Origin of the sequence: Companilactobacillus furfuricola (assembly GCF_003946325.1) — a bacterium.
Lineage (GTDB): Bacteria > Bacillota > Bacilli > Lactobacillales > Lactobacillaceae > Companilactobacillus > Companilactobacillus furfuricola.
In genome coordinates, this window is sequence record NZ_RHNT01000010.1 from 1 (window position 1) to 57,671 (window position 57,671).

General features: G+C 37.7%; 62 protein-coding genes and 1 tRNA gene (1 of these 63 running past the window's edge). 10 read left to right on the plus strand and 53 right to left on the minus strand.

The window, feature by feature from the left end; translation table 11 throughout:
* Positions 1-584 precede the first annotated feature (584 nt).
* Positions 585-965, plus strand: coding sequence for a hypothetical protein (locus tag EKM78_RS04675; protein WP_125769879.1), 381 nt, complete (start codon positions 585-587; stop codon positions 963-965).
* Between the two features lie 18 nt (positions 966-983).
* Positions 984-1,616, plus strand: a complete 633-nt coding sequence (locus tag EKM78_RS04680) for a hypothetical protein (RefSeq protein ID WP_125769881.1) — start codon at positions 984-986, stop codon at positions 1,614-1,616.
* A 37-nt stretch (positions 1,617-1,653) separates the two neighbouring features.
* Here EKM78_RS04680 and EKM78_RS13245 read toward each other — a convergent pair whose 3' ends face one another.
* A complete protein-coding gene (locus EKM78_RS13245) occupies positions 1,654-2,223 on the minus strand; it encodes a sugar O-acetyltransferase (protein WP_125769883.1) in 570 nt (189 codons plus the stop codon).
* Positions 2,224-2,357: 134 nt separating this feature from the next.
* Between EKM78_RS13245 and EKM78_RS04690 the strand changes: the two genes are divergently transcribed.
* On the plus strand, positions 2,358-2,792 hold the full coding sequence (locus EKM78_RS04690) for a hypothetical protein (RefSeq protein ID WP_125769885.1): 435 nt from the start codon (positions 2,358-2,360) through the stop codon (positions 2,790-2,792).
* A 165-nt stretch (positions 2,793-2,957) separates the two neighbouring features.
* On the opposite strand, the gene EKM78_RS04695 is transcribed toward EKM78_RS04690, so the two are convergent.
* Positions 2,958-3,031 (minus strand) — tRNA-Arg (locus tag EKM78_RS04695).
* Positions 3,032-3,146: 115 nt separating this feature from the next.
* Positions 3,147-4,061, minus strand: coding sequence for a tRNA (adenosine(37)-N6)-dimethylallyltransferase MiaA (gene miaA / locus EKM78_RS04700; protein ID WP_125769887.1), 915 nt, complete (start codon positions 4,059-4,061; stop codon positions 3,147-3,149).
* Between the two features lie 91 nt (positions 4,062-4,152).
* Between miaA and EKM78_RS04705 the strand changes: the two genes are divergently transcribed.
* A complete protein-coding gene (locus EKM78_RS04705; RefSeq protein ID WP_125769889.1) occupies positions 4,153-4,347 on the plus strand; it encodes a DUF3042 family protein in 195 nt (64 codons plus the stop codon).
* Between the two features lie 53 nt (positions 4,348-4,400).
* On the opposite strand, the gene menC is transcribed toward EKM78_RS04705, so the two are convergent.
* The 14 genes from menC to EKM78_RS04775 all read right to left on the minus strand — a co-directional run bounded on the left by menC (position 4,401) and on the right by EKM78_RS04775 (position 17,653).
* Positions 4,401-5,528, minus strand: a complete 1,128-nt coding sequence (gene menC / locus EKM78_RS04710; protein WP_125769891.1) for an o-succinylbenzoate synthase — start codon at positions 5,526-5,528, stop codon at positions 4,401-4,403.
* 114 nt (positions 5,529-5,642) lie between these two features.
* Positions 5,643-6,047: a rhodanese-like domain-containing protein gene (locus EKM78_RS04715; protein WP_125769893.1), complete on the minus strand. Its 405-nt coding sequence runs from the start codon at positions 6,045-6,047 to the stop codon at positions 5,643-5,645.
* A gap of 13 nt (positions 6,048-6,060) precedes the next feature.
* A complete protein-coding gene (locus EKM78_RS04720; protein WP_125769895.1) occupies positions 6,061-7,026 on the minus strand; it encodes an ROK family glucokinase in 966 nt (321 codons plus the stop codon).
* Positions 7,016-7,255, minus strand: a complete 240-nt coding sequence (locus EKM78_RS04725; RefSeq protein ID WP_125769897.1) for a YqgQ family protein — start codon at positions 7,253-7,255, stop codon at positions 7,016-7,018. Before EKM78_RS04725 ends, EKM78_RS04720 begins: the two co-directional genes overlap by 11 nt.
* Positions 7,248-7,919 (minus strand): rhomboid family intramembrane serine protease, encoded by a 672-nt coding sequence (locus tag EKM78_RS04730; protein WP_125769899.1) that lies wholly within the window; start codon positions 7,917-7,919, stop codon positions 7,248-7,250. The genes EKM78_RS04725 and EKM78_RS04730 overlap by 8 nt, the downstream gene beginning before the upstream one ends.
* On the minus strand, positions 7,920-8,483 hold the full coding sequence (locus EKM78_RS04735) for a 5-formyltetrahydrofolate cyclo-ligase (protein WP_245994781.1): 564 nt from the start codon (positions 8,481-8,483) through the stop codon (positions 7,920-7,922).
* 38 nt (positions 8,484-8,521) lie between these two features.
* A complete protein-coding gene (rpmG, locus tag EKM78_RS04740) occupies positions 8,522-8,671 on the minus strand; it encodes a 50S ribosomal protein L33 (protein WP_010623697.1) in 150 nt (49 codons plus the stop codon).
* 88 nt (positions 8,672-8,759) lie between these two features.
* Positions 8,760-10,874: a peptidoglycan D,D-transpeptidase FtsI family protein gene (locus EKM78_RS04745; RefSeq protein ID WP_125769903.1), complete on the minus strand. Its 2,115-nt coding sequence runs from the start codon at positions 10,872-10,874 to the stop codon at positions 8,760-8,762.
* Between the two features lie 25 nt (positions 10,875-10,899).
* Positions 10,900-11,196 carry a HesB/YadR/YfhF family protein gene (locus EKM78_RS04750; protein ID WP_125769905.1) on the minus strand — a complete coding sequence of 99 codons (297 nt, stop codon included), beginning with the start codon at positions 11,194-11,196 and terminating at the stop codon, positions 10,900-10,902.
* A gap of 63 nt (positions 11,197-11,259) precedes the next feature.
* A complete protein-coding gene (greA, locus tag EKM78_RS04755) occupies positions 11,260-11,736 on the minus strand; it encodes a transcription elongation factor GreA (RefSeq protein ID WP_125769907.1) in 477 nt (158 codons plus the stop codon).
* Between the two features lie 125 nt (positions 11,737-11,861).
* A complete protein-coding gene (gene mltG, locus EKM78_RS04760; protein ID WP_425453530.1) occupies positions 11,862-13,010 on the minus strand; it encodes an endolytic transglycosylase MltG in 1,149 nt (382 codons plus the stop codon).
* Positions 13,011-13,062: 52 nt separating this feature from the next.
* A complete protein-coding gene (pheT, locus tag EKM78_RS04765; protein ID WP_125769911.1) occupies positions 13,063-15,471 on the minus strand; it encodes a phenylalanine--tRNA ligase subunit beta in 2,409 nt (802 codons plus the stop codon).
* Between the two features lies 1 nt (position 15,472).
* Entirely contained in the window at positions 15,473-16,519 is a 1,047-nt protein-coding gene (gene pheS, locus EKM78_RS04770; protein WP_125769913.1) for a phenylalanine--tRNA ligase subunit alpha, read from the minus strand.
* 375 nt (positions 16,520-16,894) lie between these two features.
* Entirely contained in the window at positions 16,895-17,653 is a 759-nt protein-coding gene (locus EKM78_RS04775; RefSeq protein WP_125769915.1) for a TrmH family RNA methyltransferase, read from the minus strand.
* A 62-nt stretch (positions 17,654-17,715) separates the two neighbouring features.
* Between EKM78_RS04775 and EKM78_RS04780 the strand changes: the two genes are divergently transcribed.
* Both EKM78_RS04780 and yidC read left to right on the plus strand, forming a co-directional pair.
* Positions 17,716-17,991: an acylphosphatase gene (locus EKM78_RS04780; protein WP_125769917.1), complete on the plus strand. Its 276-nt coding sequence runs from the start codon at positions 17,716-17,718 to the stop codon at positions 17,989-17,991.
* 56 nt (positions 17,992-18,047) lie between these two features.
* Positions 18,048-19,034, plus strand: coding sequence for a membrane protein insertase YidC (gene yidC / locus EKM78_RS04785; RefSeq protein ID WP_125769919.1), 987 nt, complete (start codon positions 18,048-18,050; stop codon positions 19,032-19,034).
* A 500-nt stretch (positions 19,035-19,534) separates the two neighbouring features.
* Here the strand turns inward: yidC and EKM78_RS12560 are convergent, their stop codons facing one another.
* The 28 genes from EKM78_RS12560 to EKM78_RS04920 form a co-directional block, all read right to left on the minus strand.
* Positions 19,535-19,711 carry a hypothetical protein gene (locus tag EKM78_RS12560; protein WP_164507206.1) on the minus strand — a complete coding sequence of 59 codons (177 nt, stop codon included), beginning with the start codon at positions 19,709-19,711 and terminating at the stop codon, positions 19,535-19,537.
* Positions 19,712-19,808: 97 nt separating this feature from the next.
* Entirely contained in the window at positions 19,809-20,885 is a 1,077-nt protein-coding gene (locus EKM78_RS04790) for a sensor histidine kinase (protein WP_125769921.1), read from the minus strand.
* Positions 20,882-21,568, minus strand: coding sequence for a response regulator transcription factor (locus tag EKM78_RS04795; RefSeq protein ID WP_125769923.1), 687 nt, complete (start codon positions 21,566-21,568; stop codon positions 20,882-20,884). Before EKM78_RS04795 ends, EKM78_RS04790 begins: the two co-directional genes overlap by 4 nt.
* 919 nt (positions 21,569-22,487) lie before the next feature.
* Positions 22,488-23,909 (minus strand): NADP-dependent phosphogluconate dehydrogenase, encoded by a 1,422-nt coding sequence (gndA, locus tag EKM78_RS04800; RefSeq protein ID WP_125769925.1) that lies wholly within the window; start codon positions 23,907-23,909, stop codon positions 22,488-22,490.
* Between the two features lie 93 nt (positions 23,910-24,002).
* Positions 24,003-24,551, minus strand: coding sequence for a YceD family protein (locus tag EKM78_RS04805; RefSeq protein ID WP_125769927.1), 549 nt, complete (start codon positions 24,549-24,551; stop codon positions 24,003-24,005).
* A complete protein-coding gene (locus EKM78_RS04810) occupies positions 24,544-25,656 on the minus strand; it encodes a nucleotidyltransferase (protein ID WP_125769929.1) in 1,113 nt (370 codons plus the stop codon). The genes EKM78_RS04805 and EKM78_RS04810 overlap by 8 nt, the downstream gene beginning before the upstream one ends.
* 9 nt (positions 25,657-25,665) lie before the next feature.
* Positions 25,666-26,394: a class I SAM-dependent DNA methyltransferase gene (locus EKM78_RS04815; protein WP_125769931.1), complete on the minus strand. Its 729-nt coding sequence runs from the start codon at positions 26,392-26,394 to the stop codon at positions 25,666-25,668.
* Positions 26,384-26,749, minus strand: a complete 366-nt coding sequence (gene rsfS / locus EKM78_RS04820; RefSeq protein WP_211334332.1) for a ribosome silencing factor — start codon at positions 26,747-26,749, stop codon at positions 26,384-26,386. The genes EKM78_RS04815 and rsfS overlap by 11 nt, the downstream gene beginning before the upstream one ends.
* A 1-nt stretch (position 26,750) precedes the next feature.
* The gene (yqeK, locus tag EKM78_RS04825; protein ID WP_125769933.1) at positions 26,751-27,353 is read right to left on the minus strand and encodes a bis(5'-nucleosyl)-tetraphosphatase (symmetrical) YqeK; all 603 of its coding nucleotides are present in this window, start codon (positions 27,351-27,353) and stop codon (positions 26,751-26,753) included.
* Positions 27,350-27,982, minus strand: coding sequence for a nicotinate-nucleotide adenylyltransferase (locus tag EKM78_RS04830; protein ID WP_125769935.1), 633 nt, complete (start codon positions 27,980-27,982; stop codon positions 27,350-27,352). The genes yqeK and EKM78_RS04830 overlap by 4 nt, the downstream gene beginning before the upstream one ends.
* 19 nt (positions 27,983-28,001) lie before the next feature.
* On the minus strand, positions 28,002-28,316 hold the full coding sequence (locus EKM78_RS04835) for a YhbY family RNA-binding protein (protein ID WP_125769937.1): 315 nt from the start codon (positions 28,314-28,316) through the stop codon (positions 28,002-28,004).
* Positions 28,317-28,325: 9 nt separating this feature from the next.
* On the minus strand, positions 28,326-29,441 hold the full coding sequence (gene yqeH / locus EKM78_RS04840; protein WP_125769939.1) for a ribosome biogenesis GTPase YqeH: 1,116 nt from the start codon (positions 29,439-29,441) through the stop codon (positions 28,326-28,328).
* Positions 29,428-29,955, minus strand: a complete 528-nt coding sequence (locus EKM78_RS04845) for a YqeG family HAD IIIA-type phosphatase (protein ID WP_125769941.1) — start codon at positions 29,953-29,955, stop codon at positions 29,428-29,430. The genes yqeH and EKM78_RS04845 overlap by 14 nt, the downstream gene beginning before the upstream one ends.
* Positions 29,956-30,021: 66 nt before the next feature.
* On the minus strand, positions 30,022-30,378 hold the full coding sequence (gene rplT / locus EKM78_RS04850) for a 50S ribosomal protein L20 (RefSeq protein ID WP_125769943.1): 357 nt from the start codon (positions 30,376-30,378) through the stop codon (positions 30,022-30,024).
* A gap of 32 nt (positions 30,379-30,410) precedes the next feature.
* Positions 30,411-30,608 (minus strand): 50S ribosomal protein L35, encoded by a 198-nt coding sequence (gene rpmI, locus EKM78_RS04855; protein ID WP_010623720.1) that lies wholly within the window; start codon positions 30,606-30,608, stop codon positions 30,411-30,413.
* A gap of 14 nt (positions 30,609-30,622) precedes the next feature.
* Positions 30,623-31,153: a translation initiation factor IF-3 gene (gene infC, locus EKM78_RS04860; protein ID WP_125769945.1), complete on the minus strand. Its 531-nt coding sequence runs from the start codon at positions 31,151-31,153 to the stop codon at positions 30,623-30,625.
* A 214-nt stretch (positions 31,154-31,367) separates the two neighbouring features.
* On the minus strand, positions 31,368-32,168 hold the full coding sequence (locus EKM78_RS04865) for an HAD family hydrolase (RefSeq protein ID WP_125769947.1): 801 nt from the start codon (positions 32,166-32,168) through the stop codon (positions 31,368-31,370).
* A gap of 147 nt (positions 32,169-32,315) precedes the next feature.
* On the minus strand, positions 32,316-34,277 hold the full coding sequence (thrS, locus tag EKM78_RS04870; protein ID WP_125769949.1) for a threonine--tRNA ligase: 1,962 nt from the start codon (positions 34,275-34,277) through the stop codon (positions 32,316-32,318).
* A 294-nt stretch (positions 34,278-34,571) separates the two neighbouring features.
* On the minus strand, positions 34,572-35,483 hold the full coding sequence (gene dnaI, locus EKM78_RS04875) for a primosomal protein DnaI (protein WP_125769951.1): 912 nt from the start codon (positions 35,481-35,483) through the stop codon (positions 34,572-34,574).
* 2 nt (positions 35,484-35,485) lie between these two features.
* On the minus strand, positions 35,486-36,787 hold the full coding sequence (locus tag EKM78_RS04880; RefSeq protein WP_125769953.1) for a DnaD domain protein: 1,302 nt from the start codon (positions 36,785-36,787) through the stop codon (positions 35,486-35,488).
* Between the two features lie 63 nt (positions 36,788-36,850).
* Positions 36,851-37,354, minus strand: coding sequence for a transcriptional regulator NrdR (gene nrdR / locus EKM78_RS04885; RefSeq protein ID WP_125769955.1), 504 nt, complete (start codon positions 37,352-37,354; stop codon positions 36,851-36,853).
* Positions 37,355-37,370: 16 nt separating this feature from the next.
* A complete protein-coding gene (coaE, locus tag EKM78_RS04890; RefSeq protein ID WP_125769957.1) occupies positions 37,371-37,964 on the minus strand; it encodes a dephospho-CoA kinase in 594 nt (197 codons plus the stop codon).
* Positions 37,961-38,788 (minus strand): DNA-formamidopyrimidine glycosylase, encoded by an 828-nt coding sequence (mutM, locus tag EKM78_RS04895; protein ID WP_125769959.1) that lies wholly within the window; start codon positions 38,786-38,788, stop codon positions 37,961-37,963. The genes coaE and mutM overlap by 4 nt, the downstream gene beginning before the upstream one ends.
* A gap of 21 nt (positions 38,789-38,809) precedes the next feature.
* Positions 38,810-41,467 carry a DNA polymerase I gene (polA, locus tag EKM78_RS04900; protein ID WP_125769961.1) on the minus strand — a complete coding sequence of 886 codons (2,658 nt, stop codon included), beginning with the start codon at positions 41,465-41,467 and terminating at the stop codon, positions 38,810-38,812.
* A gap of 342 nt (positions 41,468-41,809) precedes the next feature.
* Positions 41,810-43,210 carry an MFS transporter gene (locus EKM78_RS04905; protein ID WP_125769963.1) on the minus strand — a complete coding sequence of 467 codons (1,401 nt, stop codon included), beginning with the start codon at positions 43,208-43,210 and terminating at the stop codon, positions 41,810-41,812.
* 710 nt (positions 43,211-43,920) lie between these two features.
* Positions 43,921-45,252: a UDP-N-acetylmuramate--L-alanine ligase gene (gene murC, locus EKM78_RS04910; protein WP_125769965.1), complete on the minus strand. Its 1,332-nt coding sequence runs from the start codon at positions 45,250-45,252 to the stop codon at positions 43,921-43,923.
* A gap of 8 nt (positions 45,253-45,260) precedes the next feature.
* The gene (gene ytpR / locus EKM78_RS04915) at positions 45,261-45,893 is read right to left on the minus strand and encodes a YtpR family tRNA-binding protein (RefSeq protein WP_125769967.1); all 633 of its coding nucleotides are present in this window, start codon (positions 45,891-45,893) and stop codon (positions 45,261-45,263) included.
* A gap of 20 nt (positions 45,894-45,913) precedes the next feature.
* The gene (locus tag EKM78_RS04920; RefSeq protein ID WP_125769969.1) at positions 45,914-46,240 is read right to left on the minus strand and encodes a thioredoxin family protein; all 327 of its coding nucleotides are present in this window, start codon (positions 46,238-46,240) and stop codon (positions 45,914-45,916) included.
* A 131-nt stretch (positions 46,241-46,371) separates the two neighbouring features.
* Between EKM78_RS04920 and EKM78_RS04925 the strand changes: the two genes are divergently transcribed.
* Complete coding sequence (locus EKM78_RS04925; RefSeq protein ID WP_125710882.1) at positions 46,372-46,686, plus strand: hypothetical protein; 315 nt, start codon at positions 46,372-46,374, stop codon at positions 46,684-46,686.
* A gap of 2 nt (positions 46,687-46,688) precedes the next feature.
* On the opposite strand, the gene trmB is transcribed toward EKM78_RS04925, so the two are convergent.
* Genes trmB through EKM78_RS04940 form a run of 3 tightly spaced genes read right to left on the minus strand, consistent with a single transcriptional unit; the run spans position 46,689 to position 49,296 of the window.
* A complete protein-coding gene (gene trmB / locus EKM78_RS04930) occupies positions 46,689-47,336 on the minus strand; it encodes a tRNA (guanosine(46)-N7)-methyltransferase TrmB (RefSeq protein WP_125769971.1) in 648 nt (215 codons plus the stop codon).
* Positions 47,336-48,565, minus strand: coding sequence for an ABC transporter permease (locus EKM78_RS04935; protein WP_125769973.1), 1,230 nt, complete (start codon positions 48,563-48,565; stop codon positions 47,336-47,338). Before EKM78_RS04935 ends, trmB begins: the two co-directional genes overlap by 1 nt.
* The gene (locus EKM78_RS04940; protein WP_125769975.1) at positions 48,565-49,296 is read right to left on the minus strand and encodes an ABC transporter ATP-binding protein; all 732 of its coding nucleotides are present in this window, start codon (positions 49,294-49,296) and stop codon (positions 48,565-48,567) included. Before EKM78_RS04940 ends, EKM78_RS04935 begins: the two co-directional genes overlap by 1 nt.
* Positions 49,297-49,384: 88 nt before the next feature.
* Between EKM78_RS04940 and EKM78_RS04945 the strand changes: the two genes are divergently transcribed.
* The 3 genes from EKM78_RS04945 to EKM78_RS04955 all read left to right on the plus strand — a co-directional run bounded on the left by EKM78_RS04945 (position 49,385) and on the right by EKM78_RS04955 (position 51,135).
* Complete coding sequence (locus EKM78_RS04945) at positions 49,385-49,813, plus strand: HIT family protein (protein ID WP_125769977.1); 429 nt, start codon at positions 49,385-49,387, stop codon at positions 49,811-49,813.
* 1 nt (position 49,814) lies between these two features.
* Positions 49,815-50,114: a hypothetical protein gene (locus tag EKM78_RS04950; protein ID WP_125769979.1), complete on the plus strand. Its 300-nt coding sequence runs from the start codon at positions 49,815-49,817 to the stop codon at positions 50,112-50,114.
* A gap of 115 nt (positions 50,115-50,229) precedes the next feature.
* A complete protein-coding gene (locus EKM78_RS04955) occupies positions 50,230-51,135 on the plus strand; it encodes a peptidylprolyl isomerase PrsA (RefSeq protein ID WP_425453531.1) in 906 nt (301 codons plus the stop codon).
* Between the two features lie 106 nt (positions 51,136-51,241).
* On the opposite strand, the gene EKM78_RS04960 is transcribed toward EKM78_RS04955, so the two are convergent.
* The 5 genes in view from EKM78_RS04960 to EKM78_RS04980 are tightly spaced (at most 60 nt apart) and all read right to left on the minus strand, a layout consistent with a single transcriptional unit that may run on beyond the window.
* The gene (locus EKM78_RS04960; RefSeq protein ID WP_125769983.1) at positions 51,242-52,180 is read right to left on the minus strand and encodes a 3'-5' exoribonuclease YhaM family protein; all 939 of its coding nucleotides are present in this window, start codon (positions 52,178-52,180) and stop codon (positions 51,242-51,244) included.
* Positions 52,181-54,622, minus strand: a complete 2,442-nt coding sequence (locus EKM78_RS04965; RefSeq protein ID WP_164507207.1) for an ATP-binding protein — start codon at positions 54,620-54,622, stop codon at positions 52,181-52,183.
* Complete coding sequence (locus tag EKM78_RS04970) at positions 54,619-55,791, minus strand: metallophosphoesterase family protein (protein WP_125769987.1); 1,173 nt, start codon at positions 55,789-55,791, stop codon at positions 54,619-54,621. The genes EKM78_RS04965 and EKM78_RS04970 overlap by 4 nt, the downstream gene beginning before the upstream one ends.
* Positions 55,792-55,851: 60 nt before the next feature.
* On the minus strand, positions 55,852-56,190 hold the full coding sequence (locus EKM78_RS04975; RefSeq protein WP_125769989.1) for a YlbF family regulator: 339 nt from the start codon (positions 56,188-56,190) through the stop codon (positions 55,852-55,854).
* Between the two features lie 9 nt (positions 56,191-56,199).
* Positions 56,200-57,671 carry the 3' portion of a PBP1A family penicillin-binding protein gene (locus EKM78_RS04980; protein ID WP_125769991.1) on the minus strand. The gene runs 607 nt beyond the window's last position, so 1,472 of the gene's 2,079 nt are visible here — the last part of the coding sequence; its start codon lies off the right edge, out of view; it ends in the stop codon at positions 56,200-56,202.

A 57,671-nucleotide genomic window follows, 5' to 3' on the forward strand; every position in this document is an offset into this window, starting at 1 on the left:
CTCATGAAAATTGGCATTGAGTATATAAGCCTCTTCTTAAATAAATGCATCAAAATAACCAAACCACGACGAGAACCGTAAAACCGCTAAGAATAATTTGGCGGCTGAGGGCTGTATCCCCGGGCCCCTCCGTCTAAATGGTGACAATATCCCCCCTTGAGTTGAGTTTTACCGATTTATTTTGATCAAATTGGCACTGTTTGCGCGTCCTATTTCTCACATGTCTATCTCAGGCTTTATCTATTCTGGTGGGGAGTAGGAGCTTCCTTTTCTTGTTTGGATATATTCTTTTTCTAGATTACTGACTCTTTTCTCGGTTCGCGGGACTTTGCTCCGCTCATTTTGCTTCCTGACTTACATTGCTTTTGTGGCTTTTTTTGTTTTGTTGGTTAGATAAGAGTTGATATTCTTTTTGTTCTCTTACATTCGCTTCTTCCTTGCGCCCTCGTGCCTCGGACTCTCGCTCTTTACTTCGAATTTAATTATCGGAATTTATTTTTTCCTAAGCTTTTTGGGTCATTTGTGCCTTGTTTCGTTGTTTGTTGTAAAATGAATTTATTAATATGAAGATGAGGATTTTTATTGTGGAATTGTTTAATATTATTGTTTTAATTGTGTTAACTGTTGCTATTATTTGTGGCGTGATTTTGATTAGTATTCCACTTTTTCATATTTCTGGCTATTTGCGCAAGGCTAAGCGTCCCTTTTTTGTTATTAATAAAAAGAAGGATGATTGTTTTTATTTGCAAAATACTGGAAATTCGGAATGTGTCATTTCTTCTATTTTTTTAAATGATGAGGCTCGTTATTTTGAGAATCTTAATGGGGTTTCTTTTGCTCCTCATCAAAAGATCAGATTAGTGATCCCTGCTTCGGAAGATGGAAATGATGCGGTTACTATTCAGTATTTCGATTCTTTGTCGAAGAAATATTATCGCCAAAAGTTTGTTACTTCAAATTTATAGTTAAAGAGATGAGTGTTTATGAAAGATAACCATCAATTACCTGAATGGTATAAAACGCAGATCGAGGGACAAAAGAAGATTAATCGTCGACTGTCTATTCGTATGGCTGTTCTTTTGGTTATTGTTGCTATTGTGATCGTGGTTGCTATTTTGGTGGCTGTTTTTGCTAATGGTCACGATTCGGCTTCTTCTAAACCTGCTACTGATGCTTCGGTCGCTCAAATTGAGAAATATGAGAAGAACCACTTTGCTGACAATAATGCGGCAACGATTGAAAATATTTCCCGGTCTTCTTCAACGAATGTTTTGCTGATTAAAATTGCTAATGTCGATGTATCAACTCATAGTAGTGCCGCTAATTCATTTAGTCAGATGGCTGATGTTTTGCAATCTGTTGGTTCTTTTGATGAGGCTAAACATGGTGTTCTTTTTTATGATCAGGATCATAATTATGATTTGTATTATAATCAGTCTACTATCCGGTCGTTTAATCGTAATTATTCTGATTACGTTGATTCAGGAAATTATGTTTCCTTTGTTGACAGTGCTAACGCCTACAGATTAAATCCTACATTTAAAAACTCGAATTCAAAGCTTTCACAATTAGATGATTCACGATCGTCACGTATTATTACTGAGTCTTTCGACTAAAAAAGATGAGTTTCCCTAAAATGGGAGGCTCATCTTTTTAGTTTACACGATCGATCGGTCTCAAGACCTTGCAAGGACTTCCAACTGCTACGACGTTGTCGGGGATATCTTTGTTAACTACACTGCCGGCTCCGATGACACTGTTCTTTCCGATCGTCACGCCAGCTAAAACTGTTACATTTGCTCCGATCCAAACGTTTTCTTTTAAAGTTATTGGTGCACTGGTGCCAATGCCCTCTTCTACACGTTTCTTGGGATCCAATGAATGTCCCGAGCAAGCAAAAACTACTCCTGGAGCAATGAACGCCCCTGCCCCAATGGTGATCGGCGACGTATCCAGCATAGTGCAATTGTAATTGACTACTGCCAATCCTTTGAAGTGGATGTTAAATCCATAATCGCAATGAAATGTTGGTTCGATAAATGTTAGATCTGTGCTTTCGCCAAATAACTCTTGATATATTTCTTTTTTACGCTTTTCGTTGCTGGGACGTAGTTGATTAAATTCCCAACATAGGTCCTTTGCCTTTTCCTGAAGGTCGGTTGGCATATCAAATTGACTCGAATTATAAGCCTGATTTGATTTCATTAATATTAAATAATCCATATTTTACCTCTCGTTATATTCTAGCTGATAGTTGAAAATTATTGAAATGATTTTATTTTTCAAATAATCGTGCATATTTTTCTAATACTGTTACGATAAAAATGTAAAATGAATTTTTTATCGGGGGGATTTGTTTGAGAAAGACCAAACTGTACGTGGGAATTATTATGATCATTGTTTCAATTTTGATTTTGTTGCAAAGTCAGTCGATCCTCACACTTGGCTCGCTCGAAAATACCGCATCTTCAAGCGGAACTGCTGGGAGAAGAATGGCTGTTGCTTATTTACTTTCCGGTATCATTTATATCACTACGCGCAAATTTAAAAGTATTGGTGGTGATGTTGCTGGAGGTGCAATATTAGGATTCTTTGGTATCACTAGTTTATTTAGTGTCAGTGATATGATTGGGGATCTGTCAGTCTGGATCTGGTTATCATTATTAATTGCTATCACTTTTCTAGTCTGGCATATACGTGACAATCAAAAAGAACACATCGACATGGCTCCCCGTGCTGAGTTACAACGTCCGATCAATTCCCGCTATGAATTGCATCGGCACCGTCATTAAATACGGTGACATCCATTTTATGAGACTTGGCATATTATTTGAATAATCGGTTCTAATTGCTAATTATGAATGTTATTTTTTTAGAACGAAACAAATAAAAAACCACCAAATCTGATTGAAGGATTTGGTGGTTTTATTTAGTTATGCACTATTAAATGCATTATATGTCACAGGTGAGATTCGAACTCACGACCTACGGTTTAGAAGACCGTTGCTCTATCCAACTGAGCCACTGTGACATCACTTGTACTATTATAGAGAAACGCACCTTTAGATGTCAACGATTGATTTTAAAAAAAACGAATTTTTTTGAATAATATTCAATCGATGTTCACTAAAGCACTCGCAGCTATTTTATTGTAAAAATTCAGCAACTTTTTTCTCTATCAGTGAGACGTAATTTTCCGTCTGAGAAATATTATACCAGTTTACAGACATTTGGTTACGAAAATATGTTAATTGCCGCTTCGCAAAATGGCGCGAATTTTTCTTGATCTCAGTTAAACAAGAGTCCAAAGTTGCTTGACCGTCAAAATATGGAAATAGTTCTTTATATCCAATACCATTTTTGGCTTGTGGTATTTCATCTTGTCGATCAAAAACTGATTTGGCCTCTGCCAAAAGTCCTTGATCTACCATTTTATCGACCCGGCAATTAATACGGTCATAAAGAACGGGACGGTCGTCGGTTAAACCGATGAGGCAAAAATCAGCTATTGCTTCCCCATTTTGTTGCTCAGTAATTGAGTGTCCACTATCTTGAAAGACTTCTATTGCTCGCATGACCCGCCTAGGATTGCTCATATCAATTTTTTCGGATGCCTGAGGGTCAATCCTAGTCAATTCCTTTTGCAAGCCACTGAGGCCAAATTCTTGTTCAATTTTCAGAACGCGCTTCTTAATTTCAGTAGATACGTCACTGTTACCGCCTAATTCAAGATTTCGCAGTAACGAATTTAGGTAAAAGCCCGTTCCACCAACGATGAGTGGTAATTTATTTTTGGCGGCGATCTCTTGTATAGATTTGGTTGCGCCAGCTTGAAAATCTTTAACCGTATAGCGTTGATCAACATCACAAATATCCACTAGATGATGTTCCACTTCTTTGAGTTCTTGAGGTGAATCTTTAGCAGTTCCGATATCTAGGCCACGATAAATTTGCATTGAATCTCCAGAAATAATTTCTCCTGAGAATTTTTTAGCTAATTTCATACCTAAGGCACTTTTCCCGACTGCCGTTGGTCCAACAATTGCAATTACTTTTTCCAAGAATTTAACCTCACTTGTAATAATATGGTTTATTATAGAAATTTTTAACAAAGTACGTCATAATGGAACTTGAAAGATTGGAGGAATTATTATGGCTAAAAAAGAAAAACGTTTCCGTTTCGTTAAAGGCTTCCTATTTGGATCTGTAACTACTGCTACCGCAGTTTATGGAGCCCTACATGCTTTCAAGAAATCAGTCATTGAACCTGAAGATGCTGAAAACGAAAGAATCGAAGCAAACCGCCGTCGTGCTAACAGAAAAAGTCTACAAGCACACCAAGGCTAATTCCAATTAAAAATTTATCTAAAATAACAGTCAAATGACTGTTATTTTTTTTGCTAAATTTTTATCCAATCCAATTCAGCAAACTTCTTTTGTGCGTGATCATTTAATTCTACCCCTAAGCCGATCGATTGAGGAACCGCAATTTTCCCGTTTTTGATCTCAAATTCGCTTTTGATTATATCTTGTTGGTAATAACGATCCGAAGCTGAAATATCGCCAGGAAATCGATAATAATCCAAACTAGCTAAAGCTAAATTGTAGGCTCTGCCAATGCCCGTTTCCAGCATCCCGCCACACCAAACTTGTAAGCCGTGATTTACAGCTAAAGCACTTAGTGCCAATGCGTTAGCTATCCCACCGACTCGAGCTAGCTTCATGTTGATAAAACCAGCCGAATGACGGTTGATCACTTTCCAGACATCTTCACTATTGAAAATATTCTCATCTAAACAAATTGGCGTATTGATCTGAGCTTGCAATTTTGCATGATCGATAAAATCTTTTTTGCCCAACGGTTGCTCGATCATGGCAAAATCCAAGCCGTCAATATTTTGAAAAAAAGATTTATCGCGCAAATGAAATTGTGAATTGCAATCGATCATCATTAAAATATCAGGAAACTTAGTCCGGATCTCAGTCAGCATTTTTACTGTATAGTTGCGATTTACTTTTAATTTTATCCGTGTATATCCTTGATCCAGTTCTGTTTGAATTGATTTTATCACGTCTGAAGCCGAATCTTTGATCCCAATTGCAACCCCCACGTTTACGGCTGACTTTGTCGCTGAGTTATCCCCTACTGCTAGCATCATCAATTTTTGAACAGATACTCCGTTTCGTTTAGCAAATAAGTCCCAAATTGCCATCTCAACTGCGGCTCTGGCCATATAAGGTGCGTTAGTTGAATTGATGAAGCGAGCAAATTCAAATGGTGTGTCGTATGCTTTCGATCCTAAAAGAGGCATGATCCTTGAAGTAATACTAAAGACACATTGGCGCTGCGTTTCATCAATATAGTTGGGAAATTCAAAAGCTTCGACCTCCCCAAGTCCAACATTTCCTAAGTCATCCTTTAAAGCAATGATATTTATCGGACGATCACGATAAATAGCGTCCGCAAAGCGATATGAATGCTTCAACTTGAATGAAAATTGTTGGATCTTATAAGAAACGATTTGCATGATATGATCCCTCTTTCCAAAATTGCAACTAATTCATGATTTAAAAAAAGAGACAATATCCAACTAAATTGAATATCATCTCCAAAAGAAGTATAAAAGATAAAAACTAAAAAATTAAAGCTTGGTAGTCTTTTTAGTTTTACCAGTCCAGTCCGAAAAGCGATCTTCTAACCATTTAACATCAGTGAATCCGGCTTTTTTAAGTTTCATTGCTGCACGAATACAAATATTCTTACGTTCATCATAAAGATAAACTGGAAGATCTGGACGTAGTTCACCCTCAACGTATTTCAATTGTGAGTAAGGTAAATTTCTAGCACCTAAAATGTGTTTGGAGTCGAAATTATTCTTCTCTCGCAAATCAACAATTTGTGCTTTTCTCATAGTGTTTTCAAACTCTTCTTGAGAAATCGAACCACCCATTTTACGACCTTGGTATCTCGTGTATAGCCATGATCCAATCATATATAGGAAAACACCAATAACAATAATGTATAAAATCGCATTTACAACCTGCATCTAAAAAATCCCTCTAATCAACTTTAATCAATGAAGCGGCACCAATAACGCCGGCTTCGTTACCCAAACTAGCTAATTTAAGTTCTGTTGAACTCTTGATAGTAGCAAATTCATTCTTACGCATTGCTGCATCAACTTTATCAACTAAGAACTTACCAGCAGCAGAAACACCGCCACCAATAATGACATACTTAGGATTCAATGAGTTAGCAATGTTTGCTAATGCGAATCCGAGTGATTCACAAACATAGTTAACTACGATCAAGGCTAAGTCATCATTTTCTTTAGCTAAGTCAAAAACATCTTTTGCGGAAATATCTTGGCCATCATCAAGCATAGCTTTCAATTGCGATGTACCAGCGTATTCTGAAGCACGGTCACGAGCTACGCGAACGATACCGGTAGCTGAAGCAATTGTTTCAAGACATCCTCTTTTACCACAAGTACACATGAAGCCTTGAGGGTCAACGGTTACATGACCGATCTCTCCTGCAGCTCCACCAGCACCGTGAAGGATATTACCATTAGCGATAATACCGCCACCGACACCAGTACCTAAAGTAACGAAAACAACGTCGTCTGCGTTATTTCCTGCGCCCATCCATCTTTCGCCAAGTGCGGCTACGTTTGCGTCATTTTCAATTGTAACGGGAATACCTGTACCTTTTTCAATATCGCGAACTGGATGAACTGGTGTATCTTGCCAGTTCAAATTATATGCACCCTTGATAGTACCTTGTTCAAAGTTGATCGAACCTGGTGAACCTAAACCAATTCCAACAAATTGATCAGAGTTCATTTCATACATATCTAGATGATGATTGATCGAATCAATAATATCTGGAATAATCAATTGTCCATCAGAAAGAATATTGGTCTCAATACTCCACTTTTGTTGGATCTCTCCTTTAAGTGTAAGGATCGCAAATTTGATTGTGGTGCCACCTAGATCAACACCGATTAATTTTTTATCTGTCACTCGAACGTTCCTCTTCCTTTTTTTCTTCTTTTCTATGTTCGGCCTTTAAGACCATTGAAGCATTGATAAACGTCTGCTTGTCTATCATTTCATTATTATATATGTTTTTCAACTCAATTGACATCAGTTCAATATCCCAGATCCTTTTTCCTAAGTGAACAAAGGTTCCGAACTTCTTCAATAATTGTTGAACGTCGTACAAAGTCCTAAAGCTTTGCTTATTATCCATATACAACCATTCCTTTAGAATACATCCAGTATGACACAGCTAAGCATACCGCAACTGAGACGATCCTGATCACAATGTTTGGACGTTTGATACCAGGAAGACCAAAGGCAACCCCTAGTAAAAATCCACCAAGTGCGCCACCGACGTGTCCCCAAATATCTACGCTAGTCATCGTTAGATCCATCAATAAATTCAAAATGATCAAAGCTAGGAAAGTTTTTCCCATTTCGCCTAAAAAGTGATTTTCACGATAAATTACCGCTAAGGCTAAAAATGCCGCAAACATTCCGAAAAGTGAAGTACTGGCACCAGCTGAAATTGAATTCGTTGCACCAAATGCAAAACTAGCTAGATTACCGGTGATCCCACTTAAAATAAAAATTACAAAAAAACGAACGTGTCCGATCATAGGTTCTAAAATATTACCCACAAAATACAATGTAACACCGTTCATCAAAATGTGTAAGACACCAATATGCAGAAATATTGGTGTGATCAGTCTCCACCATTGACCTTCTTGGACGAGATAGTTGATCTTTGCACCAAAAGCGACCAAGGTCGAAACATTCTCAGATCCTCCAGCCATTGATTCTAATAAGAAAATCACTGCGATAAGGATCAGTAAAGCCCATGTTACAAAGGGTTGTTGCCGTCTATATGACATTTATTTGTCCTCTGCTACTGAAATTATTTTATCGACTGGCTTATCAAGTGTAAAGACAGGCCAAGGTGCTTGCACAAAAAATTGTCGCGACAAAGCTAAAGATATAGTCTTCGTGGCATATTGTGCTAAATAACGATCGAAAAAACCAGAACCGGATCCTAGACGGTTCTTTCCATCCTTAGAAAAAGCAATTCCAGGGACGATCAGTAATTCTGGAGGATTCAAAACATTTGTATCATCAATCGGTTCTTTGATCCCGAAGGAATCCACCTTCGTTTGAGTCGAACTGTCATAGTGAACAAAATTCATTGAATAATCACTGTATGTCTTAGGAACGTAAACGACTTTACCATCTTCAAAACACTTGTTGATAATCGGGAAAGTTGGTATTTCATTGTCGATACTCAAAGTTATGCCAATCGAGGTCGCTGATTGAAAATCGGGATCAGAAAATAATTGCAAATACAACTCGTTGATCTCACCTTGTGCTTGATCAGACTGCATAAATTTATTTACTGTGTCTAACTGTTGCTTCCGAAAACTAACCTTGTCCAAAAACTCCACCTCCAGTAAAAAAAAACAACAGGAATTATACCTGTTGTTTATTTTGTTTCGCGATGCAATGTAACTGTGCGTTCACGTGGGCAATACTTCTTAAGCTCTAAACGATCAGGACTGTTACGTTTGCTCTTGCTTGTTAGATATGTACGTTCATGGCATGAAGTACATTCCATTGTAATGTTTACTCTCATTCTGGAACATCCTTTCATATTAAATACTTAACTAAATTCAACTTTATTAATATAGCATTTTTCAGACTATTTTAAAAGAGTGAATTTGTTATTTACTCTGTCCAGTTAACTTATAGTAGTCCTCATAGATCTGATGTGCAACTAATTGAGGATAACTCCCATTTTCTGAAGTCAGATTAGGGAAAACAATTGCCATTGCAATATTAGGATCATCTGATGGACCATATGATACCAAACTAGTAGTAATTGTTTCCGGAGGATCATCGTTATCTGGGTTATCTGGGTCATAATAGAAAGATTGCGCCGTTCCTGTCTTGGCAGACACAGAAGGAGTAATATCTTTCAATCTAGTACCAGTTGTCCAGGCATCTGTCCCGTGAACAACGTTGTACATACCAGTTTTGACAACATTTAATTCTGCATTAGTGAAACCGACTCTGTTCAAGACTTTTGGCTTAGTAACAGATTCGATCGCACCCTTCTTACCGTCGTTACGAGTCTTTTGAATAGAGTTGACCACAAATGGTTGCATTCGATATCCACCATTAGCAATAGTTGAGATATATTGGGCCATTTCGATCAAAGTATAAGCATCGTAGTTACCATAAGATAAATCCAGTGCAGAACCAGTCTTCAATTGACCGGTGCTAGTCCGACTTGAACCTTCGATACCTGTTGTCTCACCGGAAATATCGATCCCAGTTTTAACACCTAAACCGAATTGTTTGAAGTAACCACGCATCGTATCAAAAATGCCTGGATCCAAATGTAAAGCTGTGTATGGCTTATACGTAGCTTTACCTTCCTTAATAGCTAAAGCCATCATGTACTCGTTAGATGAGACTTCCAGTGCTTTAGCTGCAGAAAGTGAACTGTAAGTACCAATTGGATAAACAGACTTCTTAACGGCCGTACCAGGTAAATAAATTGGTTGATCAGGTAAGGTGTTATTTTCAGGTGTAATAACACCATCCATAAATGCACCTAAAACAGTAGCACCTTTAACAGCAGAACCCATTACAAAGGTCCGATTAATAACACCTAAGGAATCTTCGGTCGTCTTACCCGTCTTAGGATTATTTCTGATACCAGCCATTGCCAAAATGGCACCTGTCTTAGGATTCATAGCAACTGCGTAAGCACCGTCAGAATACTGAGTGATCCCAGCAGCTTTAGCGGCAGAATATTGAGTACTTAGAGCACTTTGGACTTTCTTTTGGAAGGCTGAATCAATCGTTAAATTAAGATTGCCACCCTTTTGTCCACCATAAATTTCTTTGCTACTTTTAATTTGATTGTTTGAACCGATCTCAACTTGTCGTTGACTCTTCGTTCCTGACAAAATCGATTCATAACTCTTCTCAAGATAACTAGTACCAACACGGTCATTACGCGAATAACCAGAAGCAAGCATCACATTTAATTCATCATCAGGAATACCTTGCTGTTCGGTGGATACCCCACCAATAATACTGGCGATCGACTTCCCTTGTGGGTAATTACGATTCCAGTTAGTACCAACGGAAATTCCTGGCAACTCAGTCAAATGTTCGCTGACTTGTGCAATTTCCTTAGAAGTTAGACCCTTGTCTTTCAAAAATACTGTTGAAAGAGAGTATGCCGAACTCATCGTCTTAAAAGCGGTTGCTTTGGCGAGCTCTTTTTCAGATAAATGAATTCCTTGCTCTTGAACATACTTAACTTCATTGGCATAGACCTTATTACTAGAATAAGCATTGCCTTTGGAGTCTTGTCTGTATGACTTAGGCATTTGTTTAGAAACTTTTTCAGAGCGTCCAGGCGCTGCCAAAATGTAGTCTGCCTTATCTCTCTCAGTTAAATTACCTTTTTTGATATTAACGTACTTTGTTAAGCGGTTGACGATCTGATAAATGTCGCTTGATTTAACTCCAGCACTTTTAGTATAAGTAATCGCACTTTCAGTAGAGTTACCTACCAGCAAACGTCCTTTGGAATCATAGATCATCCCACGAGGAACATTACCTTGCATGACTGTTTTATCTGTTCGTTCAACCTCGGCAGCAAATTTTCCACCATAAACTATTTGCAAATAAGCTAGCTGTCCTACTAGCAATGCAAATAATACAAATACAATAAAAAAGAGCAGGTTTAAACGAAAGGGAATAGTAGACTTCGCTTGACTACCTGTTCTTTTTCTAATTATTTCCAGTATTCTTTTCATAGGTTTCCCTTCAAAATACTAAATCTTATTCATTAGATTTAAAAATATAATTTGGACTATCGATCTTGGCATCATATTCGACATCTAAATCGTATCTAGCAAAAAACCAAGTATCATTGTCTGTAATAAAATAGGTGATTCCGTTGACTTCTGTACTTGCTACAGGAGCAACTGGTTCTTCTTTTCGAAATGCGATTGAAAAACCTTCATGCACCATAGTCTTGCCATAGACTTTTCCATAAAATCTAATACCATCACCTGGTTTTAGATTAACATTGTCTTCGTACCATTTTGCTGCTTCATCACTAATTTCGATTTTCATAATTCTCACCTCATAGATTATATAATAAACCACACAAAGTAAGCTTACCAGAAAACGTTTTCGTTAGGCAACATCTACGGCTTTAATTGTTAAAGTATAACTGCCCGCCGGTGTTTCAACGGTAACGTCATCGCCAACATGCTTACCGATCAAGGCTTTGGCAATTGGCGAATTATTTGAGATCTTACCGTTGTCAGGATCCGACTCTGCTGAACCGACAATTGTATAGATTTCTGGTTCATCATCATCTTCTTGAACTGTAACTTTCTTACCAACAGAAACTTCATCATGTGCCACATCGTCAGTATCAACAACGTTAGCATATTGGATCATCTCTTGAACTTGAGAAATTCTTGATTCAACCACACTTTGTTCATCTTTAGCTGACGAATATTCAGAGTTTTCGGAAAGATCGCCAAAACCTCTAGCAATTTTAATACGATTGATAACTTCAGGACGTTTAACTTTCTTTAAATCTTCTAATTCTTCTTCAAGTTTCTTTTTACCTTCAGCTGTCATTGGATAGCTTTTTTCTGCCATGTTAATTCCTCCATAAATCAATAAATCAAAATATTTGGAAATATAAGGTTTTCCGAACCATCTTATAATTTCAAAAGTCATCTAACCACAATTGATTAGATGACAGTTTAATTCCATATTCTACACTACTGGTCTAATGAATCATACCTATTTTGGTGAGAACTGAAGTTTGTCGAGTAAGTTACCTTACCAGTCTTCAAGTTAGCGAAGAAGTACAAGTACCCTTTGCTTCTCTCACTAGGATTCAAAGTTGCTTGGATCGATTGCAAACTAGGCGAGTTGAACGGACCGGGTCCAAATCCTTCATTCTTGTATAAGTTGTAAGGTGATTTTACGCTAGTATCCTTGTTCGTCAAACTCTTCTTGTGAGTGTTCAAAGCATACATAACGGAAATATCAGATTGTAAAGGCATGTTTACATCAAGACGATTATAAAATACCCCAGCGATCTTTTGACGGTCCTTTTGTGTGACACCTTCACGTTCAACTAACGAAGCTAACGTCAAAGTCTCTTGAACCGTTAAATTCTTTTGCTTGATCTGTGAATAATAAGGTTGCATAACAGTATTAGTCTTATCGACCATTTGGTTAACTAATTGCTTCAAAGTCATCCCTTTGTAAACCCCATATGTTGCTGGGAACAAATAGCCTTCCAAATGATATCGAACATCCTTACTATCCATTGATGATGTCAAAAGTTCAGGATACTTCTTTTGAAGCTGTTTCATGTAGCTTTGATCTTTCATCAAGCTCAAGAAATCTGACTTCTTGAATTTAGTACTCTTAGCAATTTGGTCACCGATTTGATCGATAGTAATCCCCTCTTGAACTAATACCTTGTTAGCAGTATCACCCACTGGTTCAGCACTAGCACCCTTTTGCAATTGATTAACGATATCGCTCATCGACATTGATTGCTTGAAAGTATAGTAACCTGCTTGGAAATCAGTATAATTGTGGGCTTTGATGTAATAATTGAATACTGTCGCACTCTTGATGATTTTATCTGATTCCAAAGTCTTGGCAATATCTTTACTAGAAGAACCTACTGGAATCTTAACTAAAACATCCTGCTTGCTATTTGAATTGTAAGGTTGAAGTGAACTATTAACGTAATTGAAGCCAATAACCGCAACGATAACTGCTAGAACAGCAATTACACCAACGATCCAATACGCAATATGATTTGCAACTGACCGTTCTTTGGCGCGAGTCGATATTTTTTCTTCAGATTCACGTTTTAGTGCATCTTTTTTTTCATCTTTTTGGCTCAAGATGCAGCCTCCTAGTTTGATTTATTAAAATTATACCATTTAGTAAGCTCAATTATCTAACTTCGACATCAAATTGATCGATTAAACTATCTTTAATTTGAGTGAATGCTTTTTCAACAGTATCGTCCGTTAATGTATCATTAGGATTCTGGAAAATCAAATGATATCCGAGAGATTTGTGGCCAATTTCAATGTTACTACCTTGATAGACATCAAAGATATTCACGTCTTTCAAGTATTCGCCACCATTGTTAAAGATATCCTTAACAATTTGTCCACTTGCGATTTGCTTATCAACTAAGATGGCAAGATCACGACTTACACTTGGATATTTTGGTGCAGATTGTGCTTTCACATTCTTTTTAGTTAAAGCTAATAACGAATAAACGTTTAATTCGAATACATACGTATCATCCACAGAACTCTTTGCTTGATATTCTGGATGCAATTTACCAACAAAACCGACCGTTTTTTCATCTGCAGTAATGATGGCTGTTTGTCCGGGATGCAAGTGCTCGATCTTGTCAGTTGGAGTAAATTCAAACGTTGCTTCAACATTCAAAAATTCCAGCAATTCTTCAACGATGGCTTTCATGTCGTAAAAATCAGCCTTCTTGGCGTTTGTGTTCCAAGTATCAGCACCTAGATCGCCAGATAATGCACCAGCAATATATTCGACTTCTTTTGGACGATCATTGACTTCTTCACGATCAAAGATCCGGCCTTGTTCAAAAATACTGATGTCAGAAGTCTTACGAGCTTTATTATAAGCAATTGTCTTGATCAATCCAGGGATCAAACTAGTCCGAAGGTATTCGTGATCTTCGGTCATTGGATGTAAAACGCGGGTGTATTCAGATTCAACCGTGTTGAAATCAGTTGCTTCCTTCTTGCTTACTAGTCCAAAGGTGATCGTTTCATCCATTCCCTCGCTAAGTAAGACACTCTTTAATTTATTGATAAATTCTCGTTGTGGAGTATATCCACCGTTAGTTTCATTACCTGAAGGCAATGTTCCTTTAAGATTTTCATAGCCGTAAATCCGCATGATCTCTTCGATTAAATCTGCTTCGATCGTCATATCCCAGCGACGAGACGGGATCGTGACCGTTAATTGGTCACCATTTTCTGCAGTCGTAAAACCTAATCGATCGAGGATCTTGATCATTTCTTGATCAGTCAGCGTAATTCCCATCAAACGATTGATGTGTTCGATTGATGCTTTGATAATAGTTGGTTTGGCAGGTGTTTCTTTTCCAACTAAAACTTGTGAGTAAGAATCCAGATCAGTTATCTCATCGATCAATTCAACTACCCGATTTAAAGAAATCTCCACAGCTCCATTATCGACGCCTTTTTCAAATCTGTTTGAAGCATCGCCACGCAGATCATGACGTTGAGCTGCTTTTCTAACAGAAGTTCCGTCATAAACCGCACTTTCAATCAACACATTAGTGGTCTTTGAAGTTACTTGAGCATTTTGACCGTGAATAACTCCCGCTAAGCCTAAAGTGACATTGCCCGAATTGATGACTAGATCGTTTTGGTTAAGGTCTTTAGTAATTTTATCATCAAGGACCAATTTACTAGCATCAGTTGCCATTTCCACAGTGACTGACTTGTCGTCTAATTTATCAAGATCATAAACTTCAACTGGTTCACCGTATTCGATCATAACGTAGTTGGCAGCATCAACAATATTATTCACTGGTTGGATCCCTTGATTCCAAAGTCTTCTTTGCATCCAGAGTGGACTTTCTGAGACTTTAACGCCACTTACGGTCCTGACTAAATAATCTGTCACCAAATCGTCAGCTTTGATTTGGATTTTCACATCATCGACTGCTTTAACTTTTGTCTCATCAAGCTTAGGATCTGTGAATTGAGGTTTCTCATCATAAGTTGCACCAATTTCCCAAGCTGCCCCGCGCATACCCAAAGTATCAGCACGATTAGGCGTAATATCGAGATCGACCATTTCGTCATTCAATCCTAATAATTCTTTTGCATCTTGACCAGGTGTTTCAGCAGCTGGGAATACATAAATTCCTTTTTGATAAGCGGTTGGTACTAAGCTTTCTTTAACACCGAGCTCATCTAAGCCACAAATCATTCCATTAGAAACTTGCCCTCTGATCTCGCCTTTTTTAATTTTCTTTCCAGCTGGCAGATCTGCACCATCGAGAGCAACGATAACGTATTGATCATTAGCAACATTTGGTGCTCCGCAGACGATCTGAACTTCTTTTGACTGTCCAATATCTACTTGACATAGATTGAGATGGTCAGAATCTGGATGAGGTTTAATGCTTGTAATGTGTCCTACGACTAATTTTGAAAGATCAGTTCCCAGTTTTACTGGTGCTGATTCGATTCCGGTCAAAGAAACTTTGTTAGCGATCTCTTCGACTGAATGATCAACTGGCAAATATTCCTTTAGCCAATCCATTGATATTTTCATGCTAGTTTACTCCTTTGAATTGTTCTAAGAATCTGACGTCGTTAGTGTAGAAATCACGAATATCGTCGATACCGTATTTCAACATTGCAAATCTCTCAGGTCCAAGTCCAAATGCGAACGCACTGTACTGTTGAGGATCGATCCCAGACATTTTCAAAACATTAGGATGAGTCAGACCTGCACCCAATACTTCGATCCAACCAGTATATTTACAAATCCGACAACCTTCGCCACCGCAGTTGAAACATGAAACATCAACTTCAACGGATGGTTCAGTGAATGGGAAGAAACTTGGTCTAAATCTGATCTCACGATCAGGGCCAAAGACGTGACGACACAAAGCTTCGAGTGTACCCTTCAGATCTGCCATGCTGATATTTTTATCGACAACTAGACCTTCTAATTGGTGGAATTGATGTGAATGAGTTGCATCATCATCGTCACGACGGTAAACGATACCTGGGGAAATCATCTTCAATGGACCCTTAGAAAAATCATGAGCATCCATATCACGACCTTCTTGAGCAGAAGTCTGTGTCCGCATTAGCAATTCATTAGTGATATAAAAAGTATCTTGCATGTCACGAGCAGGATGATCCTTAGGGATATTTAAACGTTCAAAATTATAATGATCTTCTTCCACTTCATAGCCAGGAGCCACTTCGTAACCTAAGCCAATGAAGAATTGTTCAATATCTTCAATCGTCTGGTTCAGAATGTGCTTTGTTCCAATTTTGTGACTTTGGGCAGGTAAAGTAACATCCAAAGTTTCTTCTTGCAGCTTTTGAGCAATGATCCGTTGATTAACTTCTTGGATCCGATTTTCAATTGCTTCTTGAATATCTTTTTTGACGTTATTAGCTAAAGTACCGATTTCGGGACGTTCTTCTTTAGGCACATCCTTCATACCACGCAAAGCTTGCGTAATTGGTCCTTTTTTTCCTAATAACTTTACACGTAGATCATTTAGATCTTTTAAATGTTCAGCCCGCTTAGCGTCATCGATACCGCTAGCGCGTAACTCTTTTAATCTATCATTTAACGACATATTGTCCTCCTAAATTAGTGCATAAAAAAAATCCTCTCCCAAAAAAGGGACGAGGACTCGCGTTACCACCCTAGTTCACACTAATAAGTGTGCACTCGTTATAAGTTATAAAGTAACTTAGCTTAAAGACTCCGAAAGTGAATTCCCCGAACTAACGATCAAGCCGATCTCAGTCTATGGCTCTCCCTGTCATCATTAAAAACGGGTACTGTTTTTCTTCAACATCTTAAAAAAAATCATATTTAATTAAAACTCATACATTTCATGACATTATTATACAAGTTCAAAAGATATTTGCAAGAGACCGAAAACATCTAAAAAACTATTTCAACACGCAATTACGATAGAAAGTCATTTTTTTGAAAAATCCTATCCCTAAATCTTCAGACCATACATTAAAACGCCGGCTGCCACTGCAACATTCAAAGACTCGGCTTTACCTAATAGAGGGATATAAATATTCTGATCCGTCATTTGTAAAGTCTCTTCATCCAAACCATGAGCTTCATTACCCATGATCAAAGCAAAATTATTGATCTTATCCAAGGAATTATAAGGCACAGCTTGATCATTGACTTCCGAACCATAAACCGTTAAACCAGCATCTTTACAAGCGCTGATTGCTTGATGCAAATCTAAGCGATAAATTGGCAAGTGAAATTGACTACCTTGCATAGATCTTTGCACCTTAGGTTGATACACATCAGCAGTGTCTAAACTAGTGATCACACCATCGTATCCTGCAGCGTCGGCAGTTCGAATAATAGTCCCAACGTTTCCAGGATCTTGAACATTTGCTAAAATCACCCATTGACCAGAAAGCTCAGGTAAGGATTTAGGTTGATTGATCTTGATCACGGCAAAGATTCCTTGGGGACTCTTTGTTTCCGACAATGAGGAAGCAATATCCTCAGAAATAATGATCGCATCATCGTAATACTTTTTGATGATCCGATTATCTTGATGGTTCTCAGTTGCCAAGACCTTAACAATTTCTTGGCCATTATCATCAGCTTCTTGAACTAAATGAAATCCTTCGATTAAGTAGGTACCAGTTTTCTTGATCTCTTTAGTCTTGTTCAACTTATTGATCTGCTTGATCTCTTCATTTTTCTTGGATTCGATATATTTCATAAAATTCTTCCTTCTTGATTTATAATTATAGAGTAACATATCTACGAATTGGAGTGATATCCATGAAACATCTTTCACTACGAGTTTCCGGCCTAGTTCAAGGCGTAGGCTTTCGTTGGTCGACCGTCCAAGTTGCTATGGACTGCGACGTGAGCGGGACCGTCGAAAATCTACCCGATGGCTCAGTTCAAATCGAAGCTGAAGGCGAAGAAATGAAACTGTACACTTTTTTGACCAAGATCAGACAGTCACCCTCTCCATTTGCAAAAGTTAAAAACGTTGACTACGCCTTCTCGGACGACTTAAAGAATTATAAAAAGTTTCGCGTCATTGGTTGAATACCTATATTACTTAACGTATATTGTTTATATGCTTTTTAAAAGGTGGTTTACAATTGAATAAGAAAATATTAAAGTACATTTCTGCTTTATCATTAGTCGTGGTATTTGCAGTTGTTCTTTCTGGATGTGCCCAAAGTGGCGTTCAGCATGCACCAACAAGTGGACCTTATGCATTTATTTATAAGATCCTAGGAGTTCCTTTCCAAAACTTGATCATGTGGACGGCCAATGCCTTAGGCGGTAAAGCTGCTTATGCATGGGGCATCATGATCATCTCCTTTGTAGTTCGACTATTGTTGCTTCCTCTATCATTGAACCAACAATACAAATCAACTGCTCAACAAGAGAAAATGCGTGCCATCCAACCGCAGCTTAAATTGATCCAAGACAAGCAAAAACAAGCTAAGGATCCAGAAACACAACAAAAAATCGGTCAATTAATGATGGAAGTATATAAACAAAACAACATCAGTCTGACCGGCGGCATTGGTTGCTTACCATTACTACTCCAAATGCCAATTTTGATTGCGATTTATCAAGCCGTGCAATACTCACAAGAAATCGGAGTCGCCAGCTTCCTTAACATTCCACTAGGAAAACCAAGTTTAGTAATCGCAATCGTAGCAACACTTTTCTACATCGTTCAATCATGGCTCTCACTACAAGTGGTGCCACAAGAACAAAGAAAACAAATGTCCTCAATGCTCTTAATGAACCCATTGATCACATTCTTCATCTCAATGATCTCATCCGCTGCCCTAGCCCTTTATTTCTTAGTAGGTGGTATCGTATTGTTGATCCAACAATTGATCACAAACTACATCATCACACCTAAGATCAGAAAACAAGCTGATGAAAATCTTAAGAAGAATCCAGTCAAGACCGTAGTAACAGAAGAGTCGATCAACAAATTGCTCCAAGGTTCAGGGTCAAGTTCATCAAATACAGATACTAATGAAAATAATGAACATACTGACCTTCACAAGAACATTCGCGAATTGAACAAAGGCAAACAAAACAAGCCAAAAAATAAAGATTAATAAAATTAGCCGCTGACCATCAAATGATCAGCGGCTTTTTTAGTCAAATCAAATAGAACGACTAACGCGAAAGTACGAGGAACGAGTATGTGAGCAAGAAACAAATAAAATAAATAGAGAAAAAAAAGAAAACAGAAGAACTAGGCAAGAGTACGAGGAACGAGAACACGAGCCAGATGTGAAAGCAAGAGAAGAAAAAGAATAAAAAACTCTTATCCAACCAACAAAACAAAGAAAACCTCAACAGCAATGTAAGTCAGGAAACAAAATGAGCGGAGCAAAGTCCCGCGAACCGAAAAAAGAATCGGAAATCGAGACAGAAAATATATCGTGATAAGAAAAGGAAGCCCCTACTCCCACCAGAATAGATAAAGCCTGAGATAGACATATGAGGCATAGGACGCGCCAAAAGTGCCAATTTGTACAAAATAAATCGGTAAATCTCAACCAAAGGGGGGATTATGTCACTATTTAGACGGAGGGGCCCGGGGATACAGTCCTCAGTGGTGAAATTTCTCTTGGTGACGAAGGAACCTAGAGAAAGGTGCAGTTTTGAAACAAGCGAGCGCACTTTGCTCGATTGGTTCAAAATGTGCCCACCACGTTCCAGTGGCTGTATCCCCGGGCCCCGGAGTCGGCATTGAACGTACCAGCCAAACAACTACCTCCCACCCCAACAACCAAACAAACTATCACAACACAGCAAAATAAAACGCTTCTGTCTGCCATAGCTCACTTACATCTATACAAAAAAAGACCAGATCCATATAAGATCTAGTCACTACTCTTAGAATCCTCATCAACAGTATCGGCAACAATAGGCAACTCAACCCGAAACACCGTACCAGAACCAAGAACACTCTCAACAGTAATAGTACCTTTATAAACTTCAATCAAACGCTTAGCAATAGAAAGCCCTAAACCGTTCCCTCCGCGTTTTCTAGAACGAGCCTTATCAACTCTATAAAAACGATTAAAAACCTGTTTAAGATCCTTCTTATTGATCCCAACACCATAATCTTGGACAACAAATTCCAACAAAGCCTCATTAGTAGAAGCGGACAAATTAATTTCCTTACGGTCACCAGAATATTTAAAAGCATTATCCAGTAAAATCACCAAAACCTGTTCCAAATGATTCCGATAAATCTTCACCTTACTACCAGTTTGAATATCATCATCGAAATTCACCACAAAATCAGGATGTAACATCTTAAAGTCGTTATAAACTTGCGTAAACAACGGCTTAACTTCAGTTTCTTGATCGAGATATTCACTATCGATCTGTTCAACACGTGTCAAATCCAGCATCTCCTGGATCAACGATTGCATTCGTTTCAACTCTTGCAGAGAAGAATTGATCGAGTCGTTCAAAACCTCAGGATCATCTTTGCCCCAACGTTGAAGCATACTCAAATGCCCCTCCAAAACAGCAACAGGAGTTCTAAGTTCGTGCGAAACATCTTCAACAAATTCTTTTTGCTGATTAGTATAAGCTTGCATCCGATCCAACATCTTATTAATGTTGATCGTCAAATCATAAATCTCATCATTACGTTTCTTCAGTTTAATACGCGAATCTGAATCAGGCTTCTTGTTCAAATCATCGATAGTTTTATTAATCTCTTTAATATTATTCAAAACAAATGTCACAGCAAAAAAACTCAAGGCAATAGCCATGACCAGAACAAAAATACCGACCCAAATCAAACGTACAACAAAATCATGAACAACAGCAGCACTAGCCACCGCATCCACAGTATTAAAGGCAATATAGGCAACGATCAAATACGCGGCTAAAATTACTAAAGTTATCAGAAAAGTCCATTTGATTCTGATAGAAATTCTCATCGTCTCATCACGTAACCTTTACCACGTACAGTTGAAATATAACTAGGTGAGCCGCCTCGATCGATCTTATTACGCAAATACTTAATGTAAACATCAACAACATTAGTCTCAGTACTAGAACCAGTCCCCCAGACACGTTCAAGCAGATCATCACGACCCAAAACAGTCCCGACATTTTCCATCAAAGCACTAAGAAGATCGTATTCTCTTCTAGTCAAATCAATAACTTCACCATTACGTTTCAATGTTTGAGTAGTCTTATCAATAACCAAATTCTTATACTTCAAAACTTGATCGTTATTACGAGTAACATCAATATCAAGATCAATACGTCTTAACAAAGCCCGAATACGTGCAAGCAATTCCTCGATCGCAAATGGTTTAACAATATAATCGTCAGCACCATGATCCAAGCCAGAAACTCGATCAATAATCGAATCACGAGCAGTCATCATAATAATCGGTGTATTCTTCTCTTGTCGAACTCGACGGCATACTTCGATACCATTTAGCTCAGGCAGCATCAAATCAAGCAAAATCAAATCCCAATCTTCATTCAATGCCTCATCGAGACCGGTACGGCCATCTGTAGCAACCTTAACTTCATAATTCTCATGTTGAAGTTCAAGTTGAACAAATTTTGCCATATTCTCTTCATCTTCAATAACTAATATCTTAGCCATACTAACTCTCCCGTATATTAAACAAAATTTAATCATTCTTAATTATTAAACGTTTTCTCGCCTTTTGCAAGGCAATGCATTAAAGATTTTAACACATTGGGATTATTAAAAATAGCAAAAATTAGAAAATAACAAAAAATTGAACAACTCAACCATAAAAAATGAAAAAAAGACCCAAAAAAGAGAAAAATAGAAACACAGAAAAAACAAATATCAAAAACAAATGCGAAAGTGCAAAAGAGACATTCAAATAAACAACCGGAAAGCATCAGAACCGGGCAAGAGCATGAGGAACGAGTGCGCGAGCAAGATGCGAAAGCTAGATAAGAAAAAATAATATCAGCTCTTATCTAACCAAACAAGAAAAGAGAAAGAAATCAAGATAGAAATTATATCGTACAAAGAAAAGGAAGCCCCTACTCCCACCAGAATAGATAAAGCCTGAGATAGACATGTGAGAAATAGGACGAGCAAACAGTGCCAATTTGTACGACATAAATCGGTAAAACTCAAACCAAGGGGGGATATAGTCTCCATCAAGACGGAGGGGCCCGGGGATACAGACCTCAGTGGTGATATTTCACTTGGCGACGAAGGAGCTTAGTGAAAGGTGCAGTTTTGAAACAAGCGAGCGTACTTTGCTCGATTGGTTCAAAATGTGCCCACCACGTTCCCGACCTTAGTTGTTCGGTGGCCTAGCCACCACCATAACCGGTTGCGCAAGTGCGTTAGCACTTACGTTCCTTTAACGTATCCTCGGGCCCCGGAGTCGGCATTGAACGTAGCAACCAAAATACCACCTCCAACCCAACCACCAAAAATCATAAACGTCCATCCAAGAAAAACGCCACTGTCTGCCATAGCTCTCTTACATCAATAAAAAAAGCCGAGACCACGAAAGCCTCGACCCAAAACAAAACTATTGTTCTTCATACCAACTATAATGGAAAATACCATCCTTATCATTTCTCTCATAAGTATGAGCACCGAAATAATCACGTTGTGCCTGAATCAAATTAGCAGGCAAAACTTCAGAACGATATTGATCATAATAAGAAACAGCTGACATAAATCCAGAAACCGGAATACCAGCCTTAACAGCAAAACTAACCACATCACGGACAGCTGACTGATAATCCTCTACGATCTTTTCAAAATAATCGTCAAGCAACAAATTATCCAAGTTAGCATCTTTATCATAAGCATCAGTGATCTTTTGCAAGAATTGAGCTCGAATAATACAACCAGCTCTCCAAATCTGAGCGATCTTACCAAAATCAAGATCCCAATCATAATGCTCACCAGCAGCCTTCATCTGGGCGAAACCTTGAGCATAACTCATGATCTTACTGAAGTATAATGCCTTTCTGATCTTCTCAACGAACTCACTAACATCAACATCAGGAACATCTTTAGGACCGTTTAAGACCTTACTTGCCTTCACACGCTCATCCTTATATGCAGAGATATAACGTGAGTATACAGCAGAAGTGATCAATGACTGTGGAACACCTAATTCAAGAGCACTTTGTGAACTCCACTTACCTGTACCCTTGTTACCAGCCTTATCCATAATCTTGTTAACGATAAAGTCATCGCTGCCTTGATCATCTTTTCTAGTTAAAATATTAGCAGTAATATCGATCAAATAACTTGAAAGCTCACCTTTGTTCCATTCCTTAAATGTATCAGCAACTTTATTAAGATCATTGTTATACAAGTGTGAAAGCAAATTGTAACTTTCAGAAATCAATTCCATATCACCATATTCGATACCGTTGTGAACCATCTTTACGTAGTGACCAGCACCATTAGCACCGATATATGTGACACATGGCTTACCATCTTCGTCTGCTTTTGCAGAAATTTGTTCCAAGATTGGGGCAACTAAGTCATAGGCTTCTTTTTGGCCACCTGGCATTAGTGATGGACCATGAAGAGCACCTAATTCACCACCAGAAACACCCATTCCGATAAAGTTGATACCAGATTTATCCAAACGTTTGTTTCTTTCAATTGTATCTTCAAAGAATGTGTTACCACCATCGATCAATACATCACCTTTGTCAAGCAATGGCAATAGTTGATCGATAACGGCATCAGTTCCGGCACCAGCCTTGACCATCATAATAATACGACGTGGATTTTCAAGTGAATTTACGAAGTCCTCGATCGTATAACTAGGAACCAATTTCTTGTCTGAATGCTCTTTAACGACATTTTCAGTTTTCGAACCAGTTCTGTTATAAATAGCAACTTCATATCCACGGCTTTCGATATTAAGTGCCAAGTTCTTACCCATTACGGCCATTCCAATAACACCGATTTGTGGTTTACTCATACGTCTACCTCCAATAAAATAATTAAATCAATATAAGATTAACATTAGTTAATTCATAATACTATATTAACAAAAAATGAAAAAAAGAGGGCACTATTGATCCTCATCTTTGAACAAATTCTTCAATTTGGCAAATTCAGGATTAACGTGTTCCTCTTCTTTTTGTTTCTTAAATTCATCTTCAGAAATGACCGTCCAGTTTTTACCGGATGGCATAATATCTTCCGTCTTCTCTTTTTCAGTCAAAACTTGGGTTGGAATATTTAATAAAATATTGTCAATTACCGACTCATAAACATTGATGGTTGGCGTGTCATCGTCGATGGGAATAATAATAGCGTAGTCTTCGATCTCTTCCGTATCAATATTATCAATATTGTAAGCTTCATTGATCCGGAATTCTAAATTCAAATCTACTGGATCCAAACTTCTAGTTGATGGAACCGTAAGTTTAATAGCCACTTTAACATCAGAGATCACCAGACCGCGATCGTTAAATAAATTACCAGAAACATCAACTGGTTGAGCAGATATTATATCTGAATATCGTTCTTTTAAATCTTTTTCTACATCTAATTGTTCTTTAAAATCAAAGGGTTTATCTTTGTATTTTCTAACCTCTTGTACGTCCCAATTAAGCATTGTTCTCCTCCTTAATATAAGGGATAACTCCAAAATTTTGTTCTTGCTGGTTTATCATTTGATAAATACTATCTGCCTTTATCGCCAAGGAAGATTGTTGTGCTTGCTGCTTCCCAACCCTTGTGATCAAAGGAATATCCAATTGCTTCTTGATCGAATTGAGATATTTTTGGCCAACTTGATCAAAAGCTAAGACCTGTAAATAATCATCTGCCAAGGCAGTTTTCATTTCCTCATTTTCAACATTGATCAAAACATACATCAACAACCGTCTAATCCTAGCTAACGTATAACGCTTAGACTTGATCAATTGACTCAATGAATCAAAAGAATCAGCTGAATAAGCGTCTTTTTTCACTTTATTTTCTAGTCCCTCCACCATTTGATAAATCAATTGTAATTCATCCAGAGATTTCGACAAAATGTTATATCTCAAATACGGGAAAAATTTTTCCCAGGTGATTAATTGCTGTTGACTTAAATCATTTTCAACATCTTTAGGAATTGATTTATCAACCGATAAACTAGATTTACTGAGTAAATTCTTTCTAATATTTGTCGCTGAAAATCCATGCTGTGGACGTAAAATAAAATGCTCTTGAATATCAAAACCGTGCTCCATGATAGCAGCTACGTAATTGATACCTAACAATTGATTAGGTTTATCAAAAGTGTCAATGCCGTGTTGCTTCAACGAATTATTCAAATTCTGTGCGTAATTAGTATGAAAATCTTGCGCAAACTCAAGTCTATTTTGACACATCAGTTTAGCAGCGTTTTGAAAATCCAATTCCTCCTCTGTTCCAAAAACTATATCCGTCACGCCAAGTGAATGTAAAAGTTCGACTGACTTATTAGCAAACATGTCAGCTGGCTGAACTGCTTTGGCAAAAGGAAGCTCGATTACGAGATCAATACCGTGGTCAACTGCATTTTTCGCCCTAGTATGCTTATCAAGTATCGCAAAATCACCCCGCTGAACAAAATTACCTGACATTACGGCAATTAATACATCGGGGTGATATTTTGTATGAATTTGTTCAATAAAATGCTGATGTCCATTGTGAAACGGATTGAATTCAGCAACAATTCCAAAAACTCTCATCTTAGTCTCCTACTTCTCAGACTCAAAAAACCATCTATTTGAATCTGGTTGGATACTATTCTCACCAAAATCTGCTGTTACTTGGATATTCTTGAAGCCGACGTCTTTTAATATTTGTTGATAAACATCTACCGGATAAGTTCGTTCGTGATGTATCTCGGTGTTGACTTTGTATCCATCGAACTTGTCATCGTAATTGAAAAAAGTCAATTCATGCTCGATCGAATGAGGATATTCACCTTCAAAACTGCTCCACATAAAGGCAGAATCCTCAGCCTTATGATTAAACATGTATCCTGGAAATACTTCATCCATTTGATACAACGAGTGAGCATCAAACAAATATTTGCCACCTTTATTTAAATGGTCGAATGCTTGTTTAAAAGCAATATAAAGTTCGTCTTCATCAGCTAAATAGCAAATTGAATCATCAAAACAAGTGATGACGTCATACTGTCCAAAATCATACAGATCCATCATATTGCTAACTTCAAATGGAATCTTGACCTCGGCTTTTTTAGCCTTACGATCGGCAATATTCAACATCTCTTCTGAAAGGTCAGTTCCAGTCACTTGATAATCATTAGCTAAAAGGATGGTTAGATCTCCCGTGCCACAAGCAACATCTAATAATTTACTATTGGGCTTAGTTCTAGATTTGACGTAATCAGCCCACTTTTGATAAAGCGAATCATCCATCAACTCGCTATAAACTTCAGCAAATGAATTATAGATCATTAACTGTTACCAATTTTGAAATATCAACTGATGGAGCATCTGACCAGAGTTTTTCTAAATTGTAAAAAGCACGTTGTTCAGTCGTGAACACATGGATCACAACGTCATGAAGGTCGATCAAGATCCACTCGGAATCTCTCTTTCCTTCGACGTGACCAATTTCAACATGGTTCTCGCCCTCTTTATCAAGGATCTCTTGAACAATGGCATCAACTTGTCTTTGTGAATTAGCATCCATAATAACGAAATAATCTGTCATGATACTAACTTTACTAATATCTAAAACTTCAATATCGTTGGCATGTTTGCTATCGGCTGCTTTCACAGCAATTTCCATAATTTCTTTTGAATTCAAATTATAATTCTCCCTTATCTATCCAATAATTATAACTAATAAATGTTTCAGGATAAATCTTTCTATTTTTGTCGATCAAGTGTGCAATTGAATGTTTCAGTTCAAAAGCAACTCCAGAGTTTAAAGATTTAGCAGCATATTTGCGAGCCTCATCAATTCCTGGAAAGTCACGTTTAGGTTCAATAAAATCGGCAATAAAGACGCATTTGTCAACATTAGTCATTGAGGTTGCTCCAACTGTATGGCGACGAATAGCATTTAAAACGTCTTCATCATAGACACCCAGTTCATCTTTGATGATCTCGGCTCCGACAATACCGTGCCAAATGGCATTTCCATAATTTAACAATTCTGGATCGAGCTGATGCTTCTTAATCGTATCAATAAATTGTGCGTCACTGCGTTCTTTAGCAAAATCGTGCAATAATCCAGCCAATCCGGCTCTTAAAACGTCAGCTCCAAATTTCTCTGCCAATTCTTGAGCCTGCTTTTCAACTCTGAGGCAATGAGTATAGCGAAAGTCACTCATTGTCTCCTTCATCTGAGTAACCACGGCGTCGCGGTCAAAACCTGGGATTATTTTATCGTAATCAAAGTTTGTCATTGATAAAGCCCCTTGTCTTTAATGTAGTCTTCAACTGCCTTGGGAACCAAATATTTGATCGATTTATTGGTCTTAACAGCATTTCTGATCATACTTGAACTAATTTCGAGTTCAGGAGTATTTACCCAAAGTATAGGATACTTTGAACTTTTTTCAAAACCTTTGCGGCAGACACCGACAAAATGGACCATCTGAGTTAATTCATCGATATGAGACCACTTCGGTAAATTTTCAACCATATCTCCACCAATAATAAAGTAAAATTCTGTATTTGGATTACACTGCTTCAAAATCTTGATAGTTTCATAAGTATAGCTGACGCCACCACGATTAACATCTGTCAGGTCCAAATCAAAGTGCATATTATCCTCGATCGCCAATTTGAGCATCTCGATCCGATCCTTGCTATCGATCGGCTCAGTCTTTTCCACTCCACGATGTGGCGGGATCTTATCTGGCAAAAACAAGACTTTACTTAACTTTAATTGAGAATAGACTTGTTCGGCGATTACTAAGTGCCCAGTATGGACGGGATTAAAAGTTCCGCCTAAGATGCCGACGTGTCGTTTAGGATAATTAGTTTGAATTTCAGGTTTAGCTTTAGTTAAAATTTTTCCTTGTGTTCTCATTATTCATCTTCACTTAATACTAAATTTTTTCAAGTTCTAAAGAATATTTACGATTCTTGATCTTAGAAGATTTCTTATACAAAATTGCTTTGGAACCAATCGTTTGGATCAATGCAATACCACCATCTAATTCATTGAGGGCGGCAATCAGTTGGTCTGCATTAGCCATCGTATTTTGCAAAAATGAAACCTTGATCAATTCATTTTTATTAAGTAGTTGTTGAATTTGTTTCAACAAGTTATCGCTGATACCATCACGTCCGACTTGGACTAATGGTTTCATAGTTTGCGCTTGACTGCGCAAATAGCGGTTTTGTTTGCCTTTTATTATCATATTTTCTCCTTAAATAATTGCATCTCTGATCGATACACTAACGCCCTTAGGTACGAATACTCGAACTTTACAGTTAGCAGGGATCGTGACCCATCCTAAACCGTAAATGACGATGTCTGATCGAGAATGAGAAGTAAATTCTTCTTTTTTCAGTTCAGGCAAGGTTGAAATGTCTTCCGGTGGATTAAGGATCTCGCCAATATGCTTTTCATAAAATTGATCAGCATTCTCCGTCTTTGTCCGATGAAGCACTAATCCTTGATTGACATAGAAAACTACGTTAGATTTCTCATCCAAAAAGTCAAATCGGGCCAACCCGGCGACAAATATTGTCTGGCCATCTCTTAATTGGAAAGTTGCTGGACGTAACGGTTTCTTGGGTGTGACTGCCTTAAGTTCTCTCTCATTGAGATAATGGGCTAATTGGTATTTATGAATGATTCCTGGCGTATCGATCAAGAAATGACCATCATCTAAAGGAATATCGATTCGATCCAATGTTGTTCCAGGGAATCTTGAAGTTGTGATCAAGTCCTTTACATCAGAATTTTCTGAAATAATCTTATTGATCAAAGTCGACTTACCAGTATTGGTAGTTCCGACGACATACACGTCTTGCCCATCGCGATATTTCTCGATCATCTGCATCAATTTGTCAACGTTTGCGCCAGTTTGTGCGGAAACCATCAATTGACCGATCGATTTGATACCATTTTCTTTGCTCTTTTGTTGAAGCCAATTAAGCAATTTGTTTTGATTGACAGAGCGAGGCAGTAGATCGAGTTTGTTCCCTACTACTAAAATATTCTTATCGCCAACAAATCTTTGTAAGCCAGGAATAACACTACCTTCATAATCAAAAATGTCGACAACGTTAACGATCAAGCCTTTTTTACTAGAAATGGAATCTAGTAATTTCAAAAATTCATCGTCATCAATATTTACATCAGTGATCTCATTATAATTTCTTAATCTGAAGCATCGCTTGCACAATAATTCTTTAGAATCATCCTCCAAATATTTGTTAAGCGTTGATTGCTGGACGAAGCCTGGTTTATCCTTATCTTCTGTTTGGATCTGAGCCCCGCAGCCAATACAATATAATACTTCATCATTTTCTGTCATGTAATGAATCCTTCCAATATAAATTTTTATCTTTCTTTTGTAAATATTTCAATAATGGTCTTTCAAAAAAGCGATTCACCCGAGTCTTCTTAGCATCGGTATTAACGATCGGTTTGACCAAAACTGTCTTCACTCCTGAAAGCGAACCTGCCAAGACATCAGTAAAGATCTGATCACCCACAAACAAGATCTCATCTTTATTAATATTATTGTCTTTCAAATATTTCATGATCTCGAAAGGAAGCGGCTTTTTGGCACGGGCAACGATTCCTATTTCCAGATCAGCCACGGCTTTTTCGATCCGTTTATAACTATTGTTAGAAACGACCAATACTTCGATATTTGCCATTTTCATTATATTAAGCCATTTTCTCAATGACAAGGTATATTCACTACTGTTCCATGGCAAAATAGTATTATCGAGATCTGTCATGATCGTCGTGATATTTAGTGCCTTTAAATCAGCGGGTTCAATGTCAGTGATCCTATTTAACATAATTGTAGGTTTAAACATAATCTACCTCATTCGTATACTTAGTAAAAAAACGTAATTTGGATTGTCCAAATTACGTTTTATTAATTAAGCTAAAGCTTTCTTAGCTGTTTCTGCTAAACTTGTGAATGCCTTTGGATCTTGAATAGCGATTTGAGCTAACATCTTACGGTTGATGTCAACGTTTGCTAATTTCAAACCATGCATCAATTTGCTGTAGCTGATTTCGTTCATTCTTGCAGCAGCGTTGATTCTTGCGATCCATAACTTACGGAAATCACGCTTCTTTTGACGACGATCACGGAATGCATAACGGTATGAAACCATGATTTGTGTATGAGCTGCTTTAAAAGTGATATGTTTTGAACCACGATATCCTTTAGCTAATTTTAAAACTTTTTTACGACGTTTGCGAGTTACTGTTCCACCTTTTACACGTGGCATAATGACTCCTCCTTTGAATTACGATACCTAAATTAGTATGTTGCTAACATTTGTTTGATTCGTTTCATATCACTTGATGAAACTAAACCTGATTTTGCCAATTGACGACGTTGCTTCTTTGTCTTTCCGTGGAAACGGTGACTTGTGTAAGCATGACTTCTCTTCCATTCACCAGTAGCTGTCTTCTTAAATCTCTTAGCTGATGCACGGTGTGTTTTTTGTTTAGGCATTGAAAATCCCTCCACTATTTTTTCTTATTATCTTTAGAACTAATTGGATCAAGCATTAAGAACATGCTTCGGCCATCCATCTTAGGCTTTGTAGTAACATTGGCAATATCTTTTGTCTTGTCAGCTACGCGATCTAAGACTTCTTTTCCTATCTCTTTATGAGTAATTGCTCTACCCTTAAAGCGAAGAGAAACTTTGACCTTATCGCCCTTACTCAGGAACTTACGGGCATTGTTAAGCTTTGTATTAAAGTCATTTTCTTCAATTGTTGGACTAAGTCTAACTTCCTTGATACTTACGACCTTTTGCTTTTTACGAGCTTCACGATTTTTCTTTTGAAGTTCAAACTTATATTTACCATAGTCCATGATCCTAGCAACTGGAGGCTTTGCTCCAGGTGACATAAGAACTAAGTCCATGTTGGCTGCGTCTGCTAGACGTTGAGCCTCTGCCTTTGGTTTTACACCTACTTGATCTCCGTTTTCGTTAATCAACCGAACTTCTTTTGCACGAATTTGATCGTTTACTAATAAATCTCTTGCTATGAGTAGTCACCTCCGAAAAATGTTCCCACTAAAAAAGTGGGGTGCATACGCACGCCCACTAATATAATTATCTTATACAGTATTTACCTAGAGGCACATGCATAGGTGAGAAGCGGGCGCTTCTGCTTAATCTCAACAGGTATTAATAATACCAGTCCATTACCGGCTTGTCAACAACAGTCAGTAATTAATTTACAAAATCAATTGTACAACACTATTTAGTATCAAAACCAAAAATTGCATCAATTGTTTCTAATACGCCTTCATTATTATTATCAAACTCGGTCACTTGATCTGCTGCACTTTGAGTTGAATTCTTAGCATCCTTCATAGCAAACCCTAACCCAGTCTCAGCTAGCATCTCGTCATCATTACTATTATCGCCAAAGCTTACGATCTGATCCAAACCAATATTATAGAAATCGGCCAACTTTCTCAGACCAAAAGCTTTATTAATACCCGTGGAAATAATATCAATACTTCCAAAGCCACTGGCTGTTGCATGGATCTCACCGGCAAACTTATCATTCAAGCTTTGCGTGACTTCATCTAATTTATCATCATTCAAACTAAGATTAACTTTAAAGACATCATCATTAACATCTTTAATATCCTTAGTTAATTGATAATTGTGAATATAATACTTATTCAAAAAAGGTTCAAATTTTTCATCCACATAAGTTGCCTTCTCACCAGACAAGATGAAGGACTGGAGATTATTTCCTAACGAAAACAAGTTATCGATAATTTCATTGATCGTATCCGTCTTTAAATAAGATGCAAAGACCTCATCTTCCCCAGCTAAAATGTGAGCGCCATTTTCAGATACAAAGGCATCGACCGGCGAAAATTGGACCACCCGTTGCAAATGACCCAAATAATTTCCACTAGCAATGGCAAACTTAACATTTTGATCATGTAACAACTTTAACTGACGATTGAAACGATCATGATTGTACTCGTGGTTGTCATCAAAAAAAGTCCCATCAATATCAGTAGCGATCAATTTAAACATAAAAGCACCTCAATTCATAATCCTGAAGACTATTTTACAGATAAAAAGGATTAAAGAAAAGAAATAGCAACACAGCATCCCTGTAAACCAAATTTGTAAAAAAAAATCGACGCCAATGTTGGCGTCGATCATATTATCAAATCAAGTCTAAATCTTTCTTTCTTTATCCTTGCCTTGACGTGAGAAATTACGGACATCAGCAGCAACTGAATCAACAAACATGGCTACGTATTCTGACTCTGAATTATCCTCGCCATACTTTCTGACAGAAACTGTGGCATCAGCCATTTCATCGTCACCGACAACAGCTGTGTAAGGGATCTTCATTGTTTGAGCATCACGGATCTTGTAACCCATCTTCTCATCACGATCATCGATCGTAGCACGAATATTCTTCTTACGTAGTTCAGATAGTAAGTTTTCAGCGTAGTTCTTATGGATCTCATTATTGACAGGAATGATTCTAACTTGTGTAGGAGCCAACCATGTTGGGAAAGCACCTTTATAAATTTCGATCAAGTAAGCAATAAATCTTTCCATTGTTGAAACGATACCACGGTGGATCATGACTGGTCTGTGATCTTCACCATCAGAACCAACATATGTCAACTTGAACTTCTCTGGTTGCATGAAGTCTAATTGGATAGTTGATAATGTTTCATCGTTACCTAAAGCAGTCTTTGTTTGCACATCTAGTTTAGGACCGTAGAATGCAGCTTCACCTTCTGCTTCATAGTAATCCAAACCAAGATCATCCATAGCAGCTTTTAACATTGATTGTGACTTGTTCCACATCTCGTCATCATCAAAGTATTTCTCAGTATTAGCTGGATCACGGTAACTCAATCTGAATGTGTAGTCTGTGATATCAAAGTCAGCATAAACTTCCATCATCAATTGAAGTGTACGTTTGAATTCTTCTTGGATTTGATCAAGAGCAACGAATGTGTGACCATCGTTCAATGTCATTTCACGCACACGTTGTAATCCACTCAAAGCACCTGACTTTTCATATCTGTGCATCATACCTAATTCAGCAATTCTGACAGGCAATTCACGATATGAACGTGTGTGGTGCTTGTAAATTTGAATATGTGAAGGACAGTTCATTGGACGAAGTTCAAGCATTTCACCATCACCCATGTCCATTGGTGGGAACATGTCTTCACGATAGTGCTCCCAGTGACCTGAAGTCTTATAAGCATTCAAGTTCATCAAAATTGGAGTATATACGTGTTGATAACCCCAAGCAACTTCCTTATCAATGATATATCTTTCGATAACACGACGGATCGTTGCACCGTTTGGCATCCAGTATGGAAGACCTGCACCGACTTCTGGGTCAACGAAGAACAAATCAAGCTCACGACCGATCGTTCTATGGTCACGTTCCTTGATCTCTGCACGACGCTTCATATCGGCATCAAGATCATCTTGCTTAAAGAAGGCTGTTCCGTAAATTCTTTGAAGCATTGGGTTACTTGACTTACCTTGCCAGTATGCACCAGCAACCGACAATAGCTTAAAGTGCTTCAAATTCTTGATGTTTGGTAAAACAGCATCGTATCCAAAATCGATAAAATCATCGATCTTATAAACAGGGATTTGGACAGAATCGATTGCACCGATCAATGATGATTTGTATGGATCATCTTTGAACATTTCAACTAATTCTGACTTGTCCATCATCGTTCTTTCAACTTTGTCATTCTTCTTGATCAACTTATTCATCAATTCAGCAATTGAATCTAATTCATCAACTGTGATTTGATCAGCATCATCAGTATCAACATAAAAACCATCATCATTTGCTTGTTTTTCACCAAAATGAAGATCAGCTTTGAATTGTTTAGCTGCAGCACTAAATACTAAGCTAGCAGTATTTCTCAACACCTTGAGAGAATCAGCGTCATCTTTACCGGTAATGATCTCGATCTTACCATCTTGTTTAATAGGTCTTTCAACATCGATCAATGTATCGTTCAATTTACCTGCGATAGCATTTTTACCTAAAGATGTGCTGATTGACTTCGCAACATCCAAAGTAGTTGTGCCTTGATCAAACTCCTTAACTGTTCCGTCTGGGAATGTTAATTTGATTTCTGACATAATACACGTAACCTCCTAAAATTTGGACAACAAAAAAATGCGTCCCAGAAATATAACTACAAAAATTGTAATCATATTTCTGGGACGCATCTTGCGCGGTTCCACCCAAATTAAAACTGTTAAAAACAGCTTTCACTCTATGGTTATAAAGTAACCAACCGAATATACAGTTTTATATGGAAGTGGTAACTCCAGTAATGGGTAAGCTTTCAGTAATCGTACCCTCCCTGAATAGAACCGAAGTGTTGTCTTTCATGTTTTTATTGAAACATTTATTATTTAGATTTGCAAGGGCTAACCCTTATTTCTTCGATTTCTTCCAGTCACAATAACTTCACGAGATAAGTATTTGACCCGCTCCATAATTCGAGCGGCTTTGACTGGTTCTTGCTCTCCCTTGGAATTTATCGCTAAATGAGCTTCAAGCTCTTTCATTGAAAAATTAGATGAGAAAAAGGTTGGCAAATTCTCTTGCATCCGATATTGCAAAATAACTCCTAGTACTTCGTCCCGCATCCAACTGGATAGAGAGTCTGCTCCAATATCGTCGATCATGAGAATTTGGGCAACTTTGATCTTATTGATCTTATCTAAAGTATTGTTATCGTTGATCGAATTCTTGATCTCAACTGCAAAACTTGGAAAATGCATCATGGTCGACTTTACGCCACTAGTGTACAATTCATTGGCAATCGCTCCTAGTAAATAAGTCTTACCAACACCAAAATCACCAGCCAAATAAAGACCAGGTACAAAGTTTCCATCAGGTTGATAATCTTTAATAAAGTTAACTGCAGCAATAAATGCTTCCTGCCGACCATCACCGTCATAGCTATCTAAACTCGCCTTGCGAACATCTTTAGGCATAGCAACTAGATTGAAACCAGATTCATAAGCTTTTTGCCGATCATTATTGATCTTTTGTTGGTTAGGCAAATAAGCACACTCAATGTAATGATTGCTTACTACCAAAGTAGGCACATAGTCTTTGGAAAACTCATTCGGTTTTGATTTGTGGTTGTAATATTCGTAAATTGCGGCCGCACTGACTTCAATCGCATCTTTATTAAGTTTATCCTGATTTTGTCGTAAAAAAGAAACGACATCAGGATCATTCAAAGCTTGTTGCATTAACTTTTTGTAATTATCATTTTTGAAGTGATAATTTTGAAATCCGGCAGCTAAAACATCACCAAATTTTTCCATATTTATTTATCCTTATTTCTTAGTTTTCGAAGCATTTCTTGACGCGATTTCTCAGCTTCAGAACTATTTTTATTTGTCACCGGTTTACTCTTGACCTTACTCCAGTCAGTCCCCTTTTCAATTTTGCGAGGAGCATTATTGTACCGGCGTTTGCCACGTGGACGATTTTGAAAATCGTTGATTCTCTTCAAAGCATCCTCTGGAGTTTTGACGCCGTTTTGTGTCCAGTCGTTAGCGACAGTTTCCATCAATGCTGTCGTCAAGGATGGCGAAGTTTGTAAAATATAATGCGTCATAATATTCAAGACTGCAGTTGGCAAAACCCGCTTGTATGCCAAGGTCCGCAGAGATCTTGATTCTGATGAACCGACAAATCCCCCACGTTGTTGCTTCTCTTCAGCTAAAAAGTCTGCTGGGCTCAACGATTTAGCCCGTTGAACTAACAATAAATTAGGGTCAGAGGCCCGTAAGGGTTGACTAGGCTGTTGCAGTGGCTGACTTTCTACTCTCGCAGAAAGGTTAGCTTTACCTTCAAAACGCTTTTGGGCAGCATTCTTCAAAGCATTAGGATCAATAGAATTGTCAACGATATTCATCGTTTCTCCAATCAAGTTGATCATTGCGATCTCTGGAATATCGTAAAATTCATGCAAACTTAAGATCAATTCTTGATTCTTTAAAATTGATTCGTGAGAAACATGATACATATCAGTTGCCCGAGTTTCAACTAAGGAAAAATCAAAATTCTTAACATCTTGAACCGGAATAAACGGTTGATGTTCTGGAGAATTAGTAAATTTTCCTTGCGCCTTGGCCACCGTTTCTGGTCGTTTCACTAAATCATCATTACTTACATGGAAAATCGACATAAAGTTTTTGCTGATCTCTCTAGCACCTTTTAACAGTTCATCTGAATGACTGTATTTATTGACTAATGAACGATATTGCGTTTCGCCGATCTTTTCATACAGAAAAACACTTAAAATATCATCGGTTAAAAATTGATCAGCCGTGTAAGGTGTATATAACTGGTAAATATAAAATTCACCGATATCATCTGATTTTACAAATGACTTGATCAGATGCATTGCTTCAAGTTTCAACCGTTCATTGACAAAGGTACTCAGATCCATATCCAAAAGCGACATTAGAGTTGCATGACTTTCCCGATCAGTAATAATTTGTTTGTTCGGTACCTTCTGCCATAAAAACTGGTATATCGAAAAAGCCTTGGCTCCGATCAGGGGCAAGTATAAATCGGTCAATACTTGTTGATCATCACTACCAAAACTTCCAGCAGGCAAAACCCAGTATCCAGTTAAAGGAGTTATTTGATTTTCTTCAGATTCAAACGTTATAAACCCCTCCTAATCTTTGTTGGCACCTTTCTTCTTGGCCGATTTAGCTTTATCGGTTTTGTCGTTTGCCATCATTTCTTGGACTTCATTCATAAATCCGGACATGTCCTTAAATTCACGGTATACACTGGCGAAACGAATATAAGTTACATCGTCTACATCAGCAAGTTCCTTCATGACGTGCTCACCGATATCTTGCGATTTAACTTCATTTTCACCAGTTGCTCTGATTTTATTTTCAACCTTATCGACAATGGCGTTCATTTGGTCCATTGTCACTGGTCTTTTTTCTGCAGCTCGAACTAGACCACGTAAGAGCTTCTCACGACGAAATTCTTCGCGATTACCATTTTTCTTGATCACTAAAAGTGGAGATTTCTCAACTCGTTCAAAAGTTGTAAATCTAGTTCCACAATATTCACATTCTCTTCTTCTTCGAATTGCTCGACCTTCATCACTCGGTCGACTATCAACAACTTTAGACGAATCGTGATGGCAATGTGGACATATCATAAGTTTTCCTCTTTTCTCAAAGTTGTTTTAGCAACAGTTTGATCTGTTTCTCTAAATCATCAATAGTTTGAGAATTGTCGATCCAGTAATCCGCTAATTCTCGCTTTTGTTCCATTGACATTTGCGCATTGATCTTATCTTCTGCCGCTTGTTTAGTAATATTATTTCGTTTAATCAATCGTTTTAGTTGTATTTCATGATCTACATACACAGCTATTGTAGCATCAAAATACTCTTGATAGTGACTTTCAAACAATAGCTGGATCTCAAATATATAGGTCTGCTGGCTTTGATCATTTTTAGCTTCATCGATCATTTTTAAGATCTTTTTCCGGATCAATGGACCAGTTATCCCTGTCAAAAGCTTTAATTGTCGCCGATCTGAAAAAACAATCCGGCCTAATTTTTTCCGATCAAGCGTCCCGTCCGATAACAAAATCGACTTGCCGAATTGCTTTGTGATTTGCCTTAAGCCTGTAGTTCCTGGCTCCACAACTATCCGGGCTACCTGATCAGCATCATAAATTTTGCAGCCTAATTTCTGAAAAATATTTAATATAGTAGTTTTACCAGCAGCGATACCACCAGTCAATCCATAGATTTTACTCATTTAGCTACCTGACACTTTGGACAAAAATGGGTTCCACGGCCACCGACCTTGATCTTTTCGATTTCAGTCCCACATCTTGGACAAGGTTGACCTTCTTTACCATAGACTTTCAAATGATCCTGCATGTTTCCTTTATGACCGTTGGCATCTAAGTAAGTTCTAATAGTTGATCCACCAGACTTTATGGCCTTGTCGATCTCTGAATTAGAACATTTAATAATAGTCTTGATCTCTTCATCCGTGAGATGATCGGCTTTTGTTTCGGGATGGATCTTAGCTTGCCAAAGAACCTCATCGACATAAATATTACCCAAACCGCCCATAACTGATTGGTCTAGTAAAACTGTCTTAATATCTTTTCGATGGCGCATGATCCGCGGTTTGATATTTTCAAAAGTAAAATCAGGTGCTAAAGGTTCTGGTCCCAATTTCTTTAAAGATTTATTCTCAGATAACCGATCAGTCGGCCACAACTGCATCCGCCCAAATTTTCTGACATCATTGTAAATCAACATTTGACCGTCATCCAAAGTAAAAATAGCATGCGAATGCTTATCGATTGCGTTCTTATCAGCGGAAACTCGATATTTACCTTCCATGCGCAGATGGCTAATAATGGTATAACCATTATCCAGTTCTATTAGTAAAAATTTGGCACGCCGACCAATGTTGGAAATAGTTGCTCCGGAAACCGTTTCAATGAATTCATCAACATCTCCAGTGATCAAATTTTGATAACGGATCTCAACACTGATTATTTTCTTATTTAAAACTTGATCGATCAGTCCCCGACGGACTGTCTCAACCTCTGGCATTTCTGGCATTCAATTCACCTACGATTTTATTTATTTAGCTTCATACCATGTCTTTCCATGAGCAGATTCTACTTTCAAAGGCACATCTAATTTCACAGCAGAATCCATCACACTTGGTACTAATTTCTCCAAAATTGGAATTTCTGATTTTGGTGCTTCAAAGATCATTTCATCATGTACTTGTAGTAATAAATTAGCTTGTAGATTTTCTTCACGTAATTTATTTTGCATGTTGATCATGGCAACTTTAATAATATCAGCGGCACTACCTTGGATCGGTGTATTCATCGCTGTTCTCTGGGCAAAATTACGCAAGGCAAAATTCTTTGCATGAATATCTGGCAAATAGCGACGACGATGCATAATGGTTTCAACATAGCCATTTTCGCGCGCAAATTTAACAATCTCGTCCATGTATTTTTTCACACCTGGGTATTGTTCAAAATAACTATCAATAAATTGTCCAGCTTCTTTTCTAGTAATACCGATATTTTGAGACAAACCATAATCACTAATACCGTAAACGATCCCAAAATTAGTTGCCTTAGCTTTACGACGCATATCAGGAGTAACTTCATCGGTACTATTCAAACCAAAGATATTCATTGCTGTATGGGCATGGATATCATAGTCTTCTTTAAAGGCCTCTTGCATAGTCTCATCACCAGAAATATGGGCCAAGACTCGTAATTCAACTTGAGAGTAATCGGCCGAAAACATTTCCCAGTCCTCGTGTTGTGGGACAAAAGCCTTTCTGATCTGACGCCCCTCATCGATCCTGATCGGAATATTTTGTAGATTAGGCTCGATTGAAGACAATCTACCCGTTTGGGTCAATGTTTGTTGATAAATAGTATGGATCTTATTGTCTGGTTGAATGAATTTTTGAAGTCCAATCGCATAAGTAGAGTTGATCTTGGAAAGTTGGCGATAATCGAGGATCTTTTGAACTACTGGTGACTTATCTTTCAATTGTTCCAAAACATCAACCGCTGTTGAATAACCAGTTTTAGTCTTCTTGATAACTGGCAATTTCAGATCTTCGAACAAAACTACACCTAGCTGTTTTGGGGAATTGATATTAAATTCTTTCCCTGCTTCTTGGTAGATCGCATTTTCAATATCAGCTAATCTTTGGGCAAAAGAATTTTCCATTTCTTTGAGCTTAGACGTTTGAACCGTCACACCGGCAAGCTCCATGTCTGATAAAACAACAGTCAACGGTAATTCGATTTCGTCATATAAACTATCTTGATCATTGTCTTTTAGCTCTGCCAGCATCTTATCGCGCAATGCATTGATCAATTGAGCTTGTTGACTAAGGTAGTTCAATAATTTCTCACGGTCTTCTGGGACTGCCCGTTTAACGCCTTTACCATAAAATTCATCGGCGCTTGGCAATTGTTGGCCATAATTTTGTGCAACTAATCCAATATCAGTCTTGTTATCGTTCGTATCTAACAGATATGCCACGAGCAGCATGTCAAAGCTTACCCCAGCAAACTTGCAGTCATAGCGATGCAATAATGCAATAGACCGTTTGTAGTCGAAGACGTACTTCTCTTTCTTATCATCTGCTAGCCAATCTTTAAATGCTTGATTTTCTAAAATCGTAACATCATCAGTAGCGTAATATTTACCAGCGCTTAACACTGCTAGTCCAATTATAGGTGTAACATGATAATTTTCACCGAGATTCTCGACCACGATTGTTTGTGGGCCATCATCTTGAACAATTTGATCCACCGCAGCATTATCTAGCTCGGCAAATTCAATTTTCTCCAATTTATCCGCACTAGCTTCTGGAGAAATATTCATTTTCTCTAAAAATGAATTGAAACCAAGCTTCTGGTAAAACTTGATCAATTGTTCCTGATTATCGCCAGCATATTCTAGATCAGCCAATTTCAATTCGACTGGAGCTTCTAGAGTGATCGTAGCTAACTTCTTGCTTAAAAAGGCTTGATCCTTGTCATTGATCAAATGTTCCTTCAGTTTGCTCTTCTTCATCTCATCAATATTGTCATAAATACCTTCCATACTTCCATACTGACCGATCAACTTAAGAGCAGTCTTCTCTCCGACTTTTTCAACGCCAGGATAATGGTCAGAATTATCACCCATCAATCCTTTCATATCAATGATCTGGGCGGGAGTAATGCCTAGTTTTTCTTTAACATGTTCAGGAGTATAAGCCTCAGTTTCGGTGACACCTTTAACGTTGACCCGTACAGTGACCTTTTGAGTAGTCAACTGCGTCAAATCACGGTCACCAGTGACGATCGTCACATCCATCGAATCAGCCTCACCAAAACGAGACATCGTACCGATAATGTCATCAGCTTCATAATCTTTGAGCTCATAAGTCTTGATACCACGCAAATTCAGCAGCTCTTTGATCAACGGCAGCTGCTCGATCAATTCAGGCGGAGTCTTAGCACGACCGCCCTTGTATTCGGAATACATCTTCGTCCTAAAAGTAGTCTTACCCGCATCAAAAGCCACCAACGCGTGCGTCGGTTTTTCTTCCTTCAAGATAATATCTAACATGTTATTAAAAGCATAAAGAGCATTAGTATGGATCCCCTCACCAGTTACAAACTTATCGAGGACATTGTGCATAGCAAAAAATGCCCGAAATGAAACACTATTTCCATCAATTAATAATAATTTTTTATTTTCAGTCATGTTTTCTCCCATTAAACCACAGTTAATCACTTTATATTTTACCAAAAACAACCAAGCAGTTACAGCCAAAGGCACGAAGCTCTCCAACAGATTGTGAAAAATAATAAAGAGCGCGGAAGATAATGGTCAGCTACCGAGGATTTAGGGACTACCAGCTCTGGAGTGCCACGCAGTGGTGCTCGCTGGTAGTTTCTAAACCGGAAGTCGCTATTATCTGCAGCGCGTTTCCGCTAATAAAGAGCGTGGAAGATGATGGTCAGCTACCGAGGATTTAGGGGCTGCCAGCTATAATGCTGAGCTAATTTCAAAAAAATAACATCAGTCCCCTGATGTTATAAAAAGTTACTTCGCATTTTTTTCATAGCGATAATTTACATAAATAACGCTAAGTAAAATCAAAACAGCTAAAACCAAAACAACTACAAAGTCAATTCGAGCACCTAGAGCCGTATTGACCGCTTCACCCTTGGATCCTGAATAAATTGCCACTGATGAAATAACCACGGACAACACATTCGTACCTAAAGACCCAGCATACTGTTGCATCATACTAAACAACGAATTCTGGTCAGATTTTTTAGGACCAGAAACTTGCACTGACCCATCAGACAAAGTCGTACCAAATCCAAAATTAAAACCGATCCGGACCACTGTGTAAATCAAGGCAATACCAATGATACTCAACTCAGCACCAAAAAAGACAAACAGCAATGATCCTAATGTAATCATAATCCCCGAAGTAACCAACGGAGTCATCGGACCCTTCTTATCGTATAAATACCCAGCATAAGGACCAACGATCGCCCCGATCAAAGAACCAGGCAAAAGCATCAAGCCAGCTTGAGAAGCATTAGCCTTCAAAACCGTTTGAGCAAACACCGGTAAAACAAAAGACAAACCAATATTGATAAATTGCAGTGAAAAATAACTAAACAAACGCAGACGCAAAACCGGCAACTTCAAAATAGAAAAGTCGATCAATTGACGATCAGAATGTTGATTATAAAACCAATACCCGATCATGAAAAAAACAGATACGACTAACCAAGCAAGAAATTGCCAAGAAAGCCAGCCATTTCGACCAGCCTGATCAAAAGTAAATAAAATCATCGTAAAAATAACCGCGATACCAACAACACCAAAGTAATCAAACTTAATACCGTCAGCGCCGGCAGCCTTACCACGAATAGTAAAAAATCCCAAAATACTCAAAAACAAAATAATAGGCACAACACCCACAAAAATAGCACGCCAAGACCAAAGATCACTAACAACCCCACCATAAGTAGGGCCAAGAGCCGGTGCCAAAGAAATAATAATACTGGCAAATCCAGTATAAACACCAAGCTTGGAAGAAGGAATCTCGGTAAAAATCAAATTAAACATCAAAGGAGTAGCCAACCCAGTAGAAACCGCCTGGATCAAACGACCAATAAGCAAAATAGCAAAATCATTAGAAAACAAACAAACCAAAGTCCCCAAAAAACAAAGCGTCGCCGCAAAAACAAAAATCTTCCGGGGATCAAACTTCTTCAAAACAAAAGCAGTAGTACTCATAACAATAGTAGTCAACAACAAATAACCAGTAGTCAACCACTGAACAGTCCCCAAACTAACATTCAACTGTTGAGTCAATTCAGGAAAAGTAACATTCATCGAAGTCTCAATCAAGACCCCAGTAAAAGTAAGCAAACCAACCGCCAGAATCGACAATTTAAGACGAAGCGACACCTTAGAATTCATAAAAAATCCTCTTTTCAGAAAATAAATACTTAGTAATTATAGCAAAAGAAAGAAAAATCAATAATAAATAACAAAAAATAAGAAGAAAAAAAGCACACAGAGCAAGAAGCGAAAGCAAGAGAACAAAAAGAATATCAGTTCTTATCTAACCAATAAACAATGAAGCCAACAACAGCAATGTAAGTCAGGAAGAAAAATGAGCGGAGCAAAGTCACGCGAACCGAGGAAAAGATAAGTAATCTAGATAGAGAATTTATCCTAACAAGAAAAGGAAGCACCTACTCCCCACCAGAATAGATAAAGCCTGAGATAGACATATGAGAGATAGGACGAGCAAACAGTGCCAATTTGCAGACAATAAATCGGTAAAACTCAGACCAAGGGGGGATATTGTCATTATCTAGACGGAGGGGCCCGGGGATACAGACCTCAGTACCCAAATTTCTCTTGGCGACGAAGGAGCTTAGAGAAAGACCGAGTTTTGAGATGCCTGGTGGTCTTCCAGGTAGCTCAAAATCGCGTCGGGTACGTTCCAGCGTCTGTATCCCCGGGCCCCGGAGTCGGCATTGAACGTATCAACAAAACTACCACCTCAACACCCCAACCACCAAACAAACTAACAGAACTCCATCAAAGAAAAACGCTTCTGTCTGCCATAGCTCTCTTACACAAATAAAAAAACGAAAGCCACATAAGCTTTCGTTAAATTATTATTGTTGATTAGGATTCAAAGTGCTCAACAAATGCTCATAAGCAGACTCATACTTCTGAACATCCCCAGCACCCATAAAAATCATAACAGCATTATGATAGTCCAACAAAGGAGACATATCTTCAAGCGTCAACACTTCTCCACCCTTATGAATCTTGTTACCAAGATCTTGGCTAGTAATATCACCATGCTTCTCACGAATAGAACCAAAAATATTAGTCAAATAAACTTTATCAGCCATATCAAGCGATTTAGCAAAATCGTCCATCAAAGCCAACGTCCGAGTATAAGTATGTGGTTGGAAAACTGCAACGATCTCTTTGTCAGGATACTTTTGTCTTGCAGCATCGATCGTAGCTTTGATCTCTTGTGGATGATGAGCATAGTCATCAATGATAGTCATATCAGCAACTTGCTTCTCTGAAAAACGTCTCTTAACACCAGAGAATGATTGCAATTCACGATTGATCAAGGCATGATCCAAATGTTCCATATGACCAACACCAATAACAGCAAGAGAGTTCAAAACATTATGTTCACCAAACAAAGGAACTTGGAAATTACCAATGTTCTCGCCTTTGATCGAAACATCAAACGATGAGCCATTGACAGTACGTTTAATATTAGTTGCACGAATATCATCAGATTCATCCAGACCGTAGTAATAAATTGGAGCATCAGCTTTGATCGAACGCGCATGTTTATCCTCGCCCCAAATGAAAATACCCTTCTTCGTCCGGCGTGATTCTGACTCAAAAGCATCAACGACATCGTTGATCCCACCAAAGAAATAATCAGGATGGTCAAAATCAATATTAGTGATAACCAAATAATCTGGTGAATAATCTAGGAAGTGACGACGGTATTCATCGGCTTCAAATACAAAGAATTTTGCATCCTTTTCACCTTTACCAGTTCCGTCACCGATCAAATATGATGTTTTAGCGATCCCACTCAATGTATGGGCTAATAAACCAGTAGTGCTTGTTTTACCGTGTGAACCTGCAACACCGATCGAAGTGTATTCTGAAACTAACTTACCTACCATTTGCGGATAGGTAACTATTGGTAAATGTAAATCTTTAGCTTTTCTGATTTCAACTTGATCATCATCAAAAGCATTACCCTTAATGATCGTCAATCCATCATGAATATTATCCGCACTGAATGGCAAAATCTTGATACCTGCTTGCTCAAGGCCACGTTGTGTAAAAGTATACTTATCGATATCTGAACCTTGAACTTCATATCCTAAATCTTTCAAAATAAGTGCCAATGCACTCATTCCTGTACCTTTAATTCCTACAAAGTGATAAACAGTATTTTCCATAATTACTCCTACTTGAACATTTTCTCAGCGGCAGTAAAATCAAATGCTTCGCCGGCTTTTCCGTCATCTAATACTAAGATCCCTCTTGCTTTAGGGGCATTAGGGATACCTAGTTCTTTGGCGGAACAAATCATTCCGTAGCTATCGACACCACGAAGTTGACCTGGCCAGATCTCCATACCTGTTGGCATAACTGCTCCTGGCAAAGCGACAACAACTAATTGTCCCTGATCAATGTTAGGTGCACCACAAACAATTTGTACTGGCTTGTCCAAGCCGACATCAGTTTGCGTTATATGTAAATGATCAGAATCAGGATGGGCAACCATCTCTTCAACATGTCCGATCACAAACTTTGGAGTAGTATCTTCTGCCAATGTATCTTCAAATCCAGCTTCCAAAATCTCTGAATTTAAGATATCTACTTGAGCTGCGTCTAAATGCATTTGACCATTTTCAGTTAAATTCAATTCTTCAGCAAGCCCGAAAAAATTGAAACCAATGGTCTCATTAGTTTCTTTATTAAAAATTCGAACTACATTATCCTTCTTTTCAGAGGATTGCTTGACGTCGGTATCATCTGCCAACTCAACTATTAAAACGTCACCTAAGACGTCTGGATTATAAAAACTTAGTAACAAGTTAATGCCCTCACTCAAATTTATTTATTGATCACCGAGTCAACAAAATTCTCGACTTCTTCTTTTGTCTTACGGTCTTTATTAACTAGTCTACCAATTTCTTCACCATTTTCAATAATAACAAAACTAGGAATTCCCATAATACCCATATCGCGAGCAATTTCCATGTTATTATCACGATTCATACTGATCCATTCAAAGTCTGAATATTCTTTTTCTAGTTCAGGCATCTTTGGTTCAATAAATTTGCAATCTGGGCACCAATCGGCATGCCAGAATAAAATAAATTTGCCTTGTTTTGTAGCTTCTTTGATATCGTTTGTACCAAAATCTTCAAAATTTTTCATAATAATATTCACCTCATAAATTGAATATACTTTTTTTCATTCAAAACGGTCAATTAAACAGCTCTTGTATAGCCGGATGGACTATAAGAGTGTTAATATAAACATATAAAACATCAAGGAGTGATTTGAATATGAGTAAAAAAGGTATTGGTTCAGTAATTTTTGCTGGAACCGTTTTAGTTGCCGGTGCAGCTGCAACCGTTCTCGTTAAGCATCATTTTGATAGCGAAAAGATTATCGATAAAGTTAAGTCTGTACTTGGAGAAGATAGTAAAGTCATCGGCTCATGGGTTGAACCATTTTATCAACGAGTTGATGTTAATGGTCAATCATCATGGGGTATTGTTGGTGGCGTAACTACAATGGATGACTTCGATGTCTCACAATATCACTTCATTGCTGATGCAGTTTCAGGCGAACTACTAAACATTAAAAAAGTTCAATAAAATTAACTTTCAAAATGGGCTTTCAGGTAATTGATCCTGAAGCCTTTTTTTGAGAATTTTTCTTCATATTCTGTTTGAATATTATCTTGATTGAATTGTTCATTATTATGAAGATCGAGTGACAACTCATCGAACTTCATACCAAAATTATTCATACTGATCAACGAATATTCGAACAGCCCCTGATTATCTGTCTTAAATCGAATGTAACCATCATCTTTTAAAACAACTTGATACTGACTTAAGAAGGCTTTGTAAGTAAGCCTTCTTTTTTCATGTCTAGTTTTTGGCCAAGGATCAGAGAAATTTAAGTAAAGCCCGTCAATTTCGTTTTCTCCGAATAATTCAGTCAATTTCGAACCATTATCCAGCAACAACTGTAAGTTGGGTAGGCGATTCTCAACTTGTTTCTTTAAAAGCAAAGCAATGGCTCCTTCTTGCACTTCCATAGCGATGTAGTTATTTTGGGGATTTTGCTTGGCTAACTCTGTGATAAATCTCCCCTTACCTGAGCCGACTTCAAGAAAGAGCGGCTGTTCCTTCTCAAACTTGCTTTGCCACTTTCCTTGCATACTATCAGGATGGACCGAGATCAGATCCAAATTTTCGTTGATCATATCTTTAGCCCAAGGTTTATTTCTTAATCTCATTAATACTCTCCGTTATCTAAAAATTTTCTTAATTGATGAGGCATGTAAATATAATTCAAAAAGCCAATGACAACTAATCCAGCAACAACGATAATGCCGCTATTGGCCGATAATCCGAACTTATACAATACCGCAAAAATGCTGACGAACCACTGGATCAACAACATGGTGTTACTGATTTTAGTAAACGCAGCGACCTTTTCTTTAGCGGGAACTGGATACAATCTCTGCATCAAATTCTGCATAACTTCTTTAAAGTATGGCTTGAGTTGAAAGCCAACTAGATAAATGAATAGCATTTCTACTACCAATGAAATATAAAAGTTGTCGATCAAACATAATAAAATAACTTGTAAAATAGTCAATCTTAATACTAAGCCGATGTACTCATTATTTCTGATCACTCCACGGGCAAATAAATACAAATACGTATTGTCATGTTTCAACTTGATACCATTGACTGCGAAGTCTAACCACTTGCGACGCTTGATCTTGCTAGAAATACCGGGCACATCAGTGAACAAATTGTAAAATCTCTTAACACGGAACATTCTTTGGTCTTCATCAGAGATAGCTTTTTGCCATTGTAAATGACCTTGATCTACAAATGACGACAATTTTGAATTAAACCAAACCCAAATTGCTAAAAGGATTATTGGAGCTAGCCAAGTAAAGCTATAGCTAGCCAACAAAAGTAATGCTAAAAAGACCAGATTCATGAGGACTGGCAAATTAATGCCCCACATTTTCTCTTTGCCATACAAACCAGCCAATTGAGTATCTAATAAAAGCATCTTGGCAAAAATAGTCGCAGCACCGAGAAAAATAACGTCCCACACGTTCATCCCTGCTGCCTGGACGGCAAAGGGTGACATTAAGAATGTAATAACGGCAATAAAAACAATTGGTAGTATCCGGCTGTAGTTTTCAGCTGATTTGAAATACTGATAAAATTGCTTCTCACGAACTAATAAAAAGGTGCTATCTGGTGCCTCCATCATTGTGGCAAGCTTGCCAGCCTGGACTGTCAAAAGTAGGATCGCTACAACGATCAATTTACCGAACCATAATTCGGAATGGATCGTATCCAATAAATTTGAGTACCAAAAGCCAAGTGCACCTAATAAAACGATAAAGGCTAAAACGAAAGTATCGTTAAATATTAAGCGCAGATACTTGAATTGATTTAGTTGATATCTTTTTAATCTTTCTTTCCATAGTTCTATCATTAGAGATCCTCGTGTGACATTTTGATATAAATATCATCCAAATTAGCATCTTGCATATTGAATTTAGCCTTTAATTCATCCAACGTGCCATCAGCACGGACTTGTCCGTGATTTAATAAAATAAATTTGTCAGCGTGATCTTGAACAGTTGCTAAAATATGAGTCGACATCAACACTGAACAACCAGCTTGCTTCTTCTCTTCAACTAAGTTTAAGAGATCATTTACAGCTAAGGGATCAAGGCCGGTGAATGGTTCATCAATGATAAATAGTCTGGCATCAGTCATGAATGCACAAACGATCATCACCTTTTGCTTCATACCCTTTGAAAAGTTTTGTGGGAACCAGTCCAACTTGTTATCAAGTCGAAATGTTTTCAATAATCGGTTAGCATTTTCCCAAGTTTTGTCGTGATCAAGGTCATAAGCCATGATCGTCAAATCAATATGTTCTCTTAAAGTTAATTCTGGATATAAAATTGGCATTTCGGGAACGTAGGCAATTTTTTTGCGATAATTTTCAACGTCTTGATTCAAACTCATGCCATCGATCAAAATTTGACCGCCGCGAGGAGTTAATAAGCCGATGATGTGTTTAATAGTAGTTGACTTCCCTGCACCGTTAAGTCCGATCAGACCAACGACTTGGCCATCTTCTACCTTGAATGATTCTTTCTTTAAAACAGCTACTTGTCCGTAGCCTCCAGTTAATTCTTTTATTTCTAGTGTCATGGATAAACCACCTATACTGTTTTTAATGATGCTTAATTATGATAACATTTAGATAACTTTGATGCTGATATTGAAAGGGGAAACAAATATGGACGATTGTATTTTTTGCAAAATTATTAGAAATGAGATTCCTAATGTGACCATCTATGAAGATGACGATATCAAAGCTTTCTTTGATATTTCACAAGTTACGCCCGGCCATACATTAGTAGTTCCAAAGAAACACGTTAAGAACATCTTCGAATATGACGAAGATCTGGCTGAAAAAGTATTTAAGAAAATACCTATGCTAGCACGCGCCATCAAAGCATCCAATAAGGATATCATTGGTATGAACATTTGCCAAAACAACGGTGAGATCGCTTATCAAAGTGTAATGCACTCACACGTACACCTTGTACCTCGCTACTCTTCTGATGACGATTTCTCAATGACTTGGGGAGACAACACTGGTAAAGCTTCTAACGAAGAATTACAACAACGTGCTGATAACATCAAGAAAAACTTGGAGGGATAATATGAGTTTTCTTTTCGGATTAGTTTTGGGCGGAATGTCTGGCGTAGCAGCTGAATACTATCAGTCAACTTACGCAACACCCAAACATTATAATAACAACATAATCAAGAATATAAAAGATTTAAAAGGTGATTTAACCACTCTTAAAGACCAGTCTAAAGATGCCGCTAAGACTTTTACAGGCATCAAGGATGACGTTGTTAATTACGCTAAAGACATTGAACCAGACGTTGCTGATTTGAAAGAATCAGTTTCAGAATTGAAAGGAAATATCGAAAAACTGCAGAATTTGGGCAAGTAAATTATGAATTTTTTGTGCTTTTTTTGTTAATTAGTAATATTTAGAGCCATTTTTATGGTATTCTCTTCAATTGTAGACATATTAAATAAGGATGTGTAAAACAATGAACAAACGATTGACTAGATGGCTTTTAGCTATCGCAGGTCTTTTACTAGTTACAGTTGTTGCCGGATGTTCTGGTAATAAAACTGTTGCTACTATGAAGGGTGGACGTATCACCCAAAATGATTACTACAAAGAACTCAAGAAGTCCTCTGCTGGTAAACAACAACTTCAAACCATGATTATTACTAAAGCTCTTGAAAATCAATATGGTAAGAAAGTTTCAGATAAGCAAGTTAACAAAGAATATAACAAATACAAGAGCCAATATGGTTCTTCATTTAGTTCAATTCTTCAACAAAACGGTATGACAACTGCTCAATTCAAGAAGAACATCCGTACAAACTTACTTACAAAAGTTGCCTTAAAAGACAACAAGAAAGTCACAAACAAAGAACTTAAGAAAGAATGGAAATCTTACACACCTAAGATCACTGTTTCTCAAATCTTAGTTGCTAAGAAAGCTACAGCACAAGAAGTTATCACTAAGTTGGACAACGGTGGCGACTTCAGTAAATTAGCTAAACAATACTCAACTGATTCAGCTACAAAGAACAAGGGTGGAAAGATGGACCCATTTGATAGCGATAGTTCAAGTGTTGATACTTCATTGAAGTCAGCCGCATTCAAACTTGATAAAGTTGGCGACTACTCATCAGAGCCTGTTAAGACTCAATATGGTTACAGTGTTATTAAGTTAGACAAGAAACCTGCTAAGGGTAAGATGGCTGATCACAAGGCAGAACTTAAATCGAAGATCTATGCTGAATGGATGCAAGATTCAACAGTTATGCAATCAGTTATTTCTAAAGTCTTGAAGAAGGCTGATGTTTCAATCAAGGATGACGATCTTAAAGATGTTCTAGCTGGCTATGTTTCAAACACAAGCAGCAAGAGTTCAAAATCATCATCTAAATAAGCTTTCAATTTAAAATCCCCTTTTGGGGATTTTTTTATTTGTATTAATTAAAAAACAGCTACTTTCATTAAATTGAAAGTAGCTGTTTTTTTGATAGTTTGATTTATTAGCTATGCTTATAAAATGTTCGATTGTCTAAGCCGAAGATCCTTTCGGAAAATTGGCCTGAATCAGTCTTATCCAGTGCCTTAGAGATCATATTGATCGATGCGTCTATGACATCCAGATTGTGCAATATTTCAGCTTCGAGTAATTTTGGACGTTCTGGAGAACCATACTCTAACAAGCCATGATGCGATAGGACCATGTGACGTAATAAAATCATATCTTCAGATTCTAAAGAAATTCCTAGCTCTTTAGCCGCCTGAACGATTTCCTCATCGACGATAGTAATGTGCCCTATCATATTGCCTTCAAAAGTATACTCTATACCCAGCGTCCCATTTAATTCGATAACTTTACCGAGATCATGCAGACAAGTTCCAGCAAGCAATAATGCTCGGTCCACTTGTGGATATTGTTTGCAAATGTGTTCTGCCATTCTGACCATGCTTAAAGTATGAAAAGCTAGGCCACCTTGAAAATCGTGATGATTTGACTTTGCAGCTGGGCTAGTAAAGAACTTATCATGGTATTTTTTGAACAAATATCTTACGATCCGATTCCAAGAACCATTCGTAATGTGCAAAAAGACATCTTCAAAATCATTTTCCATGTCAGCTCTTTTCTCAGGTGCAGTTTGAACAAATTTTGACATGTCGACAGTAGCGGGATCAATTACTCCCAGACGACTGATCGTAACTTGTGGTTTACCTTGATAAAGATCACGTTTTCCGTCTAGTTGCACGATGGCTCCTACTTTAAAGTCGGCCGCATCTTGTGGGCTAGCATCCCAATATTTACCAGGGATTTGACCGGATTTGTCCTCAAAGACTAATGACAAAAAGTGTTTGCCATTTTTCGCCAAACGATAGTCTGACAACTTGATGACTGCTTGTAAACTCATTTGTTCCCCATTTTGATAATCAGTGATTTTCTTTTCCAATTATTTCCCCTCCAAACTTAAAACGTGTGTCTTTGGCATATTTGCATCGACCTTAGTCGTAACGAATAATATTTGATTATCTTTAGAAATATCTTCGATCAGTTGGTAGATGTTCTTCAATCTTGTTTCATCAAAGTCAACAAACGCGTCATCGATCAAAATTGGTAAATCGACAATTGGATTTATCTCGATAACAAATGCTAAACGTAATGCTAAATATAACTGGACACGGGTTGCCCTTGAAATTTCGTGAACATCAAATTTAACTTTATCTTGTCGCACTAATATTAATGATTTGGTTTTATTGATATTAATATCAATATAATTACCATTAGTCAATGTTAAGAAATATTTTTTTGCATTAGCTAGCATTTTAGGATATCGATTTTCACTGGCAAGGTCGAGCATTTTCTTGATCCAATCACCGGCTAACTTGTTGGCTAACCACTGATCATATTGGTCGAGAATGTCGGCTCTAGTTTGCACTAGATCAGCCTCGACTTTTTGGTAAGCATCGTCAACGAAAACTTGTTTTAACTGGCTATTCAAGTATCCTTTTTGCGTCAATAGGTCATTGATTTGGTGGGAGTTATCTTTGATCTGTTGATTTAATTGTAAAAGATCCGTTTGATATTGCTCTAAATCTTCAATTTGCTCTAAAGCCATACGGTCATCGCCAATAAAATCTTGATCCGCCTTTAATTGATTTAACTCATTTTGGTTATTTTGTTGATCATTGTGTTCCGAGATAAATTTATCAATACTTGATACATGATATTTTGATAATAAAATTTGTAGCTGTTCATTTAATTGTTGCAAATCTTGTTCGGATGATTGCATGATTTGAGATCGACGTAATTCATCTTGCTTGATTACTTCCTGTTTAGCCTGAATCTTATTGAGTTGCGTAAAATACCAATTCATGTCACCAATTAGATCTTGAGGCACAGTATTTGCATTGATCACGCGAACTTTTCTTGATAGATCCAGCCACTTCTTTAATTCAGCAGATTTAGTAGCAATCTTTTCTTCAAGTTGATGTTGTTCTGCTTTAAAATCCGTTAAAGCATTGATCTGTGGCTGAATGGCAATTACTCGCTCAAGCTCGATTCCTGAAGAATTATGTTTGTCTAGGATCGATCGATTAGTTTGTTTGATTTGTGCAGCTTGATCAGTAACTTTCTTGTTGTCATAAAAACCAAATCCAACAATTATCAATCCTATTACGGGAATGATTTTAGCAATAGTAGCCGGAACGACCCAAAGTAATAGCAATAGTATCAGTATAATTCCCAGATAATAAATCTTATGACCCTTTGGTAGTGGCGTCTTTAATTGGTCGATCTCTGATTGATCCATTGATGTCATGGTATCTGTCAAATCAGGGTTTTGCTGTCTTAAATTGTCTGTTTGAAAATCGGATTTACGTAAATCTTCATTTAAATGGTCGATCTCGAACAAAATGTTTTGAATATCATTTTGACGTTGACCCATAAAATCAATATCTGCTTGATTGGCATAGTAATTATCAAGTAAGGCTTTTTCGTCACGATCAATATGATTGTCTGCTCTTTGCTGATCAGAAGTTTGTAAGGTTTCAATTTGCTGGTGCAATCTAACGAATTGGTCCCAATCCGTACTTGTAATTTCTGTTTTAATCCCTAGATCCTTAGCTTCAAGCATTTGTAACTCACGAAATTTGGGGATCTTTTCCACCAACTGCTGATGTCGTTGTTGTTTACTAGTCAACTCCGCATTGTTTTGTTGACAATTATCCAATTGGTTGTTTATTGAATCGAGATCATGATTCAAAGTAATATATTCTTGTTGCTGGTTCTTGAAACTTGCTCGATCTTTTTGCAACTGTTGATACTTCTTAATATTTTGGACTAATGGTTGCTTGATCCCCCGAGCTTTGTAAATATTACTGCTGTCGTTTTCCAACTCTGACGCCATTTCTAACCACTGTTTACTGCCACTTGCTCCCAAGGACATGATCTCAGTTTCCAACTTGTCTTCATTCAAGTCAAACAATGAGCGGATCGTCTGATCATTAAATACATGGGTCTGTTGATAGTCGTCTTTAGTGAAGTCCCCTATAATTTGTGACAGCATCGTTTCGGGAACTTCTTGGGCATCACGAAAAATTGAAACCTCACCATCACCCTTGCCGTCAACTCGGCGAACGATCCAATGAACATCCTTTTCATCCACAAATTCCAATTCTCCACCATAACTTGAGGCATGTTTTGGACGATACTGTTCAAAACGCTGAATCCCCCGACCGGAAGCAAAACCAAACAGGATACTTTGAATAAAGGTCAAAAATGTCGTTTTCCCAGCTTCATTATCGCCCACGATTATTTGATAATCTCGATCCAAGACAAATTCCTGATCGACCCACTTTCCAAAGCCGTATATTTTTACTCTGATTAATTTCAATTTTTCTCTCCGATAAATTTCTTATTAATTGTGCTTTGGGCTAATTGTTTAATATTGTTTAAAAATTCAGGAGAATCAATATGATCTCGAATAATATCCAAATTGTACAACTTGTGGTCAAAGTCCTTAATATCATCTAAATCAAAAATTTGCTCTGCCGCATCATCCCAATATCGTTGATCGATACTGTCTAATTTTTTCTCCGGTTGATAGTTTAAATCAATTCGATAGACAACCCCAAGTTCCGTTTGTGGAAGATAATTCAATAAGTCGCCACGTTCGATCGAACGGATAATTTCTGGATTTAAGCGCTGTGCATTGCTAAATTCAATTGTAAATAAGGTTGGGACATCCACTGCTAAATTTGTCGTTATCCTTTGATTCAAGGAATCTAATGTATCAGCTTGATCAACTAGCACAGAAGTTCTTTCCCAAACATATGTTGAGCTTGGAATAAATTCGAGCTGACTTTGCTGATTGACCACTGAAACGACGTAGAAGCCCTTCATACCAGTCTCATTCAAATTGCGTCCCTGAGTATCGCCCGGATAAACGATATAAGGATCTCTTTGAAGGATCTCTCGCTTATGGATATGACCTAAAGCCCAATAATCATAGGCTTTACTGTTTAATCCATCTAAGGAAAAAGGCGCATATTCTCCACTGATACCTTGTGACCCATGCAACATTCCGATTTGATAATCAACATTTTCACGTGCCGGAAATTCACCGACCTTGTCCTCTTCAATATGCTGTTTATAATAACTAAAACCACTAATGCCAACCTTTGTCCCGTCATGCGTATTCAAGATTTCCGTAGAAACTTTGTCCGAAAAAACATGAACATTTGACGGAAATTTGATCGCAGAAAAGTCATTTCGATAATAATCATGATTTCCATAGATCAAATAAACTTGAATATCATTATCTTTTAAGCGTTGAAATTGATTCTTCAAAAATTCTTGGGCATTTAGAGACCGCTCCGTATTGTCGTAAGTATCTCCGGCTAACAAAACAAAATCAACATGCTGACGCACTGCAGTATTAAACACTTTCGTGGCCGCACTATAGGTTGATTTACGAAGGTCATTTTGGAGTTGCTTCGAAAAATTCTGGATGCTGACAAATGGTGTATCCAAATGTAAATCAGCTGCGTGAATAAACTTCATGTACACTCCTCCTGAAAAAAAAAGCCCAGGCAAAATATTTCGCCCAGTCTTTAATTTAAATTAGCCTTGATAAATTTCTGCGATAGGCTTTGAAATGATCTTGTTTAGTTCTTGCATCATTGAATCAACTTTTTTCTCTTTGTCCATTAAGTTAGTGATTTCTGAAAAGTTTTGAAGTTGATCAGTCAATTTATGCATTTCTTCAACATCAGCATCTGTGATCTCTTGACCTTGCATTTGTTTTTGTTGAAGAGCAAATTGTTCATTTTGCACCTTATCAAAAAGCTTATAAGCCAAATCGTTAGCTTTAACAGCTTCAAAGGCGAGCTTCAAGTCTGCAACTTCTGTTGAGGCTCTTAAGTCTTGTTCCAATTTGTTGGCGCTATCGTAAATATTCATATGATCCTCCTATTGACCAAAAAAATTCTTGATTTCATTATACCATTCACTAGCTTTATCTTTTACACCGTTTACTCCATCTTCAAATGATTTTATGAATCCATTATCACTATCACCGGAATCATCATCTTCATTTGCAATTTCAGCAGCATCTTTAGTGTTGAAAGAAGTCCCAGCTGTGGCTGGTAAAATGTTTGTCATTTCGTTTTTAAATAAAGCTGCGATGCCATTTTCATTGGCACCTTGGATAAAGTGAGTCGAATCCGTATTATCGAATCCGATCCAACTGGAAACTACTACATCAGGAGTATAGCCGATCATCCACTGGTCTTTAGTACCATTCATCCCATACGATTTAGGGACTTCAGTACTACCAGTCTTACCCGCGATCTTATAGCCTGATGGTTTGGCATTGGCACCAGTACCATAATTATAAACTCCGAGCATCATACTGGTCATTTCTTTGGCGGTGTCCTTACTGATGATCTGTTTAGTTGAATTGCTTGAATTATCAACGATCACTGTTCCAGTTGCATCGACAATTTTCGTAATGAAGTGAGTATCAGCTAATTTCCCATTATTAGCGAAGGCTGTATAAGCTTTGGCCATTTGAATAGGAGATACTCCGGTAGATAAACCACCTAATGCCAATGCCAAGTTTTGATCCTTTTTGTTCACTTTAATACCAAAGTTTTCGACTGAAGATACGCCCTTTTTGACGCCGATCTTATCCAACAATGCTACAGCTGGAACATTCTCACTTTGTGCTAAAGCCTTATACATTGGGATCTCATCTTGATACAAACCATCAGCGTTAGTTGGCGTATACTTATTCTTACCAAAACTCGTGATCTGATCCGGTAGATCAGAATCATAACTATAACCATTTTGCAGCGCTGGTGTGTAAACAGCTAACGGTTTGATAGTTGACCCTGGTTGTCGTTTCATTTGCGATGAAGTAGCACGGTTAAATCCTCTGAAGGTGTGCTCACCTCGTCCACCGACCACAGCAAGCACGCCACCGGTCTTAGGGTCGACAGCAACTGATGCCCCTTGGACTTGTTTACCATCACTGGCATTACTTGGGAACAAATAATTGTTATCGAAAGAATTCTCCATTGAAGTTTGCATACTTTGATCCAAAGTCGTATAGATCTTGTATCCTTTATTCAAAATGTCATCTTCTTTAAGGCCGTATTTATTAACAGCTTCATCAATGACTGCATCGAAAAAATAAGGATATTTATATGAACTAGACTCCTGATAATTATCCGATAGCTCGATATCAGAGTTTTGATAATATTTAGTTTGATCGGAACTTAATTTATTATTTTCGACCATCAGATCCAAAACTAAATTACGACGTGCTTTCGAATTCGACATACTGTCGATCGGATTGTATGCATTCGGGCTCTTTAAAATTGCTGCCAGCACGGCCGCTTCACCAGGATCAAGCTGACTGGCACTCTTACCAAAATATT

What these genes read in the sequence shown, in the direction of transcription:
- EKM78_RS04680 (WP_125769881.1), top strand. Translation starts at nt 984, where the DNA reads ATGAAAGATAACCATCAATTACCTGAATGGTATAAAACGCAGATCGAG.
- EKM78_RS13245 (WP_125769883.1), bottom strand. Translation starts at nt 2,223, where the DNA reads ATGGATTATTTAATATTAATGAAATCAAATCAGGCTTATAATTCGAGT.
- EKM78_RS04705 (WP_125769889.1), top strand. Translation starts at nt 4,153, where the DNA reads ATGGCTAAAAAAGAAAAACGTTTCCGTTTCGTTAAAGGCTTCCTATTT.
- menC (WP_125769891.1), bottom strand. Translation starts at nt 5,528, where the DNA reads ATGCAAATCGTTTCTTATAAGATCCAACAATTTTCATTCAAGTTGAAG.
- EKM78_RS04715 (WP_125769893.1), bottom strand. Translation starts at nt 6,047, where the DNA reads ATGCAGGTTGTAAATGCGATTTTATACATTATTGTTATTGGTGTTTTC.
- EKM78_RS04725 (WP_125769897.1), bottom strand. Translation starts at nt 7,255, where the DNA reads ATGGATAATAAGCAAAGCTTTAGGACTTTGTACGACGTTCAACAATTA.
- EKM78_RS04730 (WP_125769899.1), bottom strand. Translation starts at nt 7,919, where the DNA reads ATGTCATATAGACGGCAACAACCCTTTGTAACATGGGCTTTACTGATC.
- rpmG (WP_010623697.1), bottom strand. Translation starts at nt 8,671, where the DNA reads ATGAGAGTAAACATTACAATGGAATGTACTTCATGCCATGAACGTACA.
- EKM78_RS04745 (WP_125769903.1), bottom strand. Translation starts at nt 10,874, where the DNA reads ATGAAAAGAATACTGGAAATAATTAGAAAAAGAACAGGTAGTCAAGCG.
- EKM78_RS04750 (WP_125769905.1), bottom strand. Translation starts at nt 11,196, where the DNA reads ATGAAAATCGAAATTAGTGATGAAGCAGCAAAATGGTACGAAGACAAT.
- greA (WP_125769907.1), bottom strand. Translation starts at nt 11,736, where the DNA reads ATGGCAGAAAAAAGCTATCCAATGACAGCTGAAGGTAAAAAGAAACTT.
- pheT (WP_125769911.1), bottom strand. Translation starts at nt 15,471, where the DNA reads ATGAAAATATCAATGGATTGGCTAAAGGAATATTTGCCAGTTGATCAT.
- pheS (WP_125769913.1), bottom strand. Translation starts at nt 16,519, where the DNA reads ATGTCGTTAAATGATAGATTAAAAGAGTTACGCGCTAGCGGTATCGAT.
- EKM78_RS04775 (WP_125769915.1), bottom strand. Translation starts at nt 17,653, where the DNA reads ATGAAATATATCGAATCCAAGAAAAATGAAGAGATCAAGCAGATCAAT.
- EKM78_RS04780 (WP_125769917.1), top strand. Translation starts at nt 17,716, where the DNA reads ATGAAACATCTTTCACTACGAGTTTCCGGCCTAGTTCAAGGCGTAGGC.
- EKM78_RS04790 (WP_125769921.1), bottom strand. Translation starts at nt 20,885, where the DNA reads ATGAGAATTTCTATCAGAATCAAATGGACTTTTCTGATAACTTTAGTA.
- EKM78_RS04795 (WP_125769923.1), bottom strand. Translation starts at nt 21,568, where the DNA reads ATGGCTAAGATATTAGTTATTGAAGATGAAGAGAATATGGCAAAATTT.
- gndA (WP_125769925.1), bottom strand. Translation starts at nt 23,909, where the DNA reads ATGAGTAAACCACAAATCGGTGTTATTGGAATGGCCGTAATGGGTAAG.
- EKM78_RS04805 (WP_125769927.1), bottom strand. Translation starts at nt 24,551, where the DNA reads ATGCTTAATTGGGACGTACAAGAGGTTAGAAAATACAAAGATAAACCC.
- EKM78_RS04810 (WP_125769929.1), bottom strand. Translation starts at nt 25,656, where the DNA reads ATGAGAGTTTTTGGAATTGTTGCTGAATTCAATCCGTTTCACAATGGA.
- EKM78_RS04815 (WP_125769931.1), bottom strand. Translation starts at nt 26,394, where the DNA reads ATGATCTATAATTCATTTGCTGAAGTTTATAGCGAGTTGATGGATGAT.
- yqeK (WP_125769933.1), bottom strand. Translation starts at nt 27,353, where the DNA reads ATGACAAACTTTGATTACGATAAAATAATCCCAGGTTTTGACCGCGAC.
- EKM78_RS04830 (WP_125769935.1), bottom strand. Translation starts at nt 27,982, where the DNA reads ATGAGAACACAAGGAAAAATTTTAACTAAAGCTAAACCTGAAATTCAA.
- EKM78_RS04835 (WP_125769937.1), bottom strand. Translation starts at nt 28,316, where the DNA reads ATGATAATAAAAGGCAAACAAAACCGCTATTTGCGCAGTCAAGCGCAA.
- yqeH (WP_125769939.1), bottom strand. Translation starts at nt 29,441, where the DNA reads ATGACAGAAAATGATGAAGTATTATATTGTATTGGCTGCGGGGCTCAG.
- EKM78_RS04845 (WP_125769941.1), bottom strand. Translation starts at nt 29,955, where the DNA reads ATGTTTAAACCTACAATTATGTTAAATAGGATCACTGACATTGAACCC.
- rplT (WP_125769943.1), bottom strand. Translation starts at nt 30,378, where the DNA reads ATGCCACGTGTAAAAGGTGGAACAGTAACTCGCAAACGTCGTAAAAAA.
- rpmI (WP_010623720.1), bottom strand. Translation starts at nt 30,608, where the DNA reads ATGCCTAAACAAAAAACACACCGTGCATCAGCTAAGAGATTTAAGAAG.
- EKM78_RS04865 (WP_125769947.1), bottom strand. Translation starts at nt 32,168, where the DNA reads ATGTTTAAATTGATCGCTACTGATATTGATGGGACTTTTTTTGATGAC.
- thrS (WP_125769949.1), bottom strand. Translation starts at nt 34,277, where the DNA reads ATGTCAGAAATCAAATTAACATTCCCAGACGGAACAGTTAAGGAGTTT.
- dnaI (WP_125769951.1), bottom strand. Translation starts at nt 35,483, where the DNA reads ATGGAAAAATTTGGTGATGTTTTAGCTGCCGGATTTCAAAATTATCAC.
- nrdR (WP_125769955.1), bottom strand. Translation starts at nt 37,354, where the DNA reads ATGATATGTCCACATTGCCATCACGATTCGTCTAAAGTTGTTGATAGT.
- coaE (WP_125769957.1), bottom strand. Translation starts at nt 37,964, where the DNA reads ATGAGTAAAATCTATGGATTGACTGGTGGTATCGCTGCTGGTAAAACT.
- mutM (WP_125769959.1), bottom strand. Translation starts at nt 38,788, where the DNA reads ATGCCAGAAATGCCAGAGGTTGAGACAGTCCGTCGGGGACTGATCGAT.
- polA (WP_125769961.1), bottom strand. Translation starts at nt 41,467, where the DNA reads ATGACTGAAAATAAAAAATTATTATTAATTGATGGAAATAGTGTTTCA.
- EKM78_RS04905 (WP_125769963.1), bottom strand. Translation starts at nt 43,210, where the DNA reads ATGAATTCTAAGGTGTCGCTTCGTCTTAAATTGTCGATTCTGGCGGTT.
- murC (WP_125769965.1), bottom strand. Translation starts at nt 45,252, where the DNA reads ATGGAAAATACTGTTTATCACTTTGTAGGAATTAAAGGTACAGGAATG.
- EKM78_RS04920 (WP_125769969.1), bottom strand. Translation starts at nt 46,240, where the DNA reads ATGAAAAATTTTGAAGATTTTGGTACAAACGATATCAAAGAAGCTACA.
- EKM78_RS04925 (WP_125710882.1), top strand. Translation starts at nt 46,372, where the DNA reads ATGAGTAAAAAAGGTATTGGTTCAGTAATTTTTGCTGGAACCGTTTTA.
- trmB (WP_125769971.1), bottom strand. Translation starts at nt 47,336, where the DNA reads ATGAGATTAAGAAATAAACCTTGGGCTAAAGATATGATCAACGAAAAT.
- EKM78_RS04935 (WP_125769973.1), bottom strand. Translation starts at nt 48,565, where the DNA reads ATGATAGAACTATGGAAAGAAAGATTAAAAAGATATCAACTAAATCAA.
- EKM78_RS04940 (WP_125769975.1), bottom strand. Translation starts at nt 49,296, where the DNA reads ATGACACTAGAAATAAAAGAATTAACTGGAGGCTACGGACAAGTAGCT.
- EKM78_RS04945 (WP_125769977.1), top strand. Translation starts at nt 49,385, where the DNA reads ATGGACGATTGTATTTTTTGCAAAATTATTAGAAATGAGATTCCTAAT.
- EKM78_RS04950 (WP_125769979.1), top strand. Translation starts at nt 49,815, where the DNA reads ATGAGTTTTCTTTTCGGATTAGTTTTGGGCGGAATGTCTGGCGTAGCA.
- EKM78_RS04970 (WP_125769987.1), bottom strand. Translation starts at nt 55,791, where the DNA reads ATGAAGTTTATTCACGCAGCTGATTTACATTTGGATACACCATTTGTC.
- EKM78_RS04975 (WP_125769989.1), bottom strand. Translation starts at nt 56,190, where the DNA reads ATGAATATTTACGATAGCGCCAACAAATTGGAACAAGACTTAAGAGCC.